This is a genomic window from Marinobacter sp. bablab_jr003, from assembly GCF_016464245.1.
Taxonomy (GTDB): Bacteria; Pseudomonadota; Gammaproteobacteria; order Pseudomonadales; family Oleiphilaceae; genus Marinobacter; species Marinobacter vinifirmus.
The window spans coordinates 1-56468 of the sequence record NZ_JADARC010000036.1; the positions used below are offsets into that span (position 1 = coordinate 1).

51 protein-coding genes and 1 pseudogene are annotated in these 56468 nt (G+C 60.3%); 21 read left to right on the forward strand and 31 right to left on the reverse strand.

The genetic code is table 11. The annotated features are described in order from the left end of the window. On the forward strand, positions 1 to 91 hold a 91-nt coding region (locus H3Z84_RS02315), incomplete at its 5' end, for an ATP-binding protein (RefSeq protein ID WP_228285802.1). Between the two features lie 115 nt (positions 92 to 206). On the opposite strand, the gene H3Z84_RS02320 is transcribed toward H3Z84_RS02315, so the two are convergent. After that, entirely contained in the window at positions 207 to 398 is a 192-nt protein-coding gene (locus H3Z84_RS02320) for a CcdB family protein (RefSeq protein WP_227508365.1), read from the reverse strand. Positions 399 to 410: 12 nt separating this feature from the next. Beyond that, positions 411 to 656 (reverse strand): type II toxin-antitoxin system CcdA family antitoxin, encoded by a 246-nt coding sequence (locus H3Z84_RS02325; protein WP_082641119.1) that lies wholly within the window; start codon positions 654 to 656, stop codon positions 411 to 413. 168 nt (positions 657 to 824) lie between these two features. Here H3Z84_RS02325 and H3Z84_RS02330 point away from each other — a divergent pair, with 168 nt between their 5' ends. The 5 genes from H3Z84_RS02330 to ahpF all read left to right on the forward strand — a co-directional run bounded on the left by H3Z84_RS02330 (position 825) and on the right by ahpF (position 5495). Then, entirely contained in the window at positions 825 to 1226 is a 402-nt protein-coding gene (locus H3Z84_RS02330) for a GFA family protein (protein ID WP_199456103.1), read from the forward strand. Between the two features lie 34 nt (positions 1227 to 1260). Beyond that, positions 1261 to 2481 carry a selenium metabolism membrane protein YedE/FdhT gene (gene yedE, locus H3Z84_RS02335; protein WP_323126990.1) on the forward strand — a complete coding sequence of 407 codons (1221 nt, stop codon included), beginning with the start codon at positions 1261 to 1263 and terminating at the stop codon, positions 2479 to 2481. 1 nt (position 2482) lies between these two features. Next, positions 2483 to 2722 carry a sulfurtransferase-like selenium metabolism protein YedF gene (yedF, locus tag H3Z84_RS02340; protein ID WP_173637056.1) on the forward strand — a complete coding sequence of 80 codons (240 nt, stop codon included), beginning with the start codon at positions 2483 to 2485 and terminating at the stop codon, positions 2720 to 2722. A 272-nt stretch (positions 2723 to 2994) separates the two neighbouring features. Further along, complete coding sequence (ahpC, locus tag H3Z84_RS02345; RefSeq protein ID WP_199456105.1) at positions 2995 to 3558, forward strand: alkyl hydroperoxide reductase subunit C; 564 nt, start codon at positions 2995 to 2997, stop codon at positions 3556 to 3558. A 371-nt stretch (positions 3559 to 3929) separates the two neighbouring features. Then, a complete protein-coding gene (gene ahpF, locus H3Z84_RS02350) occupies positions 3930 to 5495 on the forward strand; it encodes an alkyl hydroperoxide reductase subunit F (protein ID WP_199456106.1) in 1566 nt (521 codons plus the stop codon). A gap of 79 nt (positions 5496 to 5574) precedes the next feature. Here the strand turns inward: ahpF and H3Z84_RS02355 are convergent, their stop codons facing one another. After that, positions 5575 to 6246, reverse strand: coding sequence for a transglutaminase family protein (locus H3Z84_RS02355; RefSeq protein ID WP_323126991.1), 672 nt, complete (start codon positions 6244 to 6246; stop codon positions 5575 to 5577). A 162-nt stretch (positions 6247 to 6408) separates the two neighbouring features. Between H3Z84_RS02355 and H3Z84_RS02360 the strand changes: the two genes are divergently transcribed. Continuing rightward, entirely contained in the window at positions 6409 to 6951 is a 543-nt protein-coding gene (locus H3Z84_RS02360; protein WP_199456108.1) for a YgjV family protein, read from the forward strand. A 145-nt stretch (positions 6952 to 7096) separates the two neighbouring features. Beyond that, entirely contained in the window at positions 7097 to 8623 is a 1527-nt protein-coding gene (locus H3Z84_RS02365; RefSeq protein WP_199456109.1) for a flavin-containing monooxygenase, read from the forward strand. A gap of 1 nt (position 8624) precedes the next feature. Here H3Z84_RS02365 and mltF read toward each other — a convergent pair whose 3' ends face one another. Next, on the reverse strand, positions 8625 to 9995 hold the full coding sequence (gene mltF, locus H3Z84_RS02370; protein WP_199456110.1) for a membrane-bound lytic murein transglycosylase MltF: 1371 nt from the start codon (positions 9993 to 9995) through the stop codon (positions 8625 to 8627). A gap of 191 nt (positions 9996 to 10186) precedes the next feature. Here mltF and H3Z84_RS02375 point away from each other — a divergent pair, with 191 nt between their 5' ends. Further along, a complete protein-coding gene (locus H3Z84_RS02375) occupies positions 10187 to 11494 on the forward strand; it encodes a hypothetical protein (RefSeq protein WP_199456111.1) in 1308 nt (435 codons plus the stop codon). Between the two features lie 12 nt (positions 11495 to 11506). Here the strand turns inward: H3Z84_RS02375 and dsbG are convergent, their stop codons facing one another. Next, positions 11507 to 12283: a thiol:disulfide interchange protein DsbG gene (dsbG, locus tag H3Z84_RS02380; RefSeq protein ID WP_022990173.1), complete on the reverse strand. Its 777-nt coding sequence runs from the start codon at positions 12281 to 12283 to the stop codon at positions 11507 to 11509. Beyond that, complete coding sequence (locus H3Z84_RS02385; protein ID WP_323126987.1) at positions 12280 to 12978, reverse strand: TlpA disulfide reductase family protein; 699 nt, start codon at positions 12976 to 12978, stop codon at positions 12280 to 12282. The genes dsbG and H3Z84_RS02385 overlap by 4 nt, the downstream gene beginning before the upstream one ends. 497 nt (positions 12979 to 13475) lie before the next feature. On the opposite strand from H3Z84_RS02385, the gene H3Z84_RS02390 reads away from it, so the two are divergent. After that, positions 13476 to 14807, forward strand: coding sequence for a DEAD/DEAH box helicase (locus H3Z84_RS02390; protein ID WP_199456112.1), 1332 nt, complete (start codon positions 13476 to 13478; stop codon positions 14805 to 14807). A gap of 105 nt (positions 14808 to 14912) precedes the next feature. Here the strand turns inward: H3Z84_RS02390 and H3Z84_RS02395 are convergent, their stop codons facing one another. Together H3Z84_RS02395 and H3Z84_RS02400 are read right to left on the reverse strand one after the other, a co-directional pair. Next, positions 14913 to 15578 carry an OmpW/AlkL family protein gene (locus H3Z84_RS02395; protein WP_199456113.1) on the reverse strand — a complete coding sequence of 222 codons (666 nt, stop codon included), beginning with the start codon at positions 15576 to 15578 and terminating at the stop codon, positions 14913 to 14915. 158 nt (positions 15579 to 15736) lie between these two features. Continuing rightward, a complete protein-coding gene (locus H3Z84_RS02400; protein ID WP_199456114.1) occupies positions 15737 to 16201 on the reverse strand; it encodes a winged helix-turn-helix transcriptional regulator in 465 nt (154 codons plus the stop codon). A gap of 89 nt (positions 16202 to 16290) precedes the next feature. Here H3Z84_RS02400 and H3Z84_RS02405 point away from each other — a divergent pair, with 89 nt between their 5' ends. Continuing rightward, positions 16291 to 17403, forward strand: coding sequence for an NADH:flavin oxidoreductase (locus H3Z84_RS02405; RefSeq protein WP_199456115.1), 1113 nt, complete (start codon positions 16291 to 16293; stop codon positions 17401 to 17403). 39 nt (positions 17404 to 17442) lie between these two features. Here H3Z84_RS02405 and H3Z84_RS02410 read toward each other — a convergent pair whose 3' ends face one another. Then, a complete protein-coding gene (locus tag H3Z84_RS02410) occupies positions 17443 to 18084 on the reverse strand; it encodes a TetR family transcriptional regulator (RefSeq protein WP_199456116.1) in 642 nt (213 codons plus the stop codon). 598 nt (positions 18085 to 18682) lie between these two features. Between H3Z84_RS02410 and H3Z84_RS02415 the strand changes: the two genes are divergently transcribed. After that, a complete protein-coding gene (locus H3Z84_RS02415) occupies positions 18683 to 20266 on the forward strand; it encodes a flavin-containing monooxygenase (protein WP_199456117.1) in 1584 nt (527 codons plus the stop codon). Positions 20267 to 20310: 44 nt separating this feature from the next. Here the strand turns inward: H3Z84_RS02415 and H3Z84_RS02420 are convergent, their stop codons facing one another. Continuing rightward, a complete protein-coding gene (locus H3Z84_RS02420) occupies positions 20311 to 21822 on the reverse strand; it encodes an acetyl-CoA hydrolase/transferase family protein (RefSeq protein WP_094624811.1) in 1512 nt (503 codons plus the stop codon). A gap of 282 nt (positions 21823 to 22104) precedes the next feature. Between H3Z84_RS02420 and rluF the strand changes: the two genes are divergently transcribed. Then, positions 22105 to 23103 carry a 23S rRNA pseudouridine(2604) synthase RluF gene (gene rluF / locus H3Z84_RS02425; RefSeq protein WP_199456118.1) on the forward strand — a complete coding sequence of 333 codons (999 nt, stop codon included), beginning with the start codon at positions 22105 to 22107 and terminating at the stop codon, positions 23101 to 23103. Between the two features lie 88 nt (positions 23104 to 23191). Next, positions 23192 to 23818 (forward strand): MarC family protein, encoded by a 627-nt coding sequence (locus H3Z84_RS02430; RefSeq protein ID WP_022990652.1) that lies wholly within the window; start codon positions 23192 to 23194, stop codon positions 23816 to 23818. Here H3Z84_RS02430 and H3Z84_RS02435 read toward each other — a convergent pair. Further along, on the reverse strand, positions 23807 to 24604 hold the full coding sequence (locus tag H3Z84_RS02435) for a substrate-binding periplasmic protein (RefSeq protein ID WP_199456119.1): 798 nt from the start codon (positions 24602 to 24604) through the stop codon (positions 23807 to 23809). The two genes, H3Z84_RS02430 and H3Z84_RS02435, sit on opposite strands and share 12 nt — an antisense overlap. 32 nt (positions 24605 to 24636) lie before the next feature. On the opposite strand from H3Z84_RS02435, the gene H3Z84_RS02440 reads away from it, so the two are divergent. Further along, positions 24637 to 25221, forward strand: coding sequence for a gamma-glutamylcyclotransferase (locus H3Z84_RS02440; RefSeq protein ID WP_199456120.1), 585 nt, complete (start codon positions 24637 to 24639; stop codon positions 25219 to 25221). Positions 25222 to 25361: 140 nt separating this feature from the next. Continuing rightward, positions 25362 to 25814, forward strand: a complete 453-nt coding sequence (locus tag H3Z84_RS02445; protein WP_199456121.1) for a hypothetical protein — start codon at positions 25362 to 25364, stop codon at positions 25812 to 25814. Here the strand turns inward: H3Z84_RS02445 and H3Z84_RS02450 are convergent. Continuing rightward, complete coding sequence (locus tag H3Z84_RS02450; RefSeq protein ID WP_199456122.1) at positions 25795 to 26724, reverse strand: DMT family transporter; 930 nt, start codon at positions 26722 to 26724, stop codon at positions 25795 to 25797. The two genes, H3Z84_RS02445 and H3Z84_RS02450, sit on opposite strands and share 20 nt — an antisense overlap. 327 nt (positions 26725 to 27051) lie before the next feature. Here H3Z84_RS02450 and H3Z84_RS02455 point away from each other — a divergent pair, with 327 nt between their 5' ends. Next, positions 27052 to 27999: a LysR substrate-binding domain-containing protein gene (locus H3Z84_RS02455; protein WP_199456123.1), complete on the forward strand. Its 948-nt coding sequence runs from the start codon at positions 27052 to 27054 to the stop codon at positions 27997 to 27999. A 341-nt stretch (positions 28000 to 28340) separates the two neighbouring features. Here the strand turns inward: H3Z84_RS02455 and H3Z84_RS02460 are convergent, their stop codons facing one another. From H3Z84_RS02460 to H3Z84_RS02470, 3 genes are all read right to left on the reverse strand, one after another. Then, on the reverse strand, positions 28341 to 30839 hold the full coding sequence (locus tag H3Z84_RS02460; RefSeq protein WP_199456124.1) for an acyl-CoA dehydrogenase: 2499 nt from the start codon (positions 30837 to 30839) through the stop codon (positions 28341 to 28343). A 78-nt stretch (positions 30840 to 30917) separates the two neighbouring features. Further along, positions 30918 to 31808 (reverse strand): prenyltransferase, encoded by an 891-nt coding sequence (locus tag H3Z84_RS02465; RefSeq protein ID WP_199456125.1) that lies wholly within the window; start codon positions 31806 to 31808, stop codon positions 30918 to 30920. Between the two features lie 44 nt (positions 31809 to 31852). Beyond that, complete coding sequence (locus H3Z84_RS02470) at positions 31853 to 32740, reverse strand: AEC family transporter (RefSeq protein WP_199456126.1); 888 nt, start codon at positions 32738 to 32740, stop codon at positions 31853 to 31855. 185 nt (positions 32741 to 32925) lie between these two features. Between H3Z84_RS02470 and H3Z84_RS02475 the strand changes: the two genes are divergently transcribed. Then, entirely contained in the window at positions 32926 to 34119 is a 1194-nt protein-coding gene (locus H3Z84_RS02475; RefSeq protein WP_199456127.1) for a MalY/PatB family protein, read from the forward strand. On the opposite strand, the gene H3Z84_RS02480 is transcribed toward H3Z84_RS02475, so the two are convergent. Genes H3Z84_RS02480 through H3Z84_RS02490 form a run of 3 tightly spaced genes read right to left on the reverse strand, consistent with a single transcriptional unit; the run spans position 34107 to position 36909 of the window. Beyond that, positions 34107 to 34664, reverse strand: a complete 558-nt coding sequence (locus H3Z84_RS02480) for a carbohydrate-binding protein (RefSeq protein ID WP_199456128.1) — start codon at positions 34662 to 34664, stop codon at positions 34107 to 34109. The two genes, H3Z84_RS02475 and H3Z84_RS02480, sit on opposite strands and share 13 nt — an antisense overlap. Then, positions 34657 to 35604: a DMT family transporter gene (locus H3Z84_RS02485; protein WP_206768947.1), complete on the reverse strand. Its 948-nt coding sequence runs from the start codon at positions 35602 to 35604 to the stop codon at positions 34657 to 34659. Before H3Z84_RS02485 ends, H3Z84_RS02480 begins: the two co-directional genes overlap by 8 nt. A gap of 60 nt (positions 35605 to 35664) precedes the next feature. Then, positions 35665 to 36909: a succinylglutamate desuccinylase/aspartoacylase family protein gene (locus H3Z84_RS02490; RefSeq protein ID WP_022989319.1), complete on the reverse strand. Its 1245-nt coding sequence runs from the start codon at positions 36907 to 36909 to the stop codon at positions 35665 to 35667. A gap of 185 nt (positions 36910 to 37094) precedes the next feature. On the opposite strand from H3Z84_RS02490, the gene H3Z84_RS02495 reads away from it, so the two are divergent. Further along, positions 37095 to 37253, forward strand: a complete 159-nt coding sequence (locus tag H3Z84_RS02495) for a YqaE/Pmp3 family membrane protein (protein WP_022989318.1) — start codon at positions 37095 to 37097, stop codon at positions 37251 to 37253. Positions 37254 to 37262: 9 nt separating this feature from the next. Here the strand turns inward: H3Z84_RS02495 and H3Z84_RS02500 are convergent, their stop codons facing one another. Further along, positions 37263 to 38900: an MBL fold metallo-hydrolase gene (locus H3Z84_RS02500; protein ID WP_199456130.1), complete on the reverse strand. Its 1638-nt coding sequence runs from the start codon at positions 38898 to 38900 to the stop codon at positions 37263 to 37265. 288 nt (positions 38901 to 39188) lie between these two features. On the opposite strand from H3Z84_RS02500, the gene H3Z84_RS02505 reads away from it, so the two are divergent. Next, positions 39189 to 39614, forward strand: coding sequence for a thioesterase family protein (locus H3Z84_RS02505; RefSeq protein ID WP_022989316.1), 426 nt, complete (start codon positions 39189 to 39191; stop codon positions 39612 to 39614). Between the two features lie 6 nt (positions 39615 to 39620). Here the strand turns inward: H3Z84_RS02505 and H3Z84_RS02510 are convergent, their stop codons facing one another. The 5 genes from H3Z84_RS02510 to H3Z84_RS02530 all read right to left on the reverse strand — a co-directional run bounded on the left by H3Z84_RS02510 (position 39621) and on the right by H3Z84_RS02530 (position 45757). Next, positions 39621 to 40943: an MATE family efflux transporter gene (locus H3Z84_RS02510; RefSeq protein ID WP_323126988.1), complete on the reverse strand. Its 1323-nt coding sequence runs from the start codon at positions 40941 to 40943 to the stop codon at positions 39621 to 39623. A gap of 269 nt (positions 40944 to 41212) precedes the next feature. Beyond that, positions 41213 to 41713, reverse strand: coding sequence for a thiol peroxidase (gene tpx, locus H3Z84_RS02515; RefSeq protein WP_199456131.1), 501 nt, complete (start codon positions 41711 to 41713; stop codon positions 41213 to 41215). Between the two features lie 134 nt (positions 41714 to 41847). Continuing rightward, positions 41848 to 43056: a multidrug effflux MFS transporter gene (locus H3Z84_RS02520; RefSeq protein WP_199456132.1), complete on the reverse strand. Its 1209-nt coding sequence runs from the start codon at positions 43054 to 43056 to the stop codon at positions 41848 to 41850. Between the two features lie 314 nt (positions 43057 to 43370). Beyond that, positions 43371 to 44282, reverse strand: coding sequence for a LysR family transcriptional regulator (locus H3Z84_RS02525; protein ID WP_199456133.1), 912 nt, complete (start codon positions 44280 to 44282; stop codon positions 43371 to 43373). A gap of 323 nt (positions 44283 to 44605) precedes the next feature. Further along, positions 44606 to 45757 carry an alpha/beta fold hydrolase gene (locus H3Z84_RS02530; RefSeq protein WP_199456134.1) on the reverse strand — a complete coding sequence of 384 codons (1152 nt, stop codon included), beginning with the start codon at positions 45755 to 45757 and terminating at the stop codon, positions 44606 to 44608. A gap of 182 nt (positions 45758 to 45939) precedes the next feature. Here H3Z84_RS02530 and H3Z84_RS02535 point away from each other — a divergent pair, with 182 nt between their 5' ends. Then, on the forward strand, positions 45940 to 46833 hold the full coding sequence (locus tag H3Z84_RS02535) for an acyltransferase (protein ID WP_199456135.1): 894 nt from the start codon (positions 45940 to 45942) through the stop codon (positions 46831 to 46833). A gap of 14 nt (positions 46834 to 46847) precedes the next feature. On the opposite strand, the gene H3Z84_RS02540 is transcribed toward H3Z84_RS02535, so the two are convergent. The 7 genes and pseudogenes from H3Z84_RS02540 to H3Z84_RS02570 form a co-directional block, all read right to left on the reverse strand. Further along, positions 46848 to 48833, reverse strand: coding sequence for a ribonuclease R family protein (locus tag H3Z84_RS02540; RefSeq protein ID WP_199456136.1), 1986 nt, complete (start codon positions 48831 to 48833; stop codon positions 46848 to 46850). A gap of 71 nt (positions 48834 to 48904) precedes the next feature. Next, a complete protein-coding gene (locus tag H3Z84_RS02545; protein WP_199456137.1) occupies positions 48905 to 50623 on the reverse strand; it encodes a GGDEF domain-containing protein in 1719 nt (572 codons plus the stop codon). 135 nt (positions 50624 to 50758) lie between these two features. Then, entirely contained in the window at positions 50759 to 51208 is a 450-nt protein-coding gene (locus tag H3Z84_RS02550) for a DUF411 domain-containing protein (protein WP_199456138.1), read from the reverse strand. A 117-nt stretch (positions 51209 to 51325) separates the two neighbouring features. After that, the gene (locus H3Z84_RS02555; protein ID WP_199456139.1) at positions 51326 to 53929 is read right to left on the reverse strand and encodes a heavy metal translocating P-type ATPase; all 2604 of its coding nucleotides are present in this window, start codon (positions 53927 to 53929) and stop codon (positions 51326 to 51328) included. Continuing rightward, positions 53929 to 54366, reverse strand: coding sequence for a MerR family transcriptional regulator (locus H3Z84_RS02560; RefSeq protein WP_022990344.1), 438 nt, complete (start codon positions 54364 to 54366; stop codon positions 53929 to 53931). Before H3Z84_RS02560 ends, H3Z84_RS02555 begins: the two co-directional genes overlap by 1 nt. Positions 54367 to 54610: 244 nt before the next feature. Next, on the reverse strand, positions 54611 to 54931 hold the full coding sequence (locus H3Z84_RS02565) for a hypothetical protein (protein WP_094624988.1): 321 nt from the start codon (positions 54929 to 54931) through the stop codon (positions 54611 to 54613). Between the two features lie 51 nt (positions 54932 to 54982). Further along, positions 54983 to 56449, reverse strand: a pseudogene (locus H3Z84_RS02570) (putative bifunctional diguanylate cyclase/phosphodiesterase); the annotation flags it as partial. Positions 56450 to 56468: the final 19 nt, after the last annotated feature.

Genomic DNA, 56468 nt, shown 5'->3' on the forward strand with positions numbered 1-56468 from the left:
TGACGCCATCCTGGATCGGCTCATGCACAACGCCCATCGCTGGGCTCTGAAGGGAGAGTCGATGAGAAAACGACTTCAGGAAATTGACTGAACGTGAACACCCGGGGTACAAACCTCGGTGGGTGATGCGTTAAGAAAAAGGGTGTTCACGTTCAGCCAGAATGGGCGTTCACGTTCGCCGGAATACGCAGCGCGTGAGCCGGGCGTTAAATGCCGGTTACAGCCAGGTCCAGAGCTCCAACAATCTGGTCTCTGAAATGTGAGAGGGAGCCAATAGGGCTCTTGAGATGTTTTTCAGGCACGGAGGAAATTTGGGGAGTTAACAGCAACAGCTCCTGATCGGCGAAGCTGATTTCGGGAGTGAGCCTTGCTGATTTTGCTCGGGTTGGGGTACACATCGAATTGTGCCATCAGAACTCCCTGAATTCGTCGCCGAAGCATCCATGTTGTTCGACGAAATCGTTGTAGCTTTTTATCGCAGCGCGATTCTCTTCAACCCATTGAGCGGCTTCGCGTTTCGAAAGCTCTTCTTTCAGAGCTCGTTCCAGGGTGGCAGACAAATTAATGTTCAGTTCCCGGGTTCTACGCAGCAGATCGCTGTTGATTGAGAGGTTCGCTGCTTTTTTGGGGGCGGCTGAATTATAGAGTTCTGCCATGAGGGCCTCCGAGAAGATCTAGAATACACAGCTTGATCTTATGCGCATGACCATGCGCATACAAGCATTTAACCAACGGCTGTTGTCGGACGCGCCTGCGCTGGCGCTCCGGCACGCCGCGAAGCTCCGCGTTACGTCTCTTCCCCACAGTCCATGGAAGGAGTTCTGATGACTGATCATTCCGGTTCTTGCCTGTGCGGCACCGTAACCTTTGAGGTAAAAGGCGAGTTCGACAGCTTTTACCTGTGCCACTGTCAGCATTGCCAAAAAGATACAGGTTCGGCCCATGCGGCAAATCTGTTTTCGCGCTCAGCCAGGTTGGTCTGGCTGTCGGGTGCAGATGCCGTAACGTCCTTTACGCTTCCTGGCACTCGTCATAACCGAAGCTTTTGTCAGGTGTGTGGTTCAGCATTGCCAAACACCCAGGTTGCAGGTTTGCTTGTCGTGCCAGCAGGGTGTTTGGACACAGACATTGCCATGTTGCCTACGGCGCATATCTTCTCGTCGAGCAAAGCTGTCTGGGAATATAGGTTAGGGGAGGTGCCCGCGTTCGCGGGGCTGCCAGAGTAGCTAATCAGTCGTATCCTAGTAGAATGATTCGCCAATCAAGCCCAAGACCAAAAGGACTTCCGCTTCATGTTTCAATCCGTCTTCCAGCGCCACTGGAACCCCCATGTTGTGCTCATCGTCGCAGGCGCTGCTCAGCGCACTGTACTTCGGCCTGACCTCGACGGTCTGGGCGGTCACCGGTGAATTTACCCGGCTTGGGGGCGAGATCCTGCAGGTGTTCGGGGTGGATGTGTCCGGGTGGGAGTACTACCAGATGGTCAAGCTGGACGGTTCCACCTGGACCCGCCCGGATGGCTGGATTGTCTGGGGTATGTTTATCGGGGCGCTGATGATGGTGCTGCTGAGTAACAGCTTCAAGGTTCGATTGCCGCAACAGAAGCGCCGTTATGTGCAGGGCTTTGTCGGCGGCATTATTGCCGGTTTTGGTGCCCGCCTGGCGCTGGGGTGCAACCTGGCGGCCTTCTTTACCGGGGTGCCGCAGTTCTCGTTCCACTCCTGGATTTTCATTGTCGCCACCGGCATCGGTACGTTTTTCGGGGCTAAGTTAACGAAGATGCGCTGGTGGAAGGGCAAGCCGTCGCTGGCACGGGGTGCGGGTAAACCTTCCGTTGCCAAAACTCGGGTTATCCAGCCTTATGTTGGTGGCGCTATTGCCCTCGTTTATCTGGGCTTTGTGGTGTACCTGTTCTCTACCGGGCAGAAGCTGCTCGGCCTGGGTGCGCTGTTTGGCCTGGCTTTCGGTGTGCTCATTGAGCGCGGCCAGATCTGCTTTACCTCCGCCTTCCGGGATCTGTTCCTGGTCGGGCGCAGCCTGATGACCAAGGCCATCATTATCGGGATGGCGGCCAGTTCATTGATCACCTTCATCGTCATTTCTGTCTATGACATGACGCCCATCACCCAGATTGCGGCGCTCAGTACCCTGGTGGGTGGTGTTTTGTTCGGCCTGGGTATTGTGATGGCCTCGGGTTGTGAAACAGGCATGATGTACCGGCTGATGGAAAGCCAGGTGCTGTTCCTGCCGGTATTTGCCGGCAACGTGATCGGTGCTACGGTACTGGCCTATGGCTGGGACAACCTCGGCATCTATGATGTGCTGGTGCAAGGTGGTGACAAGGTCAACCTGATCGCCACGCTGGGCCCGGCCGGTGCCATCCTGAGTACCCTGGTAATGCTGGGTGTTTTGTACGCCCTGACCGTGTACCGGGAGAAGAGCTACCACCGTAATTTCGAGCTGAAAAGGGGCGTTGCATAATATGGAAGCCATGAAAGAGGCAGACTTCACGCTGGATCTGCGGGGCGAATCCTGCCCCTATCCGGTGATTTACACCCTGGAAGCGCTGGAAGGCATGAACAAGGGCGAGCTGTTGCAGGTGATCACCGATTGCCCGGGCTCGTTCCGGAATGTGCCGGAAGAAGCCATCGCCCACGGTTATACCTTTGCCCAGGATCCGGTGAAGAACGGGCAGGAATACCTTTTTTATATTTATGCCTAGTGAATCCGGGGGTTACTACCGCCATCAAACCGTCACCGGAACAACACATACTGGTTTTCCACAGGATTGAAACGGCGGGGCGAGGCCCCATATCTGGTTGGGTAGCGGGATAACGCCGTACCGCTGCGGGCCGAGAGGCAGGATTTTTATCAGGATAGGCTGAGCCTATCCTGAGGTTGGAAATAATCAATTTTTACCGAATTGGCAAAAGCAGTATTCTTTGCACCGATTCTTAGCCATCAACCCAAACTATCAACAGGAGCTATTCTGAGATGGGTATTATTAACAGCGAAATCAAACCGTTCAACGCAACCGCATTCAAGCAGGGCGAGTTTGTAGAAATCTCCGAAGCAGACGTTAAAGGCAAGTGGGCCATCTTCTTCTTCTACCCGGCTGACTTCACCTTCGTTTGCCCGACCGAGCTGGGCGACGTAGCTGACAAGTACGAAGAGCTGCAGAAGCTGGGCGTTGAAGTGTTCTCCGTGTCTACCGACACTCACTTCACCCACAAAGCATGGCACGATACTTCCGACACCATCGGCAAGATCCAGTACTACATGGTAGGCGACCAGACTGGCACCATCACCAACAACTTCGATGTTATGCGTGAAGGCCAGGGCCTGGCAGACCGTGCTACTTTCCTGATCGATCCGGATGGCGTTATCCAGGCCATGGAAATCACTGCTGAAGGCATCGGCCGTGACGCAGACGACCTGCTGCGCAAGGTTAAAGCTGCCCAGTACGTTCGTAACCATCCTGGCGAAGTTTGCCCGGCCAAGTGGAAAGAAGGCGAAGAAACACTGGCTCCGTCTCTGGACCTGGTTGGCAAGATCTAAGTTTTTCTGCCACAGAAAAACTGACTGGAAAGAGGTCTGTCCGCAGGCCTCGATCCTCCGAAAACCCCGGCTCTGCCGGGGTTTTTGCGTTGTGGTGTCCGCAAAACCCGCAATCTTGCCACCGGTCATGCCCTGGGCTTCCGATATCGTCTACTGTTGAAGTGAAGCTTGGGGTATTCGAGCGGCTGTGGTGGCCGGGGTTCAGAGTGGGGATGGGTTAACGCGCATACTATAGCTCTGCCCTATTAATCGTTTTGAATCAATTAATTTGAGCTTTGTATTGCAGGGCCGTATCGTACACACAACTTCTTTTAACGATTCACTTTGAATTCAGCCACTTGGCTACGACAGACATCAAGGAGACCCCCTAAATGTTGGATGCAAACATCAAGCAACAACTCCAGGCGTACATGGAAAAGCTGCAGCAGCCGATCGAGCTGGTGGCAGCCTATGACGACAGCAAGAAGTCCCAGGAGCTGAAAGAGCTGCTGGAAGAACTGGAGCCGATGTCCTCCAAGATCAGCCTGCGCACCGAAGAATCAACCGACGTGCGTCGCCCGTCTTTCGCGATCAACCGGATTGGTTCCGATGTTGGCGTACGTTTCGCCGGTATCCCCATGGGCCACGAGTTCACCTCACTGGTACTGGCGCTGCTGCAGGTAGGCGGTCACCCGTCCAAGGCGTCACAGGAGCTGATCGAGCAGATCCAGGAGCTGGACGGCGAGTTCGAGTTCGAAACCTACTTCTCCCTGTCCTGCCAGAACTGTCCGGACGTGGTACAGGCCCTGAACCTGATGAGTGTGTTGAACCCGAAGGTGAAGCACACCTCCATTGACGGTGCCCTGTTCCAGGACGAAGTTGAGCAGCGTGAAGTGATGGCGGTACCCAGTGTTTACCTGAACGGCCAGCCCTGGGGCCAGGGCCGCATGACGCTGGAAGAAATCGTAGCCAAGCTGGACACCAACTCCGCCGAGAAAGAGGCCGAGAAGCTGAACCAGAAAGACGACTTCGAAGTTCTGGTCATCGGTGGTGGCCCGGCTGGCGCTGCGGCGGCGATCTACGCGGCCCGTAAGGGAATCTCCACCGGTATTGCGGCCGAGCGTTTCGGTGGCCAGGTGAGCGATACCATGGGTATCGAAAACCTGATTTCCGTACCATACACCGAAGGCCCGAAGCTGGTCTCTGCCATGGAGCAGCACGTTAACGAATACGAAGTCGACATCATGAACATGCAGCGCGCCGAGAAGCTGATTCCGGCAGCGCAGCCGGGTGGCCTGCACGAAGTGAAGCTGGCCAATGGTGCTTCTTTGAAGTCCCGTACCCTCATTCTGTCCACCGGTGCCCGCTGGCGCCAGATGGGTGTGCCGGGTGAAGAAGAGTACCGTAACAAGGGCGTGGCCTACTGCCCGCACTGCGACGGCCCGCTGTTCAAAGGCAAGCGCGTGGCGGTCATCGGTGGCGGTAACTCCGGCGTGGAAGCTGCCATCGACCTGGCCGGTATTGTTGGCCACGTTACCCTGATCGAGTTTGGCGACCAGATGCGTGCAGACGAAGTGCTGCAGAAGAAACTGCGCAGCCTGGACAACGTGAAGATCATCACTTCTGGCCAGACCACCGAGGTAGTGGGCGAGAACGGCCGGGTAAGCGGCCTGAACTATACCGACCGCACCACCGGCGAGGCGCACCACATCGAGCTGGAAGGTATCTTCGTGCAGATCGGCCTGGTGCCGAACACCGAGTGGTTGAAGGGTGATATCGAGCTGAGCCAGCACGGCGAGATCGTCGTCAACGACCGTAACGAAACATCCATTCCGGGTGTGTTCGCGGCCGGCGATGCCACCACGGTGCCCTACAAGCAGATCGTGATCTCTATGGGCGAAGGTGCCAAGGCTTCCCTGAGTGCCTTTGACTTCCTGATCCGCAACTCTGCGCAGTAAGTTTACCCAAGCCTGACAGCCTCAGGCTGACCCCTGAAACCGGTATCTGCGGGATGTGGATACCGGTTTTTTTATGGGCTTACGAGCCGCCCGCCATGTCCTGCTCCAGGCTGCCATCAACCCGGCCAGCCTCGCCCTGCGGGGTGAACAGGTGGCCGTAGGCCGCCTGCAGGCCTGCCAGAATAAAGTCAAAGGGCACGTCGTCGAACACGCCGTGGTCGTTGATGTATTCCATATGGGCGTGGCCATCCTCGGTGAACTCCTGGAACACCGAGTCGTTCACGCCGTCGAACTCCAGCGGGTCTACCTTCATCATCTGGCACAGCTGCTGGTTGAATGCTGGCGTGGCCTTCACCCAGCGGCCGTTCAGGTACAGCTCGATAAACCCGTGCATGCGAAACACATCCGACTGCAGCCATTCAATCAGTTTGGGGCTGGACAGGTGGTTGCGTACATCGGCCAGGCCCAGGCGGCTGGGAATGCCCAGGGCCCGCGCGGCCGCGCCCAGAAGAACCGCCTTGGGAATGCAGTAGGTTTCGCCGGATTCCAGGGCATAGCTGGCGGACAGGGTGTGGGGCTCCGCCCGGAACACATAGGGGTTGTACTGGATGCCGTCGCGCACCGCCAGATACAGTGCCTTCATTTGCTCTACCGGGTCATCCGGAACACCGGCCAGCTGCTCCTGGAGCCAGGCGCTAACTGCGGGATGGTTGTAGTTGAAGAAGGGCGTGGCTTTCAGGTAGTTGTCCATGTCCGGATTCCAGAGTGTGCGCATGATTGAACGATGATGGCCTGATTAGCAAACTAAGGGCAATGGCATTTTGTACCAAAGGTATTGCTCGCAGGCACCACCAACTGCGTGGTTCAGCGCCGGCAAATATGGCAGTCTGGTGGTTTTGACGACGAGGGCGCGATGGCAGATCTGATCGCAGGCATGACATTGGCACAACTGCTTGGCCAGCTGGCGGGCCTGGTGGCCCTGGCTTTCTGTATTGCCGGCTTTGCCAACAAGAATGACGACCGGCTGATGGTGCTGCTGATCTCTGCCAATGTCGCCTTCGCCCTGATGTTTGCCTTCTTCCAGAGCTGGACCGCTGCCGCCCTGACGGTGTTGGTCATCCTGCGTATCGCCCTGGCGCGCCGTTACCAGGGCAACTGGAAAATCATGGCCGGCACACTCGCCGTGAATCTGCTGGTGGCCTGGGCCACCTGGAAAACCGCCACCGATGTGTTCCCCCTGACCGCCGCCACTCTGGGTACCATTGGTATGTTCATGCTCCGGGGGATACCCCTTCGCATTGTGCTGGGCCTGGCCGCCCTGGCCTGGATGCTCAACAACATCGTGATCGGTTCGGTAGGCGGCATTCTGGCCGAGGGCATGGTGCTGGTTACCAACATCATTACCATTGTCCGGCTGTATCGGTTGCAGAAAAAGTACCCGGGGTTAAAGCCGTGAGACAAGCAGGTTCCGGCCGGACGTGTGCAGGTGGTTTGGCCCTGCATACGGCTTCACGGGGGTTGTCAGGCCAATTGAAGTAGCGGGCCGGCGGCGTAACGTGGGCGTTATTCAACAAGAAAGATAACTCCCGGGAGACCTCCGCATGAACCAACAACACTACGATGTCCTGATCATCGGTGCCGGGGTATCCGGCATCGGCATGGCCTGCCATCTGAAACGGGAATGCCCCGGCAAGCGCTTTGCCATCCTGGAACGCCGCCAGGCCATGGGCGGTACCTGGGACCTGTTCCGCTATCCCGGCATCCGTTCGGATTCTGACATGTTCACCTTCGGCTATAACTTCCGGCCCTGGACCGGCGGCAAGGTGCTGGCCGATGGCGCATCCATCAAGCGTTATGTGGCGGAAACCGCGAAGGAAAACGATGTCGAAAAGCACATCCGGTACAGTGTGGCGGTAAAAACCGCCGAGTGGTCCAGCGCAGATAAGTGCTGGACAGTGACCGCCGAGAATGAACAGACCGGCGACCAGGAAACCTACACCGCTAACTTCCTGGTGGGTTGTACCGGTTACTACAACTATGACCAGGGCTACAAACCGGATTTCCCCGGCGAGAGCGACTTCAAGGGCCAGGTTGTGCACCCCCAGCACTGGCCGGAAAACCTGGACTACACCGGCAAGAAAGTGGTGGTGATCGGCAGTGGCGCCACGGCCATTACCCTGGTGCCGACCATGGCGGAGAAAGCGGCCCATGTAACCATGCTGCAGCGCTCGCCCACGTACCTGATGCCGCTGCCGTCAACCGACAAAATCACCCTGGCCATGCAGAAAGTGCTGCCGGCCAAGACCGCCTACCGGCTGACCCGGGCCCGGAATATTTCCATTTCCCGGTTTTTGTTCGAACGCTCCCGTAAAAGCCCGAAAGCCATGCGCCGCCTGTTTCTGTCGATCATCAAACGCCAGCTTAACGGCAAGGCTGACATGCGCCACTTCAGCCCGGACTACAACCCCTGGGACCAGCGCCTGTGCGTGGTGAAAGACGGCGACCTGTTTGACGCCATCAAGGCGGGCACCGCGTCGATCAAAACCGATCATATCGAGCGCTTTACCAAAACCGGTATTCGCCTGAAATCCGGCGAGGAACTGGAAGCCGACATCATCGTTCCGGCCACCGGCCTGGATATCCAGATGCTGGGTGGCATCAAACCCCGGGTTGATGGCCGGGAGGTGGTGTTGAAAGACAAGGTGATCTACAAGAACGTGATGCTGGAAGGCATGCCCAATGCCGGCATGATCTTCGGCTACACCAACATTTCCTGGACCCTGAAAGCGGATATCGCCAGCGAGTACCTGTGCCGGCTGATCAACCATATGGATCGCAAGGGTTATGAGGTGGCGGTGCCCCGGGACACCGAAAACAGCCGTGGTGACGAAACCATTCTGGGTTCGCTGGACGCCGGCTACATCAAGCGTGCAGAAGACCGGCTGCCCCGCCAGGGCACCCATGGCCCCTGGAAGGCTTCGCAGGATTACCTCACCGATGTGAAGATCCTGCGCTTCGAGCCCATCGAAGATGGCTACCTGGAATTCGACGGCCAACGCAGCCTGGCCGGACAGTCCCAGAGTACCGGTTTCCTGCGGCCCCTGCGCTCGGCCCTGTTCGGCTCCTGAGTTACTGGAACGCTGGCCGGATAATGTCCCGGTAGTTGCGGATACGCTGCACGTAGTGCACCGGTTCGTAACCCCGGGCGTAGCCATAGCGGGTGCTGGGGTAGTAGCGTTTGTCGGCTTTCAGGGGCAGTACTTTCTCCATGTCTTCCCAGGAATCCGGGTTCTTGCCCAGGTCCCGGGCCAATTGCCGGGCATCCAGCAGGTGGCCGCGGCCGATGTTGTAGCTGGCCAGGGCCAGGAAGGTGCGGTCCGGCTCCGGGATGGTTTCCGGCAGGCGGCGATGGCGGTCGGCCAGGTAGCGGGCACCGCCGTCAATGGAAGCAACCGGGTCCAGCCGGTTGGTCACCCCCAGGGATTTTGCGGTATTCAGGGTCAGCATCATGATGCCCCGCACGCCGGTGGGCGACCTGGCTTTCGGGTTCCAGTGGGATTCCTGGTAGGAAAGCGCTGCCAGCAGGTCAGCCGGTATGCCGGTTTTCTGCTCGGCTGCCCGGAACAGGTCGATGTAGTTCGGCAGCCGGTCTTCAATCCGCCGGTTCAGGGCCCGCAAGTCGACAAAGTCGAAGTCGCCGATATAGGCGTAGTAGAGGTTTTCCATCCGGCCCAGGGCTTCGTCACCTTCCTTGCTGTTCATCCACTCCCGGGCGTCTGCTGCCAACTCGTCTGAGCCGGCAGGCAGGTACCAGCCCAGGTTACGTCCTTCGGTCAGGTTCATGGCCACTTCCAGGTGCGGGAAGTGCCGGCGCATCACCTGCACAATGTTGGAGTCTGCCACGGTGCAGCCCACATTCCTGTCTGCCACTTCGGCCAGGATCACTTCGGTAGTGCGCTCGCTGTCTTCCCGGAATTCAATCTCCGGATGCTGTCCGGCCAGTTCGTTCAGTGTGTCCACATAGCTGGAGCCGGCGGTGACCGCAATATCGATTCCCTGAATGTCTTCAGGTTTGCGGGGCAGGGGGCGATCGTCACGGTGGCAGACCAGTTGCTCGGTGATCTCGGTGTGGGCCGGCCCCGGCGTGAACAGCTCGTTGCGGGTGTGCAGGTGGGTCAGGCCGGAGGCTGCCAGGTGGGTAGTGCCGGCTTCCAGGGCGGCGAGCACATCGGCGGTGGAGTCCAGCATGGTCCACTCCACCTCCCAGCCACGGGCCTGGGCGTAGTCGGAGACCAGGGCGTACTCGGGGCCGACAGGGTTCTCGTGCCGGTCAAGGTAGTAGGTGGTCGAGCCGTTTCGGGTGGCGACCTTCAGAATACCGGTTTCCGAGGGCGGCTTGAGCCCGGTGCTTTGGGCGGGCGTTTCCTGCTGCTCGCTGCACCCGCCCAGCATCATTAAAACGGCGGACAGGCCGAGGGTGAATTTCCATCCGGACTGCATGATGGATCATCCTTTTTTCTTATGTCGTGAATTTATGTAGATCTTACTCTCCGTTAAAACTACGCACCGATCAACCCTGTGGATTTCCTCCCCGGCATAGCTCAGGGCTGTGTTATCACAAATGCTGATAGGCAAGGGCCCTTAGCATCCTTACGATAACGGCTTCCTGTTGTTCGAATAAGGACACCACCTTGCCTACCGGATTACGTTCGGCCTTTGCCTACCTTGCCCTGACTGCGGCCGTGCTTTCGGTGCTGCCCGGTATGCCGTTGCTGGGTGCTGCGGCGGCTGGTATGGCGATACTTCTGGGTTGGCAGGACATGCGTAACGTGCCCCGTGCGGTGTTTGTGGTGGCCCTGGCCATGCTGATCTTTGCCCTGGGCTACGACCCGGCGCTGATCGTAACCGCCGTCGGCAACATGACCCGCCTGGCGGGCCTGATGCTGGCGGTGATGCTGTTGTCGAACGTGCTGGCCCGCACCCAGGACCTGCAACAGATTTCTTCCAGCCTGTTTGGTGGCAAGCCGCTGACCCGTTATCTGAGCCTGGCCTTCGGTACCGCGCTGGTCTCCATTCCCCTGAACTTTGGTTCGGTCGCTGTGGTGGGCAGCCTGGTGGGGGAGCGTATCCGTCGCAATGGCGATTCCGAATCTACCCGCAATGCCACGCGAGCTGTTTTGCGGGGGTTCGGCGTGGCACCCTCGTTCTCGCCCCTGTCTATCTCGGTGGTGCTCACCCTGACTTTGTTGCCCCAGGTGAGCCTGTTGTCACTGTTGTCCCTGGCCGTGCCGTTTTCTGTGTTGATGCTGCTGGCGGGATTACGCTGGCGTGAACCAGAACCGCTGGAAAACACCGAGCAGGGCGGTACTGGTGCCGGCGCGGGCAGTTGGCTGCGGTTTGGTGGCCTGATCCTTGCGGTGTGTGTGGGTGTCCTCTGGCTCAGCCATCAGTTCGGGCTGAGCTATGCCCATGCGGTGGCTCTGAGCTGCCTGGGGGCGGTGCTGTTGTACCGGGTTCTGGGGTGGCTGCGAGGGCAAAATCCGCCCATGACCAGCATGGGCAATGTCAGTAACGAGCTGGCCATTGTAGGTGGCTCGGCCTTTATCGGTGCGGTGCTCAGTGGCGTGGTACTGGGCCAGATCAGTGGTCAGCCGGAATTGCCGGTGTGGCTCTGGGCCCTGCTGGCCGCCGGTGTGCCCTGGGTGTTCTTTGCCGCCGGTCTGGCGGGTATGAACCCGATTATCATTGCCACCCTGATGGGCGGTATTCTGGGTTCCCTGTGGCCAACCGCGGCCCAGCTGGGCCTGGCGATTGCCATGGTTACCGGCTGGGGTATTACTGCCTTCGGCACACCCTTTGCGGCCAACGCCCTGATCATGGAACGGCTGACCGGATACCGGGCCCGGGATGCCTCCTTCCGCTGGAGCCTGCCGCTGTCTCTGTGCGGTTTGGGCGCGGCCAGCCTTCTGGGCTTCAGTCTGACGTTCTGGCTGGCCTGACGCAGGGTTCCGTCAAGGCTTGGAGCCCATCATCCGTTCCAGCGCCTGCGGGTTAGGCAGGCCCTGAACCATTTTCACATTGCCTTCACCATCCTTGTACAGGGTGCTGGGGGTGGCTTGCAGGCCCAGTTGCTGCATCAGGCGGTTGTTGGCCTTCACGTCCATATGGGCGGCGCTGACTTTCTTGCGGTCGACCTCTATGCCACCCTGCTCGTAGTTGCCCTGATGCTCATGCAATGCAGCTTCCGGGTTGTCGCTGCCAAGAATGGTGGCGGCCTTGGTCAGGCTGTCTTCCCGAAGAATACCCACCATAATGTGCCGTAGCTGCACCTTGCCGGCATCAATCCATGCCGCTGCCTGCTGGCGGAACCGGTGGCAGTAGGGGCAATTGGGGTCGGTGAAGGTATAAATCACGGTCTCGGCGTCTTCGGCGCCGTCACGCACCCAGTTGCTGCTTTCCAGCCGGGGCCAGGCTTCGGCGAATTTCGGGCCGGTCACCAGCTCTTCGATGCTGGCAGCACTGAGGTTGGTGCCTTTATCGTCCAGCAGCGTACCCACAATTACATGGTCGCCATCCGGGGTCAGGTAAAACGCCAGGGAGCGCCCCTGCATCTCGCCGACGTAGCCAGTCATGCCGCCCGGCGCTTCGAAGCTTTCCAGGACGGTAACGCCCTGTTGCTCCAGCGACTGGATTGCGGGTGGGTAGTCCTGGGCTTGTGCCGCCATGGCAAACAGGGCAGACGATAAAACGGTGCCCTTGATCAGGCGTTGGGCAAGGGGAGTGCTCATCGGGATGTTAACTCCTTGGATGGGGATGAGTTCAGGAAGCTGGCATCGAAGCGTTCGAGGCTCCGGGCCAGGCTGGCGCGGGACAATTCGCCCATATGGGTATCTACAAGGTGGCCCTGGGCGTTGTAGAACAGGGTGGTTGGCAAGCCGTGGCTGCCGACTACCCGGCCAAAACGGTTCTGCCTGTCGCTGAGTACGTGGCTCAGGTTCAGGTTCTGTTCCATCAGGAACTTGCGGATGGTTTCCGGGTGCTCGCCCTGGTTGGCGAAGACAAAGTTCACGTTCGGATAACGCTGCTGGGCTTCTTCCAGCACCGGCATCTCGCGGATGCAGGGCGGGCACCAGGTGGCCCAGAGATTCACCACCGTGGGCTTGTCACCGCCCAGGCTGGCCAGGTCTACCGGGCGCTCGTTCAGGTCGGTCAGGGCGACTTCGGGCAGGCCCTGGGTTTGCTGGTTCATCAGGGCGATCAGGCCACTGATGCCGCCCCAGGTAATCAGCCCGGCGGCAACGGCGGAGCCCAGTGCCCGGCGCATGGCGGCCCGTTTCCACATCAGGTAACCGGTGAACGCCAGGGCAACAACCAGGCCGGTCACCATATCGAAACCGCCGTCGCGGATGTCGATCATGCCCAGCCAGTCGCCCTGGTACTCGCCGAAGTAACGCACCACAAAGCCGATACGGGCACTGACCATGGCGACCAGGAAGATGTCGGCCAGGGTGCCGGCTACCGGGGTTTTTTTTTACGGCCGGTCAGGGCGCCTACAATCAGGGCGACCACAAAGGCCAGCACCAGAAGCAGGTGCCCGATGGACAGGCTGAGGGGGCCAACGCCTACGCTGAGCATGGAATCTCCGGAATCCTGTGGGTTTTTATTGGCATACGGCGGCTAGTGACCGGAGACATTCATGGGAGTTCCATGTTTTTGCATAAATGAAAGCCTGCTAATAAAAACCACCTATAGCTATTTGCCGGGTGCTCTGTTACCGTGCCTGCATCCTGCCTCTAGGGATTCCGCAGTTTCCGGCCAACGGCCGCTTTGCGAACCATCCATACGACCTGTCAGAGGACGTCACCCCGAACCCGGCGCGTGACCGTAGTCGTCTTTTATTCCATGAATGTTCATGGCATCTGCCCGCATTCGCCGCATCCGGTGTTCGTGGAGGCAGAATCAATCAAGAGTACACCTTATATGAGTTTTTCGTCCCTCGGTTTGTCCGAGCAGCTGGTCCGTGCCACCGCCGATCAGGGTTATGAAACCCCGTCTCCCATTCAGCTGCAGGCGATTCCTGCCGTTTTGTCTGGCAAGGACGTAATGGCCGCGGCCCAGACCGGCACCGGTAAAACCGCTGGTTTTACCCTGCCTTTGTTGCAGCGCCTGGCGGAAAACCCCCGCACCGGCAAAGGCCCCCGCGCCCTGATTCTCACACCTACCCGTGAACTGGCCGCGCAGGTACACGACAGCGTGAACCTGTACAGCAAATACGTTCCCACCAAGGCCGCCGTGGTTTTCGGTGGTGTAAAGATCAACCCGCAGATGATGAAGCTGCGCAAGGGCCTGGACGTACTGGTGGCAACACCGGGCCGTTTGATGGACCTGTACCAGCAGAACGCTGTGCGCTTCAACGAAGTGGAAATCCTGGTACTGGACGAAGCTGACCGCATGCTGGATATGGGCTTTATCCGCGACATCCGCAAAATCCTTGCGTTGCTGCCGGCCAAGCGTCAGAACCTGCTGTTCTCTGCCACCTTCTCCAACGAAATCCGCACCCTGGCCCAGGGCCTGCTGGATAACCCGGTACAGGTGGAAGTGGCTGCCCGCAACACCACCGCCGAGAAGGTGAAGCAGTCGGTTTACCCGGTAGACCAGAGCCAGAAGACCGCGCTGCTGAGCAAGCTGGTGCGTGACAACGCCTGGGACCAGGTGCTGGTATTCACCCGCACCAAGCACGGCGCCAACCGCCTGACCCAGAAGCTGGAAAAAGACGGCATCACCGCCGCCGCCATTCACGGCAACAAGTCACAGGGTGCCCGTACCCGTGCGCTGGCAGACTTTAAAGCCGGTGAAGTGCGCGTGCTGGTTGCCACTGACATCGCCGCCCGTGGCCTGGACATCAAACAGCTGCCCCAGGTGGTGAACTTTGAACTGCCGAACGTGCCGGAAGACTACGTGCACCGCATCGGCCGTACCGGCCGCGCCGGCGAAAGTGGCCATGCGTTGTCGCTGGTGAGTGCCGACGAAGGCAAACTGCTGGCGGGCATCGAAAAGCTGATCAAGAAGCAGCTGCCGCGCAAGGAAGTGGAAGGCTTCGAGCCGAAGAACAACCTGCCGCTGAAGCCCAAGGCCAAGGCAGACCCGAGCAAGGCCCGCAGCCGTCGCCCGCAGGGTGGCGCTGGCAAGAGCTTTGGCCCGAAACCGGCTGCTCGTAGTGGTGGCCGCGGACGTGGTGCTCAGGGCGAAGGACAAGGCCGTGGCCAGGGGCAGGGCAGAACCGGCCGCCCGGCCCAGCGCCAGAGCGCGTGATAACCCGGTTCTCCAGGCATAAAAAAGCGGGGCTGCAACACAGCCCCGCACAGGAGAACGCACCATCCGGCAGCCACAGACCAGGGACTGCCGGGGGTACGTGGATCAGAACTTGTAGGTGAAACCTACCATGTAGACCATTGGGTCGATTTCTACTTCGAATTTGTCGGTTTTGGTTACGCCGTCTGCCAGAGTCACTTGTGCATCGGTATTAATGTCGGCCCACCAGACTGCGGCGTTCAAGCCGAACTGCTCGCTCAGCATGTAGTCCACCCCGAACTCTACTGCGACACCCACGCTGTCATTCAGATCCAGTTCACCCAGAACAGTCTTCTCTTCGAAGAAAGTCGTGTAGTTAACACCTACGCCCGCATAGGGCTGTACAGCAGATGAACTCTTCATCGGGTAGTACTGCAGGGTAATAGTTGGTGGCAGTTGCTTGGTCTCACCAATGTCACCCAAGGCTGCAATGTCGCCAGCGCCACTGATGTTGTGCTTGAATGGCGTTGCCGCAAGCACACCCAAGCCAAGGTTACTTGTGAACATGTAGGTGCCACGAAGACCCAACTGTGTGTTGGAGTCTACTGCAACACGGGCGTCCGCACCGAGGGCCGCCACAGAGCCTACAGTAATGACTTCGCTGGAATCATCCGGCGCCACGTGCACCGCACCTGCGCGAACAATGAAATCGCCGGCTTCAAAGGCCTGAGCAGCCGGAGCAACAGCCATCACGGCCGCAGCCAGAACACCGAGTTTGAAAGTACGAGACATAGCCATTTCCTCACTTATTAAAAGTCAATGGAGTGAGGGTAATCGCTGGGGAAAGGGAAAACTTGATTTAAGACAATTAAGGGCGTCACCCCGGCAGGCTTCGGCGGCACGGTTGACCCAACTCAAAAAAACGGGGGTACTTCGGGCCCTGCGTATAGTCAGCCCTGGTTGCTGGCCTTCTCCAGGTCTTCCACCACCAACACATCCCGGATACTCAGAGGCTCGCCCTCGGCGTTCTGCACCGTGACCGCCTTTATCGGCTGACCGGTTTCCCGGTCACGAAGGTCCAGCGGCTGGCCGTCTGGCGCCGGGTTCCACTTGTCACCCCACTGGCGCAGGGCCACCACCACCGGGAACAGGTCCCGGCCTTTTTCGGTCAGGCGGTATTCAAAGCGGGAGCCGTGCTCGCCCACGTCTTCCTTGCGCAGCACTTCGTTATCCACCAGCTTGGCCAGGCGGTCGCACAGGATGTTCTTGGCGATGCCCAGCTGCTGCTGGAAGTCCACAAACCGTCGCGTACCGTACATTGCATGCAGCACAATCAGCAGGGACCACCAGTCGCCCACTTCATTGAGGGCGCGGGCGACGGAGCAACTGGAATCATCAAAACGTTTTCTGGCCATGTCAGGGAGTGTACCCAATAGGGTTGCATTTTGAAACCGGATTGAATAGGGTTGCTTTACGAAACCAAATTAATGAGGTTGCACATCACATGAGTATGAATCTTGGTCCTTTGTTTGAGCCGTTTGAACTTCACAACCTCAAGCTGCGCAATCGCGTAGCCATGGCTCCGATGACCCGCAATTTCTCACCCAACGGCGTACCGGGTCAGGATGTGGTCGATTACTATCGCCGCCGTGCCGAAGCCGGTGTTGGCCTGATCATTACCGAGGGCACCGTAGTGAACCACGCGGCGGCCAACGGTTACCCGAACGTACCGGCCTTTTATGGCGACGAAGCCCTGGCGGGCTGGAAGCAGGTGGTTGATGCCGTGCACGAAGCCGGCGGGGCCATCTTCCCGCAGCTGTGGCACGTGGGCGCGGTGCGCAAAGAAGGTATCGAGCCGGATCCGTCTGTTCCCGGTTACAGCCCTTCAGGCCTGTTTGCCCCGGGCAAGCCCAACGGCAAGGCGATGAGCAAGGAAGACATCCAGGATGTGATCAAAGCCTTCGGCGATGCTGCCCAGGATGCCAAGGCCCTCGGTTTTGACGGCGTGGAAATCCACGGTGCCCATGGTTACCTGCTGGACCAGTTCCTGTGGGAAGGCACCAACCAACGCGACGACGAATACGGCGGCAGCATGGAAAACCGCCTGCGCTTTGTGGTGGAAATTGTAGAAGAAGTGCGCCACCGCGTCGGCCCGGAATACCCGATCATGCTGCGTTTCTCCCAGTGGAAGCAGCAGGATTATGAAGCCAGGCTGGTCGACAGCCCGGAACAGCTGGAACAGTTCCTGAAGCCGCTGGTGGATGCCGGTGTCGACATCTTCCACGCTTCCACCCGCCGCTTCTGGGAACCGGAGTTCGAAGGTTCCAATCTGAACCTGGCCGGCTGGACCCAGAAGATCACCGGCAAACCGACCATGTCGGTTGGCAGTGTGGGCCTGACCGAAGACTTCATCAGCGGCACCTTCGCCAGCAAGAAAGATGCCGTGGAACAGTCCGGCATCGACGAGCTGGTTGAGCGCATGACCAACGGCGAATTCGAACTCATTGCCGTCGGCCGCGCCCTGCTGCAAGACCCGGAATGGCTGGTGAAAGTGAAAGAGGGCCGATTGAACGAAGTGGAAGCCTTCGCCAAGAAATCCCTGGCCAAACTTTACTGATCGAACTACTCCTTCGATCCTGCTTGCCGCGGCGCCTGCTCAGGCCCCGCGGCTTTTTTGTACCTGCAGCGCAAGGAGATTCTCCACCTCAACCCCCTCCAGCAGCGCACCCCGGAACTGCCGGTTGATAAACCGCTCTGTCTCCACCTGAATCCGCTCCCGCTGCTCCGGCTTCTCGATGTAATCCATAGCCCGGAACAGGATGTAGCGAATGGTCATGTGGGAAATCTCATGCACCACCGCGGCGTCCACCCCCGGCACCAGGCCCCGCTCCAGAATATCCTCCGCCATCTCCCGGGCACTGGCATCCAGCTGCGCTTCCAAAGCCCGGCGCAACACCGGCGACGGCCCGTGCAGCTCGCGAACAGCCACGGTGGTGGCAGCCGGATTGGCGAGGAAGTAGCGGTACACAAAGGTAACGGTATCGTGTGACGCCTGCTCGGAAGAATCCGCCATCTGCCGCAGTTGCCGCACCCCGGCTTTCATATCCTCGGCGATATACCCCAGCACCTGCAGCCCGAATTCATCCAGGCTTTTGAAGTGCCGGTAAAACGTATTCGGATTCAACCCCGCCTCACGAGCCAGCTCCCGCAGCCCCAACGACGTCAGGCTCCGCGTTTCGGTAATCAACCGCAGAGCGGCCTGAACCAGTTTCAGTTTTCCGCCGGCCAGTGTGTCCATTTAAGCCTCATATTCTGGAGCTGGGCCGGGCGGTGGGCCTTGTTCACAGACACGCTACGAGCACATCCATGTGCGCTTGTTTCAGGCCGTCCCTGGCCTTCAACAGTCTGTGAACAAGGCCCACCGCCCGGCCGTTCTAACAGTGAGTATGCATGCCTTCTCAGATTCAGCATTTGGGAGACGGCCGCCACAGAAGCTTAACGGTTGGTTTGGGGGAGGCTGTCCAAAAATGTGCGGAGCCATGGATGGCGGAGCAGAAGCGCCACATGGGCTCAGCCGAGCGCTGATGAAGCGAAGCTTCATGCGACAGCTGAGCGACCGCAATCTGTGATTGCGGGCCGGACCCCGAAGGGTTGCCGCAAGGAGCGGTTTTTGGACAGCCTCCCCCAAACCAACCAGCCTCCCCAGGTCAGAGGCCAAAAGAACCCGATCACCCAAGCCGGCGGCCACACAGGCCAACAATCTGTCACCCAAGGCCAAACACCCGAACCGGAGTATACAAGTGTCTACTCATGGCGGTATACATGTGTCTACCGGTCATGATGACCACCGAAACAACAACAGGCAAGGCCCAAACAGGCCACACAGGAGTGCAGCAATGACACAAACCGCCCAGATCGCCATCATCGGCACCGGCTTCTCCGGCCTCGGCATGGCCATCAAACTCAAGGAAGCAGGATTTCACGACTTTGTGATCCTTGAACAAAGCGACGACATCGGCGGCACCTGGCACGAAAACCACTACCCCGGCTGTGCCTGCGACGTGCAATCTGCGCTGTACTCCTTCTCCTTCGAACAGAACCCCAACTGGAGCCGGATGTTCGCCACCCAGCCGGAGATCAAAGCCTACCTGCGCCACTGCGCGGAAAAGTACGGCCTGATCGAGCACATCCAGCTCAACACCCACGTAGCCGGTGCCCGCTGGGATGAAAGAACCGGTGCCTGGACCATCGAAACCTGCGACAGCCCCGAACTCTGGGCCTATATGGAAAAGCAGGGCCTCAAGCCAGGAGATTCACTGGATCGCAGTGACAAAACCCTGCCCAAATTCCGCAAACTGCACGCCGAGGTGCTGGTGTCCGGCATGGGCGGCCTGAGCACGCCGGCGTACCCGGACATCAAGGGTATGGAGTCTTTCACCGGCACTCGCTTCCACTCCCAGAACTGGGATCACGAATACGATTTCCGGGGCAAGCGGGTGGCCGTTATCGGCACTGGCGCGTCGGCCATCCAGTTTGTGCCGGAGATTGCCAGGAATGCGGCCCACCTGGATCTGTACCAGCGCACGCCGCCCTGGATCATGCCCAAGCCTGACCGGGAAATCCGGCCATTGGAGCGGGCCATGTTCCGCCGGTTCCCACAAACCCTGAATGCGTTCCGTCAGAGCATTTACTGGATGCTGGAAGCCCGGGTGCTGGGCTTTGTGGGTAACCCGCGCATCCTGAAAATCGGTGAACTGCAGGCCCGCCGCCACATCCGCAACCAGATCAAGGACAAGGCGCTGCGCAAGAAAGTCACGCCGGATTTCCACTTCGGCTGCAAGCGGGTGCTGATCTCCAACAACTACTACCCGGCCCTGGACCAGGATCACGTGGATGTGCTCACCGATGGCATCCGTGAAGTGAAGGGCAACACCATTGTGGATAACAACGGCACTGAACGTGAGGTGGACTGCATCGTGTACGGCACCGGCTTCAAGGCCCAGGAGCCGATTCCCCGGGGCGTGATCTTCGGCCGTGGCGGGCAGGACCTGCTCGATGCCTGGCGCGAGGGTGCGGAAGCCTACAAGGGCACCACGGTGGCCGGCTTCCCCAATTTCTTTATGCTGATGGGCCCGAACACCGGCCTGGGCCACAGCTCCATGGTGTACATGATCGAATCCCAGGTTCAGTACGTGCTGGATGCCCTGAAGAAAATGCAGCACCGGGGCTGGAAAACCGTGGAAGTGAAAGACGATGCCTTCAGCCAGTACAACGCCTCGATTCACGCCAAGCTCGGCGATTCCGTGTGGCAGACCGGCTGCAAGAGTTGGTACGTGAACGAGAACGGCAAGAACACCACCCTGTGGCCGGGCTTTACCTGGCAGTTCCGGCAGCAGACCCGGCTCTTTGATGCCGAGCAGTATGTGTGTGAAGCAGCAGAGGTAGTGGAGCAGGGTGGCGAGCCGGCGCTGGCCGGCTGACCATTGCAACAGGGCCAGCGCAGTGGCTGGCCCTGTAAACCGGGTTACATCTGCCCGGTTTCTTCGAAGCGGTGGTGCCAGCTCAGGGCTTCTTCCAGCAAGTGCGGGGTGTGCATACCGCGGCCGCTGTTGCAGGCGCGTTCGAAGTAGTCCCGCAGGCGCGGGCGGAAGTCCGGGTGCGCACACTTTTCGATGATGTTCAGCGCCCGCTGGCGGGGCGGAAGGCCTCGCAGGTCGGCCAGGCCCTGTTCGGTCACGACAATCTGCACATCGTGTTCGGTGTGGTCCACGTGGGACACCATCGGCACAATCGTGGAAATAGAGCCACCCTTGGCGGTCGACGGGGTCATGAACACCGACAGGAAGCCGTTACGAGCAAAGTCGCCGGAACCGCCGATACCGTTCATGATGCGGGTGCCCATCACGTGGGTGGAGTTCACGTTACCGTAGATGTCGGCTTCGATCATGCCGTTCATGGCAATGATGCCCAGGCGGCGGATCACTTCCGGATGGTTACTGATTTCCTGGGTCCGCAGCACAATGCGGTCCCGGTAGAAATCGATGTTGTCGGCCAGTTCCTGGTTGGCTTCCGGGCTCAGGGAGAAGGCGGTGGCTGAGGCCTTGGCCAGTTTGCCGGATTTCAGCATCTCCAGCATGCCGTCCTGCAGTACTTCAGTGTAGGCAGTCAGGTTGTTGAACGGGCCTTCGTTCAGGCCAGCCATCACCGCGTTGGCAATGTTGCCGACGCCTGATTGCAGGGGCAACAGGTTGGCCGGCAGGCGCTTCTTTTCGACTTCGCTGGCGAAGAAGTCCAGCAGGTGGCCGGCAATGCGACGGGAGTTTTCGTCCGGGTCGCTGAAACGGGAGTTGCGGTCCGGCGAGTTGGTTTCCACTACCGCAATCACTTTCTCCGGCGGGCACATCAGGTACTTCTCACCAAAGCGCTCGTCCGGTTTGGTGATCGGAATCGGCTTGCGGCGCGGCGGCAATGCGGTGCCGTAATAGACGTCGTGCATGCCCTCAAGGCCGGCACTCTGGCCGTGGTTAACTTCGAGGATGACCTTGTCGGCCTGGTCAATCCAGGTTTTGTTGTTGCCGATGGATGACGACGGAATCAGCCGGCCATCTTCCGTAATGCCCACCACCTCGATGACAGCAATATCCAGCTTGCCGAAGAAACCGGACCAGGCGTGCTGGGCCACGTGCGACAGGTGGATATCCATGTATTCCATCTTGCCTTCGTTGATCTTCTGGCGGCAGGTGGGATCGCTCTGGTAGGGCAGGCGCATTTCAATGCCGTCCACTTCGGCCAGCGCGCCGTCCAGTTCCGGGGCGGTGGAGGCACCGGTCCATACGCTGATGCGGAAGTTCTCGCCACGGGCGCGGTGGTCACGGATGTGCTCGGCCAGGGCCTGGGGCACGGCTTTCGGGTAGCCCGCGCCGGTGAAGCCGCTCATGCCCACGTTCACGCCGGAGGGGATCAGGCTGGCAGCGTCTCGGGCACTCATAATACGCTTGCTAAGTTTTGGGCAACGAATCCTGGATTCGGTCGACATGATCCACCTCTTGTTATGCGGTTAACGGCCCCGGTTTCTGACCTTGTCGGCAATGGGGCGAACAGAAAAGCGCCGTATTCTAACAGCGAAACAAGAAAGCATGCTTAACAGTGTTAGTGAAACTACCTAATTCTTTAGTCTAATGCTGGTGTAAGTTCCAGATAATGCTGGGGTAGTTCGGGGGCGAACCGCGGTTTGCCGGTTGCCGTAGCGGCCACCCGGTGGGATGATGCCCGCATTCGACCGTGAGTTATCCCATTTCCAGGCATCCGGCAGGGCTCCATGAACACCAGAACCTCCACCCGACTGAACAAATACATCAGCGAGAGCGGCATGTGCTCTCGCCGGGATGCTGACCGCTACATCGAGCAGGGTAATGTTCACATCAACGGCCGCCGGGCCCAGGTGGGCGATCAGGTGTTGCCGGGCGATGTGGTGAAGGTGAACGGCCAGGTGGTGGAACCCCGGGATGAAGAAGATCTGGTCTTTATCGCCCTGAACAAGCCGGTGGGCATCGTCAGCACCACCGACAGCGCCGAGAAAGACAATATCCAGCGCTTTGTCGGCCACAGCGAGCGGATTTTCCCCATCGGCCGGCTGGATAAAGACTCCCAGGGGCTGATTTTCCTCACCAGTAACGGCGACCTGGTGAACAAGATCCTGCGGGCCGGTAATAACCACGAGAAAGAATACCTGGTGACGGTGGATAAGCCGGTCACCCGGGAATTCGTCGAGGGCATGAGTAACGGCGTGCCAATCCTGGGCACCATGACCAAGCGCTGCAAGGTCGAGAAGGTTTCCCGGTTTGTGTTCCGCATCATCCTGGTACAGGGCCTGAACCGCCAGATCCGCCGCATGGCCGAGCATTTTGGCTACGAGGTCACTCGGCTGGAGCGGGTGCGGATCATGAACGTCAGCCTGCAGGGGCTGCCGGTTGGGGCCTGGCGGGATCTCACTGAACAGGAACTGGCGGTGCTGTTCGACGCCATCCGGGATTCGTCGTCGGAGGCCTCGCAGCCGGCCGGTAACAAGCCCCGTAAAAAGCCTGCCGCAGCGAAGGGTGGCCGCCCGGGTCCTGGTGGTAAGCCGGCCAGGGCCGGAGCAAAGCCTGGCGGAAAAGCCCCCGCAGGCAAAGGCCGCAAAGGCCCCGGCAGCGGGCCCGGAAAGCGCCCGGGCGGCAAGCCCGGTAACGGTCCGAAAGCGGGTGGACGCGGCTCCGGCCCGAAGGGCAAACCGTCGAAACCCGGAAAGCCCCGCAAACCATCCATCAAGAAGCGCTGAACACCCATCATAGGTTCTCTTCCTTACGGCAGAACCGGCAAACCGGCGCTATGCTTACCGGCTTTAAACCTGTGCCGGATTTGCCTCAATGCTTGAAACGTTTTTCTCGACCTACCTCAGCAGCACCATTCGCTTCCTGTTCCTGCTGGCGCCGTTTTTCGTGGTCACCATGTTCCTGGCGCTTACCCGGGGGTTACCGGCAGCCGAGAAGGCGTCGATCATCCGCCGGGCCTGTGTGTCGGCGTTTATTCTGGGGGTGATCCTGTTCTTTGCCGGCCCGCTGCTGTTCAATGCCATCGGCATTACCCTGAACTCGTTCCGCATCGGGGCCGGCAGCCTGCTGTTCCTCACCGCTATCAGCCTGGTGAACAGCGGCACCCGCAACCACGCCACCGGCCTGCCGGACGAAGATCGCGATGACATCGCCGTGGTGCCCCTGGCCATTCCGGTGATGATCGGCCCGGCAACGATTGGTGCCATCCTGGTTTACGGGGCGGAACTCAAGGCCGTGCCGGAAGTGGCGGGCGGTTTGCTGGGGCTGGTGTCCGGCTTGCTGATCCTGGCGGTATTGCTGAGGTTGTCCAGCTACCTGGAAAAAGCCCTGGGCAAGACCGGCCTGAACATCATGTCGAAGATCAGCGGCCTGATTCTCTCGGCCATGGCGGCGGAAATTGTTCTGACCGGTATTGCCGGGTTTATGGCCTCAGTCGCCTGAGGGTAAGGCCGGAAACCGGTATTTTTCCTGCAGTTGCTGTGGGATTTCGGGGTTTTGCTCAAGAAAATCGGCCAGTGCGTTGATGATGTCCGGGTGCCGGGCAGATGACAGATGGTAGCTGCTGAGGCTGACCGGCAGCAGGTGGGCCGCGGTTTCAAAGCGCCCTGTCGCGTCCAGGTTGCGGAAATGGTACTCCGCCACCGGCGCCGCCAGGTTGATCACTTCTACCCGACCGGCCAGCGCCATCAGCACCAGGTTTTCCGGCGATGACGCGGTAATCAGTTCAACATTGCCCTGGTCGATCCGGTCCTGGAATTTCCACGGGGTAAAGCCGTGTATGGTGCCGTAGTCGGCCATCTGCTCCCGGGTGATGCCGGCGTTTTCCCGCAACACGTACAGGCCATCGGCAAAGTGCAGCAGCGGCGGCGAATAGCTCAGCTCCATGCCCAGTTTTTCGGATTTGTTCCAGTTGGGGTGATCGGGCAGGGCGAAGTCATACAGGCCCCGGGTGTACTCCCAGATCATCCGGCGCACCGGCCGCACCGTGTACTCGAAGCGGATACCCTCGGCCGCAGCAAAGGCATCCATCAGGTCCCGCAGGTAACCGGAATACTCGTTACTGGCTAAATCAGCCTTGTAGATGGGATAGTAATCGATATCCTGAACCACCGCGCTGTAGGTGGGGATTGGCTGGCTGTCCGGCTCGGCTGCGCTAACCGGACACTGGATGAGCCAGCCGGCAAAGCTGGCCAGAAGCGCCAGCCGGATTGAATGAAAAACCTGCAATTGAAACGTCTCCCGGATATGTCAGGACAGGAATGACTGCTAATACTATCGACCACAATCGGGCCCGGTACAACTTTGAGGGTATCGAATCGGTATGGCTGTTTGGCTATGGCTCGCTGATTTACAAGGTGGATTTCCCGTTTCTGGAACAACGCCCGGCTACTATTCGCGGTTGGGCGCGGCGGTTCTGGCAGGGTTCCCACGACCATCGGGGCACACCGGAAGCACCGGGGCGGGTGGTCACCCTGATTGAGCAGCCCGGAGCACGATGCAAAGGCATGGCCTACCGGGTATCGCCCAATGTGTTCGAGTACCTGGATGTGCGGGAAAAGAACGGCTACCTGCGCTTCAGTACCACCATGACCTTCGACGACGGCAGCCACGCCGAGGGGCTGGTGTACATCGCCACGGAGGATAACGAGGCGTTTCTGGGCGAGGCCCCGGAAGCGGATATCGCCGCCCAGATTGCCGCTGCCGCCGGGCCCAGTGGCCCGAATTCCGAGTATCTGCTGCGGCTGGCGGAGTCTTTGCGGGCATTGGGCGACGACTGTGTGCATACCTTTGCGATAGAAACGCACCTGCTTGGCAGCGAACCTGTCGCGGTTAAGGACCGTTAAACGTCAACCGGTGTAAAGCTTGTGCAAATTCGCCCTTCGGGCGCTGACAACACCCTTCTGTTCGGTAATCTGACGGCAAGGCTTCACGGAAAGTTTCCGTATAGCATGGTTTCAGTCGGTCAACAGATGGGAGAGTCATCATGAAACGACTACTGATCAGCAGTACCCTGATTGTCGCCCTGGGCTTTGCCGGCCTGGCACAGGCAGACGGCTACCGTGGCCACGGCCACCCGCCGGGCATCCAGAAACAGCTGGAACGGGGTAAGGCGCTGCCACCGGGGCATCAGAAGAAGTACCTGCGCTCGGAATGGCGGGACCGCGATCATCGCGGCGACCGGCACTACAGCCGGGACCATGATCGAAAATACTGGGAAAAGCGGCAAAAAGCGCGCTACAAACAGGAAAAGTACCGCGAAAAGCAGCTCCGGAAATACCGGGAAAAATACCGGGACCGCCACGATCACTACCGGTATCGTGACGATCACCGGAACGGATACCGCACCAGCTACGGCTACGACGACCGTCTGGCGCCGGAGCATCGGGTAGCGCGGATTATCCGCGATACCCAGGCGATCATTGAGCAGACCCGCTGAACCCGGGTTCCAGCTCTTTCTGCAGTGTTTCCCGGCTGGCGGGGTTAAAGCCCCGGGCTGGTGAACGCCGTCTCCGGTGCCGCAGGCCGATCAGTACCAGCGGCACCACGATCATCATGCTGCCGGCCAGGAACCACAGGTCCGGCACCTCGCCAAACCAGATCCAGCCAATGGCCACCGCCCAGATCAGCCCGGTGTATTCGGCGCTGGTGACCTGGTTGGCATCCACCTGCCGGTAGGCCAGCAACACGGTGATGTTGTAACCCAGGATGAACAGGGCCGAGCCGGCGGCGCTGACCAGGATCTGCAGGTTCCACGTTGCCCCTTCCCAGAATGCCAGTGCGGCTGCGGCCGGTATGATCAGCAGGTAGTTCAGGAACAGCTTGTGCACGGTGGTTTGTTCTTTCGGCAGCTGGCGCACCATGACGGCGTTGATGGCCAGGGCAAAGGCCGAGCCCAGGGCAGCGATGACGGCCCAGTTGAACTCCACCGGGCGCAGTATCACGATGATGCCGGCAAAGCCGCTGAACACGGCGGTGACGCTCAGGGGCGTGAGTTTTTCCCGGAAGAATACGGCCGACAGCACCATCACCAGTATCGGCGCGGCGTAGAACAGGGCGTTGGCGGTAGCCAGCGGCAGGTTGGTGAGGGCGATCACCATGCATACGATGCCGACCAGGTGGATGTGGGCGCGGATGGCGTGGACTTTCAGGCCGCCGAAGAGGTTGCCTGTGTCGAGTTTGCGGGCCAGCGGCAGCAGGAACACCAGGGTGAGTACGCAGCGCAGGAAGGCGAACTGGAAGACGGGGGCGCCGGGGTCCATCAGTTTGATGAAGACGTCCGAGAGTATGGCCATGGCGTTGCCGATGACCAGCAGCAGAATGGCGCTGTTGACGGTTTTGCCTGACACTTTGGTGTTTCCTTCCTTTATCCAGCCTTCATAGTTTGGTGGCAGGATCAGTCCGGGTTGTCCCTCCGAAAACCGCTGCGAGTACATCCATGTACGCTTGTCTCCGCCCCTCTGCGCTTATTGCTCCTGCGTCGCGCAGAGGGTCCTGGGCAGGCCATCCCTGGCCAGCCCGTGAAGTGCTTTCGCCCTTCACCCATGGCTACGAACATTTTCGGAGGGACAACCCGGACTGATCCGCGAAATTCTGTGGTGAGTCTAATGAAGTGCTACTATCCGATAAAATGATCATTATTGAACAGTCATTAGAAAAATAGATAGCTGGCGTCAATGAGACTACCCCCACTGAAAGCCCTCCCCGTATTCGAAGCCGTCGCCCGGCTGAACAGCTTTTCGGCTGCCGCCGAGGAACTGGCGATCACCCAGAGTGCAGTCAGTCACCAGGTCAAACAGCTGGAGACTTATCTGGGCGAACGGCTGTTCTGGCGCTCCGGTCGCGCGGTGACGCTGACCGACGAAGGCCGGCAGTATTTTGATGCGGTCGGGTCGGCGCTGTTGCAGATTGAACGGGCCAGTGAGCAGTTACTGGGGCATGAGGAGTCCCGGTTGCGGTTGTCGGTGTTCAGTTCGTTTGCGGTGCGCTGGCTGGTGCCGCGGTTGCCGGATTTGCAGCGGTTGCACCCGCAGATCGACCTGGCTCTGGAGATGAGCAGCGAGAACCCGGTGTTGTCGGATCGGGTGGCGGATTGTTTTATCACCATCCACACCACGGCGCCGGCCTACAGCTATGAGCATTTGTACACGGAGCGGTTGTTTCCGGTGTGCAGCCAGGATTACTGGCAGCGCATCCGGCGGGAGCTGGGGCGTGACGCAGAGCCGGAGGGGCGGGATGAGAGTCCGGTGTCGCCGGAGGATATCGCGCGCTTTCCGTTGTTATCGACCCACAGCATCTTCGACAAACCCGCCGGTGACTGGCAGGCGTGGTTTCGGGATGTGGAGCAGCCGTTGCCGTCTGCTGCCCGTGTTCAGCATTTCAGCCACATGCTGCTGGCGCTGGAAGCTGCGCGGTTCCATCAGGGAATCGCCCTGACCAACGACTATATGCTGAGTACCCGGAAGGATTCCGAAGACTTCGTTCGTTTACCGACCCATTCGGTGGTGACCGGCGATAAGTTCTACTTTGCCTGGAAAACCAGCCGCCGGCGGGAACGTGGGATTCAGACGTTACGCCGGTGGTTGGTTGACGAGGCAATTCGGGGTGGGCTTCGGGGGGAGTGATCCTCCTAGCCTGCTGCTTCGGTGCTTTGAACAGGGCGGGCGAGCCTTTCCAGAAAGCGCTCTAGCCTTCCATGGGCGCTTATGTTCCGCCATCCATGGCTCCACAAATTTCTGGAAAGGCTCGCCCGCCCTGTTCAGCTATGCCTTGTGCAGTTCGCGTGGTTGCGCCGGGATTTATGTGGAGGGTTGCAGAAAGCATGGGGAGAACCTTGGCGGGCAGGCCTCCCAAAAATGTGCGGAGCCATGGATGGCGGAGCAGAAGCGCCACATGGATGTGCCGAAGGAGCGGTTTTTGGGAGGCCTGCCCGCCAAGGTTTGACCTCCACCTAAAACAAGTAATCCTACTCCGAAGACCGCTCGACAACTTTACGCTTACCGGTAGCCGCTTTAGCCAGTGCTTTCAGGCCATCAGCATCAAACGCATCTACGCGGATCACGTCGTACAGGGCCGTCAGGGCTTCTTCCAGCTTCGGGCACTCGTCGGCTGTTACGATACCCTGGGCACAGGCCCAGTCCACCAGCTCCTTGCGCTGATGCCCCATCAACAGGGCGATACCGTCCAGCTCGTCTTCGTCGCGGCTGCGGATGGCTTCGTGCAGGCGCTGGCGCATGTCGGCGGTTTCGTTGGCCAGCTTGTAGGCGTTCAGAACGCGCCCCAGAGGATCGTCCGGATCCATGTTGATGAAGGTACCCCGGCTGATGCGCTGGCGTACCGGCGTGTCTTTCACAATGGTCGCCGCCACCTTCGCGCCGAGTTTGTCATCCGGGCCGTTCAGGCCGGTGGCGCCGAGCGGGAACACCAGCAACCGTAGCGGCCAGCGCAGGGCCGGGACCGGGAAGTTGATGATGGCTTCGCGCATGGAGTTCTGCAGGTCGTGCAGGCAGGTTTGCAGGCACCATTCCACCAGGTCTCGCTGATCGTCCGGGTAGCCTTCTTCGTGCCATTGCTTGATCACCGCCGTGGCGTAGTACAGCTGCACCAGGCAGTCGGCCATGCGGCCAGACAGGCGCTGGCGGGCTTTCAGGCCACCGCCGACGGTAAGCAGGGTGACGTCGGTCATCAGGGCGAAGGCCGCAGAGAAACGGCCCAGCTGGCGGTAGTATTTCTCGATGTCGCCGTGGCGTGGCGCGGTTTCCAGCCAGCCCTTGCTCAGGCCCAGCACGAGTGCACGCAGGGCATTGCGGGTGGTGTGGGCCAGGTGGCGGTAGAAGATGCCGTCGAATTTCTTGGCAGCCTTGTCTTCGTCTTCCATGCCGGCCGCTTCGATTTCTTCGACGATAAACGGATGGCAGCGGATGGCGCCCTGGCCGAAGATCATCAGGCTGCGGGTCAGAATATTCGCGCCTTCCACGGTAATGCCGATGGGCACGGCCTGGTAGGCCCGGGCCAGGAAGTTGCGGGGGCCGGTAATCACGCCGCGGCCGGCTACTACGTCCATGGCGTGGTTGATCACTTCCCGCATCAGGTCGGTGTTGCGGTATTTCAGCACGGCAGAGGGCACGGAAGGCCGTACGCCCCGGTCCAGCATGCCGGCGGTTAGCAGGCGGGCTGCGTCCATCATGTAGGTGTAGCCGGCAATGGGTTCCAGGGCTTCCTGCACGCCTTCAAACTGGCTGATGGAGCGGCCGAACTGTTCCCGGGTGTAGGCGTACGACCCCGTAGCCAGGCTGGCCAGTTTGCCGGCACCGGTGCCGAGGGCTGGCAGGGAGATGGAGCGGCCGATGGACAGGCATTCCAGCAGCATTTTCCAGCCCTTGCCGAGCATGTCCTGGCCGCCGATGACCTGTTCCATGGGAATAAAGACTTCATTGCCCCAGGTGGGGCCGTTCATGAATACCGTGTTCATGGGCAGGTGGCGGGCGCCGGCGTGTACGCCGTCGGTATCCCGGGGTACCAGCACACAGGTCACGCCAATGTCATCGTCGCCGCCCAGCAGTTTTTCCGGGTCATACACCTTGATGGCCAGGCCGATCAGGGTCGCCACCGGGGCCAGGGTGATGTAGCGCTTGTTCCAGGTGACCTTCAGGCCCAGTACTTCCTTGCCGTTCCATTCGCCCTTGCAGACGATGCCTTTATCCGGAATCGCGCCGGCGTCGGAGCCGGCCACCGGCGATGTGAGGGCAAAGCAGGGAATCTCTTCGCCACCGGCCAGGCGCGGCAGGTAATTCTGCTTCTGGTCGTCGGTGCCGTAGTGCATCAGCAGCTCGCCCGGGCCGAGGGAGTTGGGCACCATCACGGTGACTGCCGCCGATACGCTGCGGGTGGAGATTTTCATCACGATTTCGGAATGGGCGGTGTTGGAGAAGCCCAGGCCGCCGTCTTCCTTGGGAATGACCAGGCCGAAGAAGCCGTTTTCACGGATGAATTTCCAGGCTTTTTCGGGCAGGTCGTAGTGTTCGTGGGTGATCTGCCAGTCGTCCAGCATCTGGCACAGTTCTTCCACCGGGCCGTCGAGAAATGCCTGCTCTTCACTGGTCAGGTGCGCGGGGGCGGCGTCCAGCAGCTTGTTCCATTCCGGCTTGCCGGAGAACAGTTCGCCGTCCCAGTCTACAGAGCCGGAGGCCAGGGCTTCCTGTTCGGTGGACGACAGCTTGGGCAAGCGGCTGCGGACCCAGCCCAGCAATGGCCGGCTGAACTTGTCCAGGCGAAGGTCTCCGGGCAGGGTGATCAACAGGGCCAGTGCCAGCAGGATACCGCCAACCAGAAAGCTGAGGATGTGCCAATCGTCGTTAGCGACCCCGATCAGGGTGGTGACGGACATCACGATCGCGGCGGTTTTGCCACCGATACTGAAATAGATCAGCACCAGGGCACTGAGAACCAGAAGCAGGACACTCATCAACAGATCTCCATATCAAAATGTTTGCCCCTAACCATCGGCTATAGATCAGTCAGTTGCAAGTGAAACCACCGGCTTTCAGAGGCTGATGCCCAGCACCAGCAAGGCCAGGGTGGACAGCAGTACGGCGACGTTGGCACCGAGTACCTGATTCAGCGCGGCGGGGTTATCCAGGCACGCTGGCAGTTGCCGGCTCAGCCACAGTGCAATGGGCAGTGGCAGCAGCGCCAGCAGGCTCCAGGCTGGTATCAGGTTGAGCCAGGCGGCAGTGGCAATAAGCCCGAAGCTGCCCAACAACAGTGCTGCGACCAGCTTGCTGGCGGCGCGGGGGCCCAGGGTGATCACCAGGTGCCGGCGGCCGGCTTTGCGGTCGGCCTCGGCATCGGGGATCTGGTTGATCAGCAGCAGCTCGCTCACCAGCAGCAGGGCGACGCCGGCGCACACCAGTGCGGTGGCATCCAGACGGGCGCCCAGGGCAATCAGTGCACCCAGCACCATCACCGGGCCAAAGCCGATACCGGGGGCCAGCAGGCACAGCCAGGGGGAGCGGGTAATCCAGCGGGTGTAGGTGAGTACCAGCATTACGCCGGCGGCGCCGAGCACAAACATGGGCAGGCCGCGCAGCCATAGAAAGTACAGGCCAATGGCAATCACCAGAGCCAGGGTGCCAAGGGCGGCAAAGAGCACCCTTCTGGCCGCCGACGGAGTTTCCGGCAGGGCTCCGCTGCCGCCGGAAAACGGCGTGCAGCTGGTGGTCAGGTCGAGGCCCGAGACAAAGTCTTCGTACTCGTTCAGCAGGTTAACGGCGGCATGGGCCAGAACCGCGCCGATGAACACCAGCAGGGTATCCAGCAAGGCAGGTGGTTCACCCTGCTGCCAGGCCACGGCCAGCCCGAGCCCGACACACAGCGGTGCCAGTACCAGGAAATTGGGGCGGGAGGCGCGAACAACCGCTACTGCTTCAGACATGGAATACCGTACCTGGTAAATCGAAATCGTGCATTGAAACCCGGTTATACGTAGCCGGCGGAAAATACCAGCCCGAGCACCACCGGCATTACCACCAGGCTGCCGAGGTTGCTCAATAATACCAGCGATGCCACTTTGTGAGGTTCCTGCTTGTACTGCTCTGCCACCATGTAGTTCAGCACCGCCGGTGGCAGTGCCGCGAACACCCACAGGCTGGCTACCTGAAGGCCCGGCAGGTCGAGCATGGCAATCATCGGCCAGGCCAGCAGCAGCCCGCTGGCGGGGCAGGCGATGGCGCCGATCAGCCCCAGCTTCCAGTCGCTGAAGTCCACATCCAGCATGCGGACGCCCAGGGCAAACAGCATCAGTGGAATGCACACACCGCCAAGCATATTGAGGGTTTCCAGCAGCCAACCGGGCAGGGAAACACCGCTGAGATTCACCGCCAGGCCGGCGATGCTGGCGAACACAATGGGCAGCCGCAGCCGGCGGATGATGGAGGTGTGGGGGTCCAGCATGTACAGACCGACCGAGAAGTGCAGCAGCATTTCCACAATGAATAGCACGATGGCCGCAGGCAGCGCTGCATCCCCGAATGCCAGTACCAGAATCGGAATGCCCATGTTGCCGGAGTTGTTGAACATCATCGGTGGCAGGAAGGTTTTAAGGTTCAGCTTGAGCAGCTTTGCCACCGGATACAGAATTACGCCGGAACCCAGAACCACCACCGTGGCGGCCAGTGCCAACCAGCCGTAATCCTGCAAGGGTGCCTGCTGGTCGGCCAGTACCGCAAACACCAGCATGGGCACGAACAGCTCCATGTTGAGCACGTTCAGGCCCTGAATATCCGGTGTCCGGTAACGCCCGTACAACGCGCCGCAGCCGGCAATCAGAAATACCGGCAGCATGGTGGATAGAATCTGGCCAATCATGGAAGGGCTCCGATTATTGTTTTGGTCAACGCAGGCAATTAATCCGTTAGGTTCGCAAGTATCGGGTGGATTGGGCAAGCGAAATTCGTGGCTCTTCGACCAAAGCCGGAGCCAACCCGCCGGTTGCGGCGCCGGCACCAGGCCACCACAATAGCGTTCTCACGAAGACAGCAAGCGGAGCCCCCATGAACGGCAGCATTTTCGATCAGCCCATTGCCAGAGAACACACCTGCTCGGTCAAGTTCGATGCCCGCAAGGCAGTATTCGGCCGTGACGATGTGATACCGGCGTGGGTCGCCGATATGGACTTCCCGGCTCCGGAAGCGGTTACCCGTGCCCTGACCGAGCGGGCGCAGCATCCGGTGTATGGCTATACCCTGTTCCCGGACAGCCTTTATGAGGCCATGATCCAGTGGTTTGAGAGCCGTCATGGCTGGAGCATCCAGCGAGACTGGATTGTCATGGCGCCCGGTGTGGTGCCGTCCCTGAATGCCGCATGCCTGGCCTTTGCCCAACCGGAAGAAGGCGTGATTGTCCAGCCACCGGTGTATCCGCCGTTTTTCAGCTCGGTCAGGGATACCGGCCGGACCGTGATTGAAAATCCGCTGGTGGCAGACGAAACCGGTGACTACCGCATGAATCTGGAGCATTTGGAGCAATGCGCCGCCCGGCCGGAGGCTAAAGTGTTGCTGCTGTGTTCACCCCATAATCCGGTAGGGCGGGTCTGGCGCGAGGCGGAGCTGGTTCAGGTGCTGGACATCGCGCGCCGCCATGGCCTGGTGGTGCTGTCCGACGAGATTCACTGCGATCTTACCTATCCTGACAAGCCCGCTCATCGGGTGTTGGCGACCCTGGCCGACGGGGATGATGCGCTGATTACGGCGGTGGCGCCGAGCAAGACCTTCAATATGCCGGGTCTGGGCCTGTCGGCCCTGGTGATTCCGGATCCGGAGCGCCGCAAAGCCATGAAATCGGTGTTCGACAGGCTGCACCTGCCCCAGTGCAACCCGTTCAGCATCGCCGGGTTCGAGGCAGGCTATCGCCATGGCGGTCCCTGGCGGGATGATCTGATGGCCTATCTGCAGGGCAATCGCGATTTCCTGGTGCAGGAAGTTAACCGCCGGCTGCCGGGCATCCGCACCTCGGCGCCGGAGGGCACCTACCTGATCTGGCTAGACTGTCGGGGACTGAAGCTGGACGACACGGCCCTGAAACGCTTTTTCGTGCAGCAAGCAGGGGTCGGCCTCAATCCGGGGCTCAGTTTCGGCAGCCAGGGCAGTGGCTTCATGCGGCTGAACATCGGCTGCCCGAGGGCGGTACTGGCGCAGATCCTAGACCGTATTGAGGCGGCCCTTCAGCGGCCCGGTCAGGGCAGTTGAGATTCCAGGGCGCAGTGATCTTCAACCAGCTGCCAGCGCGGCGGCGTATTCATCCCGGGCATATCGCCGCTGGTCGGGCGGATCGCCTTCCAGATCTTGCCACCATGGCTGGCTTCGCTGCCCACGGTGTAGCTCTCTGAGAACAGCCACTGGTCGGGCTGCTCGCACAGTTCGTTGTCACTGGACGATTCCGGGGCTGGTGAATCCGGGCTTTCAGTGACCGTACCTGCCTGAGCAGATTGCCCGGTTTTTGCGTCGGACTTGTCGATCGGGGCCGGGGGAGCTGCCTCGCCGGAGCATTCCGGTGCGGAATCCAGCTGTTTCCAGTCAAAAGTAATGCCTGGCTCCAGGCCCTCGTGTAGCTCCCGGGACTGGTACCACTCGCCGTCATGGTGAACCACGGCTCCGGCCGGGTAATAGCGGGAGGGCACCCATTTGGACTCGTCCGGGTCGCAGGGGGCTGCCGCGACGTTCAGGGAAAGAGCGGCCAGCATCAGGGCAATGATGGCCGGCCAGGAATGTGCAGAGGTGGTCTGCCTAGTCATTCGGCTCTCCTTTATCCAGTGCAGTGACAGGCTGGCGGTGCAGGCGCCGGCCGGTTCGGGTCGCCAGTATCAGGCCTCCGAGTATCAGCAGTCCACCCAGCAGATGGAACAGGCTGAGGTTTTCCCTGAGGAAAACAACCGCCAGTACAGAGGCATAAACCGGCGTCAGGTACATGAAAATGGCCGCGTTGGCCGGGCCGATTTCGTGCACCGCGTGGTTCCAGAACGCGTAGGCCAGAATGCCCGGGAAGATGGCAAAGAACGCCAGCGGCAGGGCGGTGCTTCCGGACAGTTCGAAACCACCGCTGAACCACAGCAGGTCCCCGAGATAGAACGGCAGGATGACCAGGGTGCCCAGCAGAATCTGGGCGGTCAGAAAGGTCAGCGCCGGCAGGGGCACGACGTGTTTGCGCAGCAGCACCGAGAACACGCCCCAGCTGAACACCGCCGCCACCATTACCAGGTCTCCGGGCTGGGCCTGCAGGCCGGTCAGCACCGACAGATCTCCGCGGGCAATCACGCACAGAATGCCGGCCAGGGCCATGGCAATGCCCAGTATCTGAATCGGGCGGGTCCGGTCACCCAACAACAGCCAGGCCAGTAGCGCGACAAAAATCGGAATGGTGGCGTTGATCAGCGCGATGTTGGTGGCTGTCGTGGTCATGGCCGCGACATAGAGCAGGGAATTGAAAGCGGCAACGCTGAAGGTGGCCAGTGCAATCATGGACCCGAGGCGCTGACGAATGATCTGCCGGTGGTGCCAGATGCCGGGTAAGCCGAACGGCAGGATAATGGCCAGCGCCAGTACCCAGCGCCAGAACGACATAGACAAGGGCGGAATGTGTTCCACGGTGGCCCGGGCGACCACGGCATTGCCGGCCCAGAACAGCGGCGTCAGCACCAGGCCGATATAGGCCAGGCCTGGAATTTTCGACAGCATGCCGGCGTTATCTGCAGCCACGGGGAGTCCTCGGGATCAGTGCATCAAACGCCTAGCATACTACTCTCCCGGGACTTCTGCCTCCGTACCAATGTGGTAGGCGGCAAAGCCGGCCATCACCACCTGGTCTACCGCCATACCGATTACCCGGCCGTTGGAATTCGAGCGGATGGGGTATTGTTCGTTGGTGATCGGGTCGGCCACGTAGCCGAGGATTTCACCCTCGGAAATCCGGTCACCCAGATCCACATCGCTGAACAGAATGCCGCCATGCTGGGCGCGAATCCAGGTGGAGTCGTAGTAAACCGGCTGCGGATCGCCCCAGACAAACATCCGGGAAATCATGCCGTGCTTTTCCATCAGGCTGTTAAGGCTGTTTACGCCGGCTTCAATCTGGTGTTCCTGTATGCGCAGCGATTCCCCCGCTTCCAGAGTTACCGCGCGAATGCCCGCGTTAACCGCAGCCGTGCGCAGCATGCCCGGTGAACCGCTGCTGTGCACCACCGCCATGCGATCAAAGCCCCGGGTGAACTCGGCCACTTCCGGGTTGTTCATATCGGCCCGCAGCTGGGGCAGGTTGGTACGCTTGAGGGAACCGGTGTGGATATCCACCAGCATGTCGCAGTGGCCGATCACATCGGTGAACAGGGAATGGGCAATCCGGTCTGCCAGGGTGCCGTCGGGGCGGCCGGGGAAGTACCGGTTGAGGTCTCGCCGGTCTGGCAGGTAACGGCTGCCCTGCTGGAAACCGCTCAGGTTGACGATGGGAACCCCCACCACGCGGCCGCTCAGCTTGGCCGGGTCCAGGTCGTACATGGCCCGGCGCACAATTTCGATACCGTTCAGTTCGTCACCGTGAATCGCGCCGGTCAGGCACAGGGTGGGGCCGGTGTGAGCACCGTTTACCACCAGAACCGGCGTGGTCTGGGACAGCCCGGCAATCTGGATATTAGGGGACCATGCCAAGCGGGTAGAGGTTCCGGGCAAGACTTCCTTGCCCAGCAGGGTGAAGGTTTCCGAGGGTACCGGTTCGGGCCCCGCCAGTTCCGATTCCGATTCTGGCTCCGGTTCCGGCATGGGCGCCACTTTCTTCAAGTCGACGTTGGGGGCAATCTTGCGCGGCTCGGACTGAACCACATCTTCGACATTTTCATCTTCCGCGAGCTGCGCGATCAGTGGAGCCGGCATCGCCGCACCGGTCGGAGAGCTGCCGGCATTAGCACCAGCGCCCATTGGCACCAGCGCCAGCAAAAAACAGGTGAGCAGGGTGCGGTTTGCGGAGTAGTCGCGTTTGGGAAACAGCATAAGTCCTCAAGTACCTTGACCAATCGGCCCAAGCATAGGGCCCGCGGGGTGTCATGAATACCGCTGTGACGAAGCTTTAATGCCACTTTCATGATTCAGGGCCGGATATTGGCCGGCCTGTTGTGTATAACAGTGCTATCTTGCAATGATATGAACCGTTATACGCTGACCAGGGAGATAACTGTATGGACCTTTTGCGAATTCTGATTGCGATTCTGTTACCGCCGTTAGGTGTTTTTTTACAGGTAGGTATCGGCAAGCACTTCTGGATTAACATTGTGCTCACCCTGCTCGGTTATATCCCGGGTATTGTTCACGCCGTCTGGGTGATCGCCAAGAAGTAACCCGGCTGGTCAGGCCGGGTGCACGGTGTGCCAGAGCTCATCCTTCTGGAATGCCCTGTGCTCGGCCTCCAGTTTCAGCAGGTGCGCCAGGGCCGAACGGGCCGCCAGGCCATGAATGGCCGCGGGTACATCGTCATAGGCCTTGGCGGTGAGATCTTTAAGGGAAACCGGTGCCAGGGCTTCCAGCGCCCGGAAAATCTTGTGTTCCCGTGACAACCGGTGGGTGATCAGATAATCAATCACCGCCTCCGGCTGGCCCATCAGAAAGCCGTGGGCGGGGGCAATAAACCGTACCGGCTCTTCCAGCAGTTCGTACAAAGACTCCACATACGCCTTCATATCGCCGTCCGGCGGATTGATCACCACCGTTGAGCCTTGCATGATGTGGTCGCCGGCGAACAGCAACTCCTGCTCCAGCAACAGAAAACAAAGATGGTTCGAAGCGTGGCCGGGCGTGTGCAACACCTTCAGAACCCCGGCCTCGGTAACAATCAGGTCCTCATGCCCCGGTTCATCGTCCGGGGTGAACGCCGTGTCGTGGCTGGGCGCATCCGGTGCCGGCCAGCCAAACACCCGGCACCCGGTACGTTCCTTCAGCACCCGGGCCGCCGGCGAATGGTCCATATGGGTATGGGTGGTCAGCACCTGATCCACCACCCCGCCGGTCAGCTCCAGAATCCGCTCGATGTGGGCCTCGTTTATCGGCCCCGGATCGATCACCGTAAACCGCTCATGGCCCAGAATGTAGGTGTTGGTACCCGGCCCGGTCATCATGCCCGGATTCGGCGCCGTCAGCCGTACCACCCCGGCCGCCACCTCTACCGGCTCACCCGGAACAATCTCCGCCCGGGTGGACCCTTCGCCTTCCGGGTCCAGCTTCACCGCCTCGTCATAGGCCGGCGCATTGGGCTCCAGCAGCACCGGCTGGCCCTTGCGAAGTGCCGGCCACGGGTCGGTCGGAAATGCCTCCGGCGGATTGGCGTGGGCATAGCGCATCAGCTCGGCGGTGGTGCTGAAATCACACAACACCCGCAACGTGCGAATCGTCGGCAACCCCAACAACCGCTGCCCGCCCCGATGCTCCTCCAGCGCCTGCGCCGGCGAAATCCACACATGGTCAATGGTCTCGGTGCCATCATGACTGGCAACCTGACCCTCCGGCGCCACCGCCACAAAAAACCGCGTATCAAACCGCCGCGGCGGCCCCGGCGGCGTCACCCAGTGGCTCAGATACGCCAACCGGTCCAGCGGCAACGTCAGCTGATGCTTCTCACACAACTGCGCCAGCGAAACCTCCTCCCGGAACAACGCAAACCGCTCACCATGCACCGCATGACCGGAATCCACCAGCTTTCCGGAGCCATCCTGGGCCAGCAGAACACCCGCCTCCTCAAAACACTCCCGAACCGCCGCCAACATGTAATCCGCGCCGCCCTCATCCAGGCTCATGGTCTGGCTGATGTCGGCATCTTCAATCCCGATCGAATGCGCCCGCGCCTCCGGCTCCTGTTCGTTAACCGCCCCGCCGGGGAACACAAAATACCCCGGCATGAAAATGGCTTCCCAGCTGCGTTGCAGGAGCAGGGCTTCAATGCCGTTGTCAGTATCTCGGGTCAGAACCAGGGTGGCCGCAGGGCGAATGTTCATAACGTACTCTTGTTTTTGAATATCAAAAGGTGCGCGCACGGGGTCTGGGCGGGGATTGGCGGTAGGCCTTCCAAAACTGTGCGGAGCCATGGATGGCGGAGCCCAAGCGTCACATGGATGTGCCGAAGGAGCGTGTTTTGGAAGGCCTACCGCCAATCGCCGCTTACACCGCAATATCAAGCGCAGGGATACAAAGCAAGATACCCGAACAACCCACAGGATGAGAAGGGACAAAGGTAGGAGTATGATGCAGCCCCAACACCAAAGCGCAAACCAAGGAACCCCGCCGTGGCCAGAATCAAACTCGAATTCCCGGATAACGCCTTCTGCTTCGAAACAAGGATGCCGGTCAGAATCACCGACATCAACGGCGCCAACCACCTGGGTAACGACGCCCTGATCTCCATGCTCTCCGAAGCCCGCGCACAGTTCCTGGTGGAATACGGCGTTGAAGAAGGCGGCGAGGATGGCTCAGGCATCATCGTCACCGACCTGGCCACCATGTACCAGGGCGAATCCTTCTACCCGGACATGCTGCGCTTTGAAGTGGGCCTGATGGACTTCAACAAATACGGCGGCGACTTCGTATTCCGGGTGACCAAGGCCGACAGCGGCCAGCCCGTTGCCCTGGCCAAATACGGCTTTGTGTTCTTCAACTACAAAACCCGCGAAGTCACCCCCATGCCCGAGAGCTTCCGCGCCCGCTTCGCCTGAGCTGCATCAGGCCGGCCGGCGCAGCCGGTTCATACCCTGCCGGTACAGGCTATAGGCCATGGCACCGGCCAGCAGGTTGCCAATCAGCGCGCCGGTCATCAGGCCGGTCAGCCCGGATACCTGCCCGCCAATCCAAAGCAGCGGCAGGTAGCAGGCAAACAGCCTCAAGGTGGAAATCAGCAGCGCCCGCATGGGCATGCCCAGGGCGTTGTTGACCGACACCATCAGAATACACACCCCCAGCCCGCTGTAACTCAGCGGCACCCGCAACAGATAGCTCAGCAGAGTGTCCTGTACATCGGCATCCGGGCTGAACAGGGTAGATACCACGCCCGAGGCGCCCAGCCACACCAGCCCGATAAACAACTGCCAGCCCAGGATAAAGCGCACGGCAATACGCACCAGTTTGCGGATATTCTCCAGCTCACCGGCCCCGAGCATACGCCCGATCATTGGCGGCATGGACATGGTCAGCGCCAGCACCACCACAATGGAAAAAAACTCCAGCCGGGTACCCAGGCCCCAGGCTGCTACGGCAGCGGAACCAAAACTCGCTACCAGGGCGGTAGCCAGCATGGCCGAGGTGGGCGGCATCAGCTGGCTGACCATCGCCGGGGCCATGATGCCGCCAAGCTGGCGGACAGCCTGGGCCAGTTGCAGCTGGAGCAGGTCAAAGCGCAGCCAGGCCCGTTTGAGTAAGGTGGGAAACATGATCAGGGCGCCGACGCTGAATGCGGTGATGGTGGCCCAGGCGGCGCCGGGCAGACCCCAGCCGAAGACAAAGATATACAGCGGATCAAGGGCGATGTTGAGCAGGCTGGTGATGATCATCATGTAGCCGGGCAGGCGGGTGTCGCCGTTGGCCCGGCATACGGCGTAGCTGAAGTACACCATGGCGCCGGTCCAGGCCGACAGCAGCCAGGGTGCCCAGTATTCGCGAATCACCGGGCGCAGGGCCTGTTCGGCTCCGAGCAGGTCGAGGATCACGCTTTGCAGTAGCCAGACCGACAGGCATAGCGTCAGGGCGAGGCCGGCGCCAATGGCGATCACCAGGCCGCCGAGGCGCTGGGCGCGCAGGTCTTCGCCCTGGCCGAGGGTTCGGGAGATGATGGCGGTGGTGGCGATGCCCAGGCCCACGTACATGCCGCTGACCAGTTGTTGCATGGGCACGGTGAAGCCCAGGGCTGCCAGTGGGTCCCGGCCAAGTTGGCCGACGAAGAAGCTGTCGGTGAGCTGGAAGGTCATCAGGGAGAGCACGCCGAACAGCATGGGCCAGGTCATGTGGTAGAGCTGGCGGCCCAGGGAGGCGTTTTGCAGGTTTTTGTGCACGTCGAGTTGGGTGCCTTGGTTCTGAGTGTGGCGGGATTCTAACAGGTCTGGTTATCGGTGCATGTAGTCGGTTTCCGGTGCAAGCGCCCGGGCGGGGCAGGCTGTCCAAAAACCGCTCCTTGCGGCACATCCTTGTGGCGCTTCTGCTCCGCCATCCATGGCTCCGCACATTTTTGGACAGCCTGCCCCGCCCGGACGCCCAAACTTTCGGAAAGAGCCGTCAGCAGTCTCCGAAAAACTGGTTCAGTTAAGTCTTGTGCGGCTTGGTATCAAAGTACCTTCAAGGCCGCATCATAATCCGGCTCGTTCTTGATCTCGCTGACCAGTTCGCTGTGGATAACTTTGTTGTTCTCGTCCAGTACCACGACCGCACGGGCGCACAGGCCGGCGAGGGGGCCGTTCTGGATGGCTACGCCGTAGTCTTGCTGGAAGGCGTAGTTGCGGAAGGTGGAGAGGGTTTCTACGTTGTCCAGGCCTTCGGCGCCGCAGAAGCGGGAGGCGGCGAAGGGTAGGTCGGCGGAGACGACGAGGACGACGGTGTTGTCGAGGCCGCCGGCTTTTTCGTTGAATTTTCGGGTGCTGGCGGCGCAGACGCCGGTGTCGATGCTGGGGATGATGTTCAGGATTTTGCGTTTGCCGGCCCAGTTATCGAGTTTCACTTCTTCCAGGCCGCTGTTGGTCAGTGTGAACGGGGCTGCGTTGTCACCGGGCTGGGGGAATTTGCCGTCGATTTCGATGGGGTTGCCGTCCAGGGTTACGTTGTTCGCCATGGTTTGCTCCTTGCTGATTGGTTTCGGGAATTTGTACTTACTCTATGTAGCCTAGTTTGGATGAGTTTTCATCCATGCGGTTTGTAGGGGTTTAGAGAAAGGGGGAGGGCTTGGTTGGGGGACGCTTTCAATAACTACTCTGCAGCAGCTTGGGCTTCAAAGCTCTGTGCGGGGTAACGCTGCACCATCAGCAGGTAGCCGAGTAAGCCCAGGGCGCCACAGGTGGCGATGATGCTTGCCATGACCAGTGGCGTGCCATCGTGTAGATGGCCGACGAGCGCACCGGCGGTGGCGGCGGCACTCATCTGGATGAAGCCAAGAAGCGCAGAGGCGGAGCCGGCCATGGTGGGGTGGTTGGCCAGGGCGCCGGCCATGGTTTGGGGCAATACCATGCCGGTGCCAACCATGAACAGGGTCTGGGGCAGGATGACCGCCCAGGGGCTGTAAATCTGGTTCCAGGCCAGTAAGGCCATGGCCATTCCCGCAGCTACGGTGGTTACCAGGCCGTAGAGCAGGACCTGGTCCGGGTGGAGCTGATTGGTTAGCCGGATGGACGTCATGTTGCCCAGCAGGTAGCCGCCGGCAGTCACTGCGGTGTATAGGCCGAAATGTTCCGGGGCCACGCCCAGAACATCAATGAGAACGAACGCTGAGCCGGACAGGAACGCGAAGATACCGCCGTAAATTGCAGCGCTGGTGAGGGTATAACCTACGAATGTCATGTCGGCGCTGACTTTGCGGTAGTTACGCAACAGGCTGCCCAGGCGGAAAGGCTGACGGTTGTTCTGGCTTAGTGGTTCGGGGATGCCGATGGCGATCATGATCAGGGCATAGCCGGCCATGACCGTAAAGATCCAGTGCCAGTCCATATGGGCGACAATCAGCCCGCCAAACGTTGGTGCGATTGCCGGTGCCAGCGCCATCATGCCGCCCAGCATAGCCAGGATTTTGGCGGCGTCTCTCGGTTGATAGACGTCACGAACGATGGCTCTTCCCAGCACCGGGCCGGCAGAGCCGCCCAAGGCCTGCAAAAAGCGGAACATCTGCAGGGACTCTATACTACTGGCCAGCGCGCAGCCTATGCTGGCCACGGCGAACAATACCATGCCGCCAATCATGACCGGCTTACGGCCGAAGCGGTCAGCCAAGGGGCCGCAAATCAGTTGGGCTATAGCAAACCCGACAACATACAGGCTGAGGGTCAGCTGTACCTGATCGGTTCCAGCGCCAAAGTCACTGCCAATCTGGGGAAGTGCAGGCAGGTACATGTCCGTAGCCATAGGGCCCAGAGCCACGGCAGCCGCCAGCAGAATGGTTGTCCAGATACTTGTCAGTGCGAGCATGGTTTATGTGGGGCCCATGATGATGTTTGCGAGGCAGGTTTGGGGACGTCCTTCCGAAACTGTGTGGAGCCATGGATGGCGGAGCTCAAGCGTCACATGGGCTCAGCCGAGCGCTCATGAAGCGAAGCTTCATGCGACAACTGAGCGACCGCAATCTGTGATTGCGGGCCGGACCCCGCAGGGGTGCCGAAGGAGCGTGTTTCGGAAGGACGTCCCCACACCTGCCGACCTATTGCGAAGTGGAAGTCTAGGACGATATGCCCGCAAAAATAACAGCCCGAGCTCTCATGCAATACATGAATGAAATTGATTGATTAATTGTTCAGCCCATTCATGGTGGCTGCGACGGAGTTCAGCTGGTTACGAACCCAGCGATGGGCGGGGTCGGTCTGGTGGCGGCGGTGCCAGAGCATGAGCAGGGTAAACGGGTTGTACTGGAACGGCAGCGGCACGTACTCGAAGTCCCGCATCAGGCCGTTGCTCATGCGTTCGGGGGCGGAGGCCAGGAGAGTGGTGCCTTTGAGGAACGCCGGTAGCCCGGAGAAGTTGGACACCGTCACCGCGCTGTGCCGGTTCATGCCGCGGGCTTCCATGGTGCTGTCGAGCCCTGGCTTTTCGCCGGTGGCGAACAGCACGGTGATGTGGTCCGCGGCCATGTACTCCTTCAGATCCGCCGGCGCTTGCCGTTCGTTCTGGTCATAGAACACCACCATCCGGTCTGCCATCAGGCCCCGCTGCATGATGTCTGTGGCCTCCGGCGCGAACGGACTGATCACCAGGTCACAGGCGTCCTTGCGCAGCAGATCGGCATTGGGAATACCGGAGGGAATCACCTGCAAATGAATCCCCGGCGCCTGCTCCCGCAGAATCCTGGCCAACCCCGGCAGCAACAAATCCCGCTGATAGTCGTTGGCGGCAACGGTAAACGTAAACTCCGCCGTCGCCGGATCAAACGGCGGCCCGGAAGGCAGCGTGCGCACATCGTCCAGCAACTGCCGGATATGAGGCCCGGTGCGCAAGGCATAGTCCGTAGGCACAATCCCCCGGCCGGACTTCACAAACAACGGATCCCCGAACGCCTGCCGAAGCCGGTCCAGGGTATGACTCACCGCCGACTGACTAACCCCAAGCCGAACCGCCGCCCGGGAAACACTCCCCTCGTCCAGCACAGCCAGAAAGGTCACCAGAGACCGCAAGTCCAGGTTCAATATATCAATGGATTTCATGGATGGAAGTGTAGGGCAGGAAAGCCCCCAAGTCATCGTTGCAAGACCAGAACCATAGGTAGTAAGAAGAGCAGGAAGGCTCTAAAGATGTCAGCGGAGGCAGGTAGCAGGGGGGAGACTTTCCAAAAATGTGCGGAGCCATGGGTGGAGCGCGCTAGCGCTTCACGGGCTGGCCAGGGATGGCCTGCCCAGGACTCTCTGTGCGACGCAGGAGCAATTAGCACTGAGAGGCGGAGCAGAAGCGCCACATGGAAGTGCCGAAGGAGCGGTTTTTGGAAGGCCTACCCCCTGCCACATGCCGGCCATCACCCAAGCTAAAAGCCTCAGTCAGACCGAACAGCAAGCCACTCCGCAAGCTCCAACCATGAAGCCCGAGGCGCCTTGCTCCCCGCCAGGATCCCCATATGCCCACCCGGAGCCACCCGGAAGGTCTTGTCCGCAGAGCTGACATGATCCATCACCCGCTTCGCCGCCCCCGGCGTCGCCAGGGTATCCTCCTGGCCGGCAATCGCCAGTAAGTTGGCATTCACATTCTCCAGCCGCGCAAAATCCTCACCGATCTGAATTCGCCCCTTCGCCAGCTGGTTATCAATCCACACCCGCACCACCGTGTCCTGAATCACCCCGCCCGGGTAGGCCACCATCCGGTCCAGGAACGCCGACGTCGTGGCATGGTTAGTCACAAACTCCCGATCACCCAGGCGCACCAGCAGCTCCCAGTAACCCATCACACTGCCCACCGGATTGGTCAGCTTGAAGCCGATGGTATTGGCCCAACCAGGTGTGTAGAACCAGTGGGGTTTCAGGTCATGCAGCTTGAACCCGGTGCGCTTGCGCACCACCCCCGCCACATCGGCAATTCTCTGATACATCCAGCCGATGGCACCGGAGGCATGGCTGTCGATGGGCAGGCCCAGCACGATGGCGTTGCGGATATGCTGGTCTTTGCTTAAAGCGGAATAGAATAGGGTAAACATGCCTCCCATACTCCAGCCATGCAGCGACAACTCCTGTTCGCCACTGTGTTCGCGCACCCTGTTCAGGTAGGCCGGCAGCAACTCGGCCACATAGGTGTGCATGTTGTAGTGGGTGTGCTCCCGCTTCGGGGTGCCCCAGTCAATCAGGTATACCTCAAAGCCCTTGGCCCGCAGGAAGCGCACCAGGCTGCGCTGGGGGAAAAGATCGTAGATCAGCATATTCACCGCCAGCGGCGGGATGATCACAATCGGGGTGCGGTGGGTTTTCCGTTCCACCGGAATCACCATGCCGTCCAGCTCGATGAAGTCTTCCTGCAGCGGCGGGTAATAACGCAGGCTCACCAGGCCGTCACTGTGCAGGGTTTCGAAAGGGGTTTGCCCGGCCTGTACCAGGCTGGCGGCGCGGAACACCCGGTCAAAGGCATTGCCGGCGTAGAGTGCACCCTGCCGGGTGAGGCCGGAGGCGGTATTGCGGACCGTTTTCAGAACACTGGGCATGGGCCTTCCATTATCGACTGCTGTTCAGGGAATGGAGTAAGGATAGGGCGGCAGTGGTGCCGGCACCATGGCAAATCCGTCACAGATGACCGGCACAATGGTCACTTCGGGCCACTGCCCAAGTGCCCCGGTGATTGCTATGATGCAGGCCTTCGGAACCAACAACCTACAACAGGACTACCATGCTGAGTTTTCTGCCTGCGCCCCTGATCGGCATTCTCAATTCCATTCTGCTGGGCATCAACACCCTGTTCTGGTGCCTGCTGCTTTACATTCCCGCCATCCTGAAGCTGGTCGTGCCCCACAAGGGCTTCCGGGTGCTGTGCACCAAGGCTATTATCTGGGTGTCGGAATCCTGGGTGGCCTGCAATACCGGCTGGATGAAACTGACCCAGGGTACCCGCTGGCAGGTGACCGGGGCGGAAAACCTCAAGCGTGAAAGCTGGTACCTGGTGCTGAGTAACCACCAGAGCTGGGTGGATATCCTGGCCATGCAGCGGGTATTCAACCGCCGGGCGCCGTTTCTGAAGTTCTTTCTCAAGCAGCAGCTGATCTGGGTGCCGGTGATCGGCCTGGCCTGGTGGGGCCTGGATTTCCCGTTCATGAAGCGCTACAGCCGGGAGTACCTGATCAAGCATCCGGAAAAGCGCGGTGATGATTTGATTGCCACCCGCAAGGCCTGCGAGAAGTTCCGCTATACCCCGGTCAGCGTGATGAACTTTGTCGAAGGCACGCGCTTTACCCAGGCCAAACACGACAAACAGAAATCACCCTACCAGCACCTGCTGGTGCCCAAGGCCGGCGGTGCGGCGTTTGTGCTGGATGCCATGGGCGACTCCATCGACACGCTGGTCGACGTCACCATTGCCTACCCCAACGGCGCGCCCACCTTCTGGGACTTCCTGTGTGGCCGGGTGCCGGAGATCCAGCTGAATATCAGTACCCGGAGCATTCCCGAGCACCTGAAAGGGCGGGACTATTCCAGCGATGCCGAGCACCGCCGGAATATGAAAGACTGGCTGGGCGAACTCTGGCGCGCCAAGGATGAGCGCCTGTCCAGAATGCTGGAGAAGTAAGTAAGAGGGCGGCGTCAGTCGCCCTCTTTGTCTGTACCCGTGGGGATTTCTTCGGCGCTCAGCAGCTTGAAGTTGATCTGCCGGCGCTCGTCGTCCACCCCGGTAAAGCTTACGGTTACGCGCTGTTCCAGCTGGAAGATGCGGCCGTTCTTGTTGTGCACCAGGCGCAGGGTGACCGGGTCAAAGCTGAACTTTCCGTCCAGGTCCTTGCAGCTGACAAAGCCTTCCAGGCCGTTGCAATCCAGTCGCACAAAGAAACCGGAGGGCATGGTGCGGCTGATGGTGCCCTCCATAGGGTCTTCCGGCAGGGTCTTGGCGTAGTCGGCCTTCAGCCAGGTTTCCAGGGTATTGGCGGCCTGGCGAGCGCGGAACTGGGTATTCTGCAGGGCTTCCAGCTGCTGGCTGTTCAGGGCCTTGATGGGGCAATCCCAAAGCGCGGCCTTGATCAACCGGTGTACATAGAAATCCGAGAACTTGCGCAGCGGTGAGGTAAAGGTGGTGTAGGCGGCCAGCCCCATACCCTGGTGGGGCGCGGCTTCAAAACCCAGCTCTGCCCGGGCCAGCTGGCGGGACAGAATGGATTTAACCGGTACTTCCGCTTCCAGTTGCTCGGTGTGTTTCATCAGGGCCTTGAAGCCTTCGGCGGTGCTGGCATCGTGCTCAGCCAGGTGCGGCGCGTAGCCTTCCAGCAGTTTGCGGATGTTGTCGGCGCGGTCGTCCCGCAGGCCCGGGTGCTGGATAAACAGCCCCTGGCCCTGCTGGTTCAGGAAGTCAGCGGCGCAGCGGTTGGCCGCCACCATGCACTCTTCCACCAGCCGGTGGGCTTCGTTCTGCACTGCCGGCTCAATCAGCCGGATGCGCTTGTTTTCGTCCAGCCGCAGCCGGAATTCCGGCCGATCGTTGCTCAGCAGTGCGTGTTCGGCGCGCCATTTACGCAGGGCGGTGGCGGCCTGGTGCAGCTGGTCCAGGCTGTTGGCCACGGCGTCTGGCAGGGCCTTGATGTCGTCGTCTTCCCGGCCTTCAATCAGGTGCGAGACCAGCTCGTAGCTGAGCTTACCCTTGGAGCAGATCGTGGCCTGGTGAAAGCTGTAGTCACCCAGGCTGCCATCGTTGTTCACCTGCAGGTCGCACACCAGTGCCAGCCGGGGTACATCCGGCATCAGTGAGCACAGGCGGGTGCTGATGGTGTCTGGCAGCATGGGCAGCGGCTCGCCCGGGAAGTAGATTGCCGTGGCCCGGTTGAAGGCTTCTTCCTCGGCCGGGCTGCCCGGTTCAATCATCGCCGTCGGGTCGGCAATGGCAATGGACAGAGTCCAGCCGGTGGCGTTGGGTGTGGCCATCAGGGCATCGTCCATGTCCTGGGTGCCCGGGCTGTCGATGGTTACATAGGGCTGTGCGGTGCGGTCTTCGCGGCCATCGGTATGGGCGGAAACAGACTCTTCGCCCAGGGCATCGGCCTGCTTCTGCACTTCGTCCGGCCAGGCGTCGGCCAGGTCGAAGTTGGCCAGGGTGAAGGCCCGTTCGATGCCCGGCTCACCGGCCTTGCCGATAACCCGAAGTACCTTGGCCTGGCCCTTGCCGTCCTTGAACGGGTGGCGATGAATCTGGCAGTAGATGAAGTCGTCCGGCTGGGCGTTCATGCGCTCTTTCGGCGGAATGAAGATCCAGCGGTTGATGCCCGGGGTTTCCGGCGCCACAAAGTGGCCCTTGCCCTTGATCAGGTAACGGCCCACGAAGGTGGTCAGGTGCGATTCCAGAAGCTCGTCCACCACGCCCTGGGTTTTGCCCTTTTCCACTTCCTGTTCGGTAACGTTTACCCGGTCGCCGGGCAGCACCTTCTGCATTTCCTCGGGCGGCAGGAACACGTCCCGTCCTTCGTCCAGGGCCACAAAGCCGAAGCGCCCGTTGGTGGGCTTGACGGTACCCGGGAAGACCACCTTGTTCTGCTTGATATCGGTTTTCAGCTGGCGCAACTGATTGAGAGCGTCGGCATTGAGCATGGAGAAATAACCTGGCTAAAAATGTGTGATGCAGCGGAGTATAACGGTTCTGCCAGAGGGAGTCAGATCTGTCAGGCCGGATGAAAGGCTTCGCCCGTCGGCGAGAGGATGCAGACCCGGTTCCGGCCTTTTTTCTTGGCTTCGTACAGGGCCCGGTCGGCAGTGCGCAGCAGGGTATCGAAATCTTCACCAGGCTGGCAGTAATAGCCGCCCACGCTGATGGTAACCGGTGTTCCGCTACGCTTGCTTTCCCGCTCGACACCGGCGCGAATACGGCAGGCAATCTGCTCCAGTGTGGTGGCATCGCACGGTGACAGCAGTACCACGAACTCGTCACCGCCCCAGCGCCCGGGGTGGTCATAAGGCCGAACAGCCGCTTTCAGCCAGAGTGCAACCCGACACAAGATCTGGTCACCGGCCTGGTGGCCCTGGCTGTCGTTGATGGCTTTGAAGTGATCAATGTCCAGCCATAGCAAGCCGAAGCCTTTTTGCTCCCTCTCAGCGCGTTGAATCTCCTCATTCATGGCTTCGTCGAGCCCCCGGCGGTTTTTCAGGCCGGTCAGGGCATCAACCCGGGCCAGGCGCTGCAGTTCCTCGGTGCGTTGCGCCACCTTCTGCTCAAGATCGCGGGTGGTATCCCGCAGGGAATGGGACATCTTCTCGAAATGGTCTACCAGGCGGCCAATCTCGTTGTCTGGCTTGGGCAGGTAGGGCAGGTCAAAGCGGCCGTCCCCTAACCGGTGCACGGCTTCCTCAAGGCTGACCACCGGCCGCAGGATACGGGACTGGATGATCAGGTGGAACAGCACCAGTGTCACCAGAAGGCTGACCAGGAACACCGATATCAGCGGCCAGAGATAGCTTCGGGGAATCAGCGCATCCAGGTCGAGCAGGGTAATCTCGAACCAGCCGATGGCGGGCAAAAAGGCTACGCCGGCGAGGTGTTTGCGACCGTCCACCGTAACGAATCCGCTTTCTACCGCGCCGTATTCGCCATTGCGCTGTTTAAGAAGCTGCAGCATGCCGAGAATTTGCTGTTTGTCCTGGGGGGCGTCGAACAGCAGGTCTACGGTGTTCTTCTGGCCTTCCGGTTTGATGATGGTGGCAAAGTCGATGTAGTTGCGATCCCGGTAGAGCTGGATGGCACCGTTGTAGTCCACGAACAGGGTGGTGATGCCTTCCTGGCCGATATCGACTATGTCTTGCAGAAAGTCGTCCAGGTTCAGGCCGGTGCCGACCATGCCGACGATGTTGTTGTCTTCGTCACGCATGAGTGCGTCGATCCATAGCTTGGTAACGCCCAGCTCGGTGTCGGGATTGACGTTCAGGTGAAAATCCCGGCCTTCCTCGATCAGCTGGAAAAACCAGGTGTCATCGGGCTTGTCCGGATTCAGGGTATAACGATACTGGTTGCCGGCGTAGTCGTTGTCAGCGTTGTTGTAGTAGTAATGGCCGTTACCACGCAGCGCCACAAAGTAGCTGTTATCGCGGAAGTTGCTGCGGAAGCTCTCCATCTGACGGATGGCCTGGGCTTTCAGTTTCGGGTCTTCCGGTGACCGGGCCCACTGAATCAGGGCCGAGGAACTGGCCATCTGCCGGGCCAGCCCGATTTCCCGTTCCAGGGACTGCAGCAGCCGGGCGCTGTCGTAGCGCACCTGGATCTCGGCCACCTGCTGGCCCCAGCGCTCAATAATGTCTTCCGATAACGCCCGGTAGGCCAGCCAGGAAGCGGTACCTGCCGCGACGATCAACAGCGCAGCCAGCCCGAGAATGCGGGTTTTGAGGCTCAAAATGTTTCCTTGCCAGTATTGTTCTGAATCCATGTTCCATCATAGAACAGTGCGGGGCTGTCGTGTAGAAAAAATAGGCAGATTTCGGGCGCAGGTGTGCAACCTGCGCCCGACACAGCCCCGAAGGGCGAACCATCAGTTGTGTTGATTAAAGATCCGGGTCTGGCCCTGTTCATTGAACAGAATCACCTTGTAGTGATCTTTCCGGTCGCCCATTTCCATACCCGGAGAGCCTGCCGGCATGCCGGGCACGCTCAGGCCGGTGGCTTTGGGGGCCTCGGCCAGCAGGCGCTTGATGTCGTCTGCCGGTACATGGCCTTCAATCACATAGCCATCCACAAAGGCGGTGTGGCAGCTGCCCAGGCCCGGAATCAGTCCAGCTTCGGCTTTGATCTTGCCCATGTCGTCGCTGTTGGTGGCGGTGACGTCAAAACCGTTTTCTTCCAGATGGTCGATCCAGTCTCCGCAGCAGCCGCACGTGGGGGATTTATACACGTGAATGCTTTGGGCCGCGCCGCCGGCCAGGGCGGTGGTGCTGAATCCCAGGGCAGCCATCAGGCCGAGGGCAAGGGTGTGTTTTCTCATGGTGATTACCTCAGTGATGTTGATCGGAGTTGTCCGAGTTAGAGCCGGAGAGCCAGAACCACCAGACAATGGCAGCCATCAGGGCGAGACCACCGGCATTGACCAGAAATGTTGTCATCAGTTCCGCTCCTCTGCTGATACCTGGGGTTGGCTGGTCTTGAACAGCCGTAGCCGGTTGGCGTTGGTCACCACGGTGACCGAAGACAGCGACATGGCGGCGCCAGCCAGGATCGGACTCATCAGGATGCCCCAGACAGGGTAAAGCAGGCCTGCGGCCACCGGAATACCCAAGGAGTTATAGACGAAGGCGCCGAACAGGTTCTGGTGAATGTTCTTCACCGTCGCCCGGGAAATCTCGATGGCGTCCGGCACCCCGTGCAGGGAACCGCGCATCAGGGTGATCGATGCGCTTTCAATGGCTACATCGGTACCGGTGCCGATGGCAAAGCCGACGTCCGCAGCCGCCAGTGCCGGGGCATCGTTGATGCCATCGCCGACCATGGCCACGGTGTAGCCTTTACCCCGCATTTCGCTGACCACTTCGGCCTTGTCCTCCGGCAACACCTCGGCCCGATAGTCATCGATACCGGATTTGGCCGCAATGGCGCGGGCGGTGGCATCGACATCGCCGGTGACCATCATCACCTTGATGCCAGCGTCGTGCAGGCGCCGGATGGCAGCCTCGGAATCCGGTTTGATGGCATCGGCCACGCCGATGACGCCCAGCACTTGTTGCCCTGATGCGAGGAACAGCGGTGTGCCGGCTTCCCGGGTAATGGCTTGGGCGGCTTCATTCAGGGCGTCTACAGACAGCCCTTCGGCTTCCAGCCAGCGCCGGTTACCCAGGCGCACTGTTTCGCCGTTAAATTCACCTTGAACACCTTTACCGTTCAACGCTTCAAAGCCGGTGACGGCTTCCACGGAGACCTCATCTTCTTTGGCACGCGCCAGAATCGCCTCCGCTAAAGGGTGCTCGGAATGCTGCTCCAGCCCGGCAGCCAGCGCCAGCAACCGGTTTTTATCGCCATCAACCGCATGCACCCGGGTCACCGCCGGATGGCCTTCGGTGATGGTGCCGGTCTTGTCCAGAATCACCAGGTCAATCTTGCCGGCGGTCTGCAAGGCATCGCCCTGGCGAATCAGCGCACCGTACTCCGCTGCTTTGCCGACGCCCACCATCACCGACATGGGTGTGGCCAGGCCCAGCGCGCAGGGGCAGGCAATGATCAGCACCGTGGTGGCGGCCACCATCATATGCACCACCGCCGGCTCCGGCCCGACGTTGTACCAGACCAGAGCCGACACCACGGCAATCAGCATCACCGTGGGCACGAACACCGAAGAAATCTTGTCTGCCAGCCGGCCAATGGCGGGTTTCGAGCCCTGGGCCTTCTTCACCAGCTTGATGATCTGCGCCAGCGCGGTCTCGCTGCCCACCCGGGTAGCTTCATAAATAATCGAGCCGTGGGTGTTCAGAGTACCGGCGGAGACCTCATCGCCTTCGCCCTTGCCCACCGGCATGGGCTCACCGGTCAGCATGCTTTCATCGATGCGGGTGGTGCCTTCGGCAATCACCCCGTCTACCGGCAGCTTCTCGCCCGGGCGCACCCGGATGCGGTCGCCTTTCTCAACCTCTTCAACGGGAATGTCCTGTTCCTGGCCATCGCGGATCACCCGGGCCGTCTTCGCCCGTAAATCCAGCAACCGGCGCACCGCCTCTGAAGTCTTGCCCTTGGCCCGCAGCTCCAGCGCCTGGCCCAGATTGATCAGGCCGATAATCATCGCCGAGGCCTCAAAATACACATGCCGCGCCATCTCCGGCAGCGCCCCCGGCACGCTGGCCACCACCATTGAATAGAGCCAGGCGGTACCGGTACCCAGGGCAATCAGCGTGTCCATATTGGCGTTATGGTGTTTGAACGCCTTCCAGGCCCCGGTATAGAAATGCCCGCCGGTGGCAATCATCACCCCCAGGGTGAGAACACCCAGGTTGATCCAGGTAAGCTGATTGGCCTCGGTCACCATCATCGACCCGAAGCCCATGCCCCAGATCATCAGCCCAAGGCCCAGCCCCAGGCTGATGGCCATCTTCACCAGCAGCACCTTGTACTGCTTCTTGTCCTCTTTCTGCTTGCGGTCGTCGGCGGCATCCGCGTCTTCTAACACCCGGGCACCATAACCCGCACTCTCCACCGCCTGCACCAGCGCCTGAGGATCGGCATCACCGCTGGCGGTGGCGGTATTGTCCGCCAGGTTCATATGGGCGTGGGTTACCCCGGGCACCGACATCAGGGCCTTCTCGATAGAATTCACACAGGACGCACAGGTCGCCCCGGTCACCGCCAACACCACCGCATCGCTATCGGCGCCGGCATCCGCTTCGGTCGCCGCCACCGCTGCCGGCTTATCCGGCTCGTGGGTTTCTTCCTGCGCCTTGCTGCTGCAGCAGGACGTGGCTTTCTTCGACGCACAACAGCTGCCGGACTCCGCCTCCGGCTCAGGCAATGGCTCTGCCGGATACCCGGTCTCCGTCACAATCCGCGCCGCCTCGGCCACATCCACACCCTCAGGCAGGGCCACCGTCTGTGCCTCGAGATTCACCTCAACCAGCTCGGTACTACCGGCCAGCGGCTCCAGGGCATTGCGAATCTTCTTCGCACACCCCTGACAAGACGCCCCGGAAATCGACAGTGCTGTTCTCAGAACCGGTGCTTCACCCATCACTCACTACTCCCACAGCAAGACCCGGCAGAAGGATCATCCCAATGCTCGATCAACCGACAAATCGTATGCCCGTCCGGCGTCCCATCCGGCATCTCCTGCCATGCCGAAAGTGCTGACACCATCCGCTTGCGCAACAACTGCAACTCCGCAATCTCCCGCTCAACCTCCGCCAGCCGCTGCGTAAACACATCCCGCACCATGGGGCAGGGTGAATGATGATCATCCGCCTGCTCCAGAATCTGCCGGATCTCCGGCAACGAAAAACCCAGCTGCCGAGCCTTCCGGGCAAACCGCAACCGCCGAAGATCCTCGGCGTCATAAAGCTGGTAGTTGTTGTCCGGATTGCGGACAGGACGCAGCAGACCTTCCCGGGTGTAGAACCGGACGGTATCCGGGTTAACCCCGGCGGCGGTGGCGATTTCTTTGACTTTCATGGTGCCATGATCCCCCAATAAACATTCGGGTGGATGGGAGGCCTATTCAGATGCTTCGGAGTGTTGGTGTGGGTGGCGCTTCCGAAAATGTTCGTAGCCATGGATGGCGGAGACAAGCGTACAGGGAAGTATTCACAGCGGTTTTCGGAAGCGCCACCCACACCGACACGGCAATCTCCCAAATCCACAACAGAAGAGTAAAACCTGTGACCAACTCACAGGTCAAAGGTTTCAGAAAAGGAAATCAGGAAGAGGAATTTTTAGAGCGAAGAAACACACCACATGACTTGCACTGATCAGGCGCCATCAGCTTCGCCTGCCAACCGATCTTCTCGCCACAGGCTGGACACCGAAGCCGAAGCTGAAGCACAACAATCGGCGCCACCAGCAACGCCAGCAGCACCCCCAGCGAACCCCAGTCATCGCCCGAAGAAATCCCCAGCTGACTGCTGAACACCAGCACCACAATCAACGCCACAAACGCGAAGACAAAATAATTGCGATTCCACCGCTCCCAGCGGCGAAGCTTCGCATCCTGCTCCGGAGTCAGATACCTGGCAGACATAACAACCACCCGAAAAGAATTTACCGGAAGTTTGCAGCCAGCGGCAGCCAATTACAATCGGGAAATGGCCGGCTCGCGGGCGAATGGCGCTTCCACCATGATGGAACTCTCCAGCTCCTCCGGCGGCACCGGATGATTGATCAGGAAACCCTGGGCCAGGTTGCAGTGGTGCCGGCGCAGGAAATTCAGCTGGTCCCGGGTCTCCACACCTTCGGCCACCACCCGGATGCCCAGGTTGTGCGCCAGGTTGATCACCGCCCGGGTAATCACCGCATCATCGTGGCGGCTGGTCACCTCGGTGATAAACGACCGGTCAATCTTCAGCATATCCACCGGGAAATCCCGCAGGTAGCCCAGCGACGAATAGCCTACCCCGAAATCATCAATGGCCAGGTGCACCCCCAGCTGGTGCAACTGGCGCAGCTGATTGAGGTTGTGCTCGATATTCTGGATGAAAATCTCCTCGGTCAGCTCTACCTCCAGCATGGCCGGGTCCACCTGCTCGGCCAGCAGCGTGTCCCGGATATGGGCCACCAGGGACTCATCGTCCAGCTCCCGGCCCGACAGGTTGACGGCAATCCGGAGGTTCTCGCAGGGCGTGCCTTTCCAGCGCGCCAACTGGCGGCAGGCGGCCAGGACTACCCAGCGGCCGATCTCGGTAATGCGGCCGCTTTCCTCCGCCAGGGGAATGAACTCACAGGGTGCCAGCAAGCCCCGGCGCGGGTGCTGCCAGCGAATCAGCGCCTCGACGCTGGTCACTTCGTTGGAGTCCAGGTCGAGCTGGGGCTGGTAGTACAGAACGAATTCGTCATTGGCCAGGGCCTGGCTCAGATCCTTGTCCAGTTCCAGCCGCATCACCTCCCGGTCCTGCATGCCTTCCATATAGAACTGATAGGTGTTGCGGCCCTGCTCCTTGGCCCGGTACAGGGCAATGTCGGCGTTGCGCAGCAGGGTGTCGGCATCCAGGCCGCTCTGGGGATACAAGGCCACGCCCATGGTGGCGGTAATGCTGTGGCGTTCGCCCTGAACCTCGAACGGCTCCTGGAAGCACTGGCTGATTTGCCCCAGCAGATGAATGACATCATCGATATCGTCGACCTGTTGCTGGCACACCATAAACTCGTCACCGCCGGAATAAGCCACCAGCACCAGCTCGTCGCTGAGGCGGTTCAGCCGTTCCGACACGCTAATCAGCAGTTCGTCGCCAAACTGGTGGCCGAGGGTATCGTTGAGCATCTGGAAGCGGTCAAGGTCGAGCAGGATCAGCGCTGCCTGGCGCATCTGCCGGTCGGCAATGCCGAGGGTATGGACCAGGTCTTCCATAAAGAAGCGGCGGTTGGCCAGGCCGGTGAGGGTGTCGGTGGATTCCAGCCGTTCCAGGTCTTTCTGCACGGCTTTGCGCTGGTCGATCTCCCGCTCCAGCTCTTTACGGGTTTTCAGCAGGGCCTGGTTGCGCCGGAGGATGGCCTGGACCAGCACCGTGGTCAGGCTGGTGAGCAGCCCGAGCAGGAACAGGCTGCCGAAGATAATACGGACG

Excerpts from the sequence above, each read along its gene's own strand:
- H3Z84_RS02320 (WP_227508365.1), bottom strand. The coding sequence starts at position 398 with ATGTGTACCCCAACCCGAGCAAAATCAGCAAGGCTCACTCCCGAAATC.
- H3Z84_RS02325 (WP_082641119.1), bottom strand. The coding sequence starts at position 656 with ATGGCAGAACTCTATAATTCAGCCGCCCCCAAAAAAGCAGCGAACCTC.
- H3Z84_RS02330 (WP_199456103.1), top strand. The coding sequence starts at position 825 with ATGACTGATCATTCCGGTTCTTGCCTGTGCGGCACCGTAACCTTTGAG.
- yedF (WP_173637056.1), top strand. The coding sequence starts at position 2,483 with ATGGAAGCCATGAAAGAGGCAGACTTCACGCTGGATCTGCGGGGCGAA.
- ahpC (WP_199456105.1), top strand. The coding sequence starts at position 2,995 with ATGGGTATTATTAACAGCGAAATCAAACCGTTCAACGCAACCGCATTC.
- ahpF (WP_199456106.1), top strand. The coding sequence starts at position 3,930 with ATGTTGGATGCAAACATCAAGCAACAACTCCAGGCGTACATGGAAAAG.
- H3Z84_RS02355 (WP_323126991.1), bottom strand. The coding sequence starts at position 6,246 with ATGGACAACTACCTGAAAGCCACGCCCTTCTTCAACTACAACCATCCC.
- H3Z84_RS02360 (WP_199456108.1), top strand. The coding sequence starts at position 6,409 with ATGGCAGATCTGATCGCAGGCATGACATTGGCACAACTGCTTGGCCAG.
- H3Z84_RS02365 (WP_199456109.1), top strand. The coding sequence starts at position 7,097 with ATGAACCAACAACACTACGATGTCCTGATCATCGGTGCCGGGGTATCC.
- mltF (WP_199456110.1), bottom strand. The coding sequence starts at position 9,995 with ATGCAGTCCGGATGGAAATTCACCCTCGGCCTGTCCGCCGTTTTAATG.
- dsbG (WP_022990173.1), bottom strand. The coding sequence starts at position 12,283 with ATGAGCACTCCCCTTGCCCAACGCCTGATCAAGGGCACCGTTTTATCG.
- H3Z84_RS02385 (WP_323126987.1), bottom strand. The coding sequence starts at position 12,978 with ATGGTCAGTGCCCGTATCGGCTTTGTGGTGCGTTACTTCGGCGAGTAC.
- H3Z84_RS02390 (WP_199456112.1), top strand. The coding sequence starts at position 13,476 with ATGAGTTTTTCGTCCCTCGGTTTGTCCGAGCAGCTGGTCCGTGCCACC.
- H3Z84_RS02395 (WP_199456113.1), bottom strand. The coding sequence starts at position 15,578 with ATGTCTCGTACTTTCAAACTCGGTGTTCTGGCTGCGGCCGTGATGGCT.
- H3Z84_RS02400 (WP_199456114.1), bottom strand. The coding sequence starts at position 16,201 with ATGGCCAGAAAACGTTTTGATGATTCCAGTTGCTCCGTCGCCCGCGCC.
- H3Z84_RS02405 (WP_199456115.1), top strand. The coding sequence starts at position 16,291 with ATGAGTATGAATCTTGGTCCTTTGTTTGAGCCGTTTGAACTTCACAAC.
- H3Z84_RS02410 (WP_199456116.1), bottom strand. The coding sequence starts at position 18,084 with ATGGACACACTGGCCGGCGGAAAACTGAAACTGGTTCAGGCCGCTCTG.
- H3Z84_RS02415 (WP_199456117.1), top strand. The coding sequence starts at position 18,683 with ATGACACAAACCGCCCAGATCGCCATCATCGGCACCGGCTTCTCCGGC.
- H3Z84_RS02420 (WP_094624811.1), bottom strand. The coding sequence starts at position 21,822 with ATGTCGACCGAATCCAGGATTCGTTGCCCAAAACTTAGCAAGCGTATT.
- rluF (WP_199456118.1), top strand. The coding sequence starts at position 22,105 with ATGAACACCAGAACCTCCACCCGACTGAACAAATACATCAGCGAGAGC.
- H3Z84_RS02430 (WP_022990652.1), top strand. The coding sequence starts at position 23,192 with ATGCTTGAAACGTTTTTCTCGACCTACCTCAGCAGCACCATTCGCTTC.
- H3Z84_RS02440 (WP_199456120.1), top strand. The coding sequence starts at position 24,637 with ATGACTGCTAATACTATCGACCACAATCGGGCCCGGTACAACTTTGAG.
- H3Z84_RS02445 (WP_199456121.1), top strand. The coding sequence starts at position 25,362 with ATGAAACGACTACTGATCAGCAGTACCCTGATTGTCGCCCTGGGCTTT.
- H3Z84_RS02455 (WP_199456123.1), top strand. The coding sequence starts at position 27,052 with ATGAGACTACCCCCACTGAAAGCCCTCCCCGTATTCGAAGCCGTCGCC.
- H3Z84_RS02460 (WP_199456124.1), bottom strand. The coding sequence starts at position 30,839 with ATGAGTGTCCTGCTTCTGGTTCTCAGTGCCCTGGTGCTGATCTATTTC.
- H3Z84_RS02465 (WP_199456125.1), bottom strand. The coding sequence starts at position 31,808 with ATGTCTGAAGCAGTAGCGGTTGTTCGCGCCTCCCGCCCCAATTTCCTG.
- H3Z84_RS02470 (WP_199456126.1), bottom strand. The coding sequence starts at position 32,740 with ATGATTGGCCAGATTCTATCCACCATGCTGCCGGTATTTCTGATTGCC.
- H3Z84_RS02475 (WP_199456127.1), top strand. The coding sequence starts at position 32,926 with ATGAACGGCAGCATTTTCGATCAGCCCATTGCCAGAGAACACACCTGC.
- H3Z84_RS02480 (WP_199456128.1), bottom strand. The coding sequence starts at position 34,664 with ATGACTAGGCAGACCACCTCTGCACATTCCTGGCCGGCCATCATTGCC.
- H3Z84_RS02485 (WP_206768947.1), bottom strand. The coding sequence starts at position 35,604 with ATGCTGTCGAAAATTCCAGGCCTGGCCTATATCGGCCTGGTGCTGACG.
- H3Z84_RS02490 (WP_022989319.1), bottom strand. The coding sequence starts at position 36,909 with ATGCTGTTTCCCAAACGCGACTACTCCGCAAACCGCACCCTGCTCACC.
- H3Z84_RS02495 (WP_022989318.1), top strand. The coding sequence starts at position 37,095 with ATGGACCTTTTGCGAATTCTGATTGCGATTCTGTTACCGCCGTTAGGT.
- H3Z84_RS02500 (WP_199456130.1), bottom strand. The coding sequence starts at position 38,900 with ATGAACATTCGCCCTGCGGCCACCCTGGTTCTGACCCGAGATACTGAC.
- tpx (WP_199456131.1), bottom strand. The coding sequence starts at position 41,713 with ATGGCGAACAACGTAACCCTGGACGGCAACCCCATCGAAATCGACGGC.
- H3Z84_RS02520 (WP_199456132.1), bottom strand. The coding sequence starts at position 43,056 with ATGCTCGCACTGACAAGTATCTGGACAACCATTCTGCTGGCGGCTGCC.
- H3Z84_RS02525 (WP_199456133.1), bottom strand. The coding sequence starts at position 44,282 with ATGAAATCCATTGATATATTGAACCTGGACTTGCGGTCTCTGGTGACC.
- H3Z84_RS02530 (WP_199456134.1), bottom strand. The coding sequence starts at position 45,757 with ATGCCCAGTGTTCTGAAAACGGTCCGCAATACCGCCTCCGGCCTCACC.
- H3Z84_RS02535 (WP_199456135.1), top strand. The coding sequence starts at position 45,940 with ATGCTGAGTTTTCTGCCTGCGCCCCTGATCGGCATTCTCAATTCCATT.
- H3Z84_RS02540 (WP_199456136.1), bottom strand. The coding sequence starts at position 48,833 with ATGCTCAATGCCGACGCTCTCAATCAGTTGCGCCAGCTGAAAACCGAT.
- H3Z84_RS02550 (WP_199456138.1), bottom strand. The coding sequence starts at position 51,208 with ATGAGAAAACACACCCTTGCCCTCGGCCTGATGGCTGCCCTGGGATTC.
- H3Z84_RS02555 (WP_199456139.1), bottom strand. The coding sequence starts at position 53,929 with ATGGGTGAAGCACCGGTTCTGAGAACAGCACTGTCGATTTCCGGGGCG.
- H3Z84_RS02560 (WP_022990344.1), bottom strand. The coding sequence starts at position 54,366 with ATGAAAGTCAAAGAAATCGCCACCGCCGCCGGGGTTAACCCGGATACC.
- H3Z84_RS02565 (WP_094624988.1), bottom strand. The coding sequence starts at position 54,931 with ATGTCTGCCAGGTATCTGACTCCGGAGCAGGATGCGAAGCTTCGCCGC.